Origin of the sequence: Chlorogloea sp. CCALA 695, from assembly GCF_003003885.1 — a bacterium.
Taxonomy (GTDB): domain Bacteria; phylum Cyanobacteriota; class Cyanobacteriia; order Cyanobacteriales; family Chroococcidiopsidaceae; genus Aliterella.
Genome location: NZ_PVWN01000038.1, coordinates 1 through 42,968, shown reverse-complemented (window position 1 = coordinate 42,968; position 42,968 = coordinate 1). Strand labels below are relative to the sequence as shown.

At 43.4% G+C, this 42,968-nt stretch carries 51 protein-coding genes and 2 pseudogenes; 32 read left to right on the top strand and 21 right to left on the bottom strand.

Annotated elements, in window-relative coordinates; all coding sequences use genetic code 11:
• Positions 1-71 precede the first annotated feature (71 nt).
• The 7 genes from C7B70_RS26430 to C7B70_RS28415 all read left to right on the top strand — a co-directional run bounded on the left by C7B70_RS26430 (position 72) and on the right by C7B70_RS28415 (position 2,942).
• Entirely contained in the window at positions 72-248 is a 177-nt protein-coding gene (locus C7B70_RS26430; RefSeq protein WP_158260514.1) for a hypothetical protein, read from the top strand.
• Positions 249-385: 137 nt separating this feature from the next.
• Positions 386-1,402, top strand: a complete 1,017-nt coding sequence (locus tag C7B70_RS17170) for a DNA cytosine methyltransferase (RefSeq protein ID WP_106370231.1) — start codon at positions 386-388, stop codon at positions 1,400-1,402.
• A 58-nt stretch (positions 1,403-1,460) separates the two neighbouring features.
• Entirely contained in the window at positions 1,461-1,718 is a 258-nt protein-coding gene (locus C7B70_RS17165) for a Lar family restriction alleviation protein (RefSeq protein ID WP_106370230.1), read from the top strand.
• A 119-nt stretch (positions 1,719-1,837) separates the two neighbouring features.
• The gene (locus C7B70_RS17160; RefSeq protein ID WP_106370229.1) at positions 1,838-2,158 is read left to right on the top strand and encodes a hypothetical protein; all 321 of its coding nucleotides are present in this window, start codon (positions 1,838-1,840) and stop codon (positions 2,156-2,158) included.
• On the top strand, positions 2,155-2,565 hold the full coding sequence (locus tag C7B70_RS17155; RefSeq protein WP_106370228.1) for a zinc-finger-containing protein: 411 nt from the start codon (positions 2,155-2,157) through the stop codon (positions 2,563-2,565). Before C7B70_RS17160 ends, C7B70_RS17155 begins: the two co-directional genes overlap by 4 nt.
• A gap of 12 nt (positions 2,566-2,577) precedes the next feature.
• Positions 2,578-2,781, top strand: coding sequence for a hypothetical protein (locus C7B70_RS17150; RefSeq protein WP_106370227.1), 204 nt, complete (start codon positions 2,578-2,580; stop codon positions 2,779-2,781).
• 26 nt (positions 2,782-2,807) lie between these two features.
• A complete protein-coding gene (locus C7B70_RS28415; RefSeq protein ID WP_255409347.1) occupies positions 2,808-2,942 on the top strand; it encodes a hypothetical protein in 135 nt (44 codons plus the stop codon).
• On the opposite strand, the gene C7B70_RS17145 is transcribed toward C7B70_RS28415, so the two are convergent.
• Entirely contained in the window at positions 2,939-3,574 is a 636-nt protein-coding gene (locus C7B70_RS17145) for a transposase (protein WP_233220972.1), read from the bottom strand. The two genes, C7B70_RS28415 and C7B70_RS17145, sit on opposite strands and share 4 nt — an antisense overlap.
• Positions 3,481-3,789: a transposase gene (locus C7B70_RS17140; RefSeq protein ID WP_106370225.1), complete on the bottom strand. Its 309-nt coding sequence runs from the start codon at positions 3,787-3,789 to the stop codon at positions 3,481-3,483. The genes C7B70_RS17145 and C7B70_RS17140 overlap by 94 nt, the downstream gene beginning before the upstream one ends.
• Positions 3,790-3,838: 49 nt before the next feature.
• On the opposite strand from C7B70_RS17140, the gene C7B70_RS17135 reads away from it, so the two are divergent.
• From C7B70_RS17135 to C7B70_RS28840, 5 genes and pseudogenes are all read left to right on the top strand, one after another.
• A complete protein-coding gene (locus C7B70_RS17135; protein ID WP_106370224.1) occupies positions 3,839-4,831 on the top strand; it encodes a hypothetical protein in 993 nt (330 codons plus the stop codon).
• 16 nt (positions 4,832-4,847) lie between these two features.
• Positions 4,848-5,294: a hypothetical protein gene (locus C7B70_RS17130; RefSeq protein ID WP_106370223.1), complete on the top strand. Its 447-nt coding sequence runs from the start codon at positions 4,848-4,850 to the stop codon at positions 5,292-5,294.
• A 136-nt stretch (positions 5,295-5,430) separates the two neighbouring features.
• Positions 5,431-5,769: a hypothetical protein gene (locus C7B70_RS17125; protein WP_146134085.1), complete on the top strand. Its 339-nt coding sequence runs from the start codon at positions 5,431-5,433 to the stop codon at positions 5,767-5,769.
• Positions 5,770-5,779: 10 nt separating this feature from the next.
• The gene (locus C7B70_RS17120; RefSeq protein WP_146134084.1) at positions 5,780-6,154 is read left to right on the top strand and encodes a hypothetical protein; all 375 of its coding nucleotides are present in this window, start codon (positions 5,780-5,782) and stop codon (positions 6,152-6,154) included.
• Positions 6,155-6,442: 288 nt separating this feature from the next.
• Positions 6,443-6,808: pseudogene (locus C7B70_RS28840) on the top strand (alpha-ketoglutarate-dependent dioxygenase AlkB); the annotation flags it as partial.
• Between the two features lie 45 nt (positions 6,809-6,853).
• Here C7B70_RS28840 and C7B70_RS27865 read toward each other — a convergent pair.
• Both C7B70_RS27865 and C7B70_RS26020 read right to left on the bottom strand, forming a co-directional pair.
• Entirely contained in the window at positions 6,854-7,429 is a 576-nt protein-coding gene (locus tag C7B70_RS27865) for a hypothetical protein (RefSeq protein ID WP_233220971.1), read from the bottom strand.
• Between the two features lie 35 nt (positions 7,430-7,464).
• A complete protein-coding gene (locus tag C7B70_RS26020; RefSeq protein ID WP_146134083.1) occupies positions 7,465-7,662 on the bottom strand; it encodes a hypothetical protein in 198 nt (65 codons plus the stop codon).
• Between the two features lie 257 nt (positions 7,663-7,919).
• Here C7B70_RS26020 and C7B70_RS17110 point away from each other — a divergent pair, with 257 nt between their 5' ends.
• Both C7B70_RS17110 and C7B70_RS17105 read left to right on the top strand, forming a co-directional pair.
• A complete protein-coding gene (locus C7B70_RS17110) occupies positions 7,920-8,522 on the top strand; it encodes a ParA family protein (protein WP_106370219.1) in 603 nt (200 codons plus the stop codon).
• Positions 8,515-8,781, top strand: coding sequence for a hypothetical protein (locus C7B70_RS17105; RefSeq protein ID WP_106370218.1), 267 nt, complete (start codon positions 8,515-8,517; stop codon positions 8,779-8,781). Before C7B70_RS17110 ends, C7B70_RS17105 begins: the two co-directional genes overlap by 8 nt.
• A 21-nt stretch (positions 8,782-8,802) precedes the next feature.
• On the opposite strand, the gene C7B70_RS17100 is transcribed toward C7B70_RS17105, so the two are convergent.
• Entirely contained in the window at positions 8,803-9,051 is a 249-nt protein-coding gene (locus tag C7B70_RS17100) for a hypothetical protein (protein WP_106370217.1), read from the bottom strand.
• Positions 9,052-9,220: 169 nt separating this feature from the next.
• On the opposite strand from C7B70_RS17100, the gene C7B70_RS17095 reads away from it, so the two are divergent.
• The 9 genes from C7B70_RS17095 (at position 9,221) to C7B70_RS17055 (ending at position 20,311) form a co-directional block, all read left to right on the top strand.
• On the top strand, positions 9,221-11,650 hold the full coding sequence (locus C7B70_RS17095; protein ID WP_106370216.1) for a type I restriction-modification system subunit M: 2,430 nt from the start codon (positions 9,221-9,223) through the stop codon (positions 11,648-11,650).
• Between the two features lie 71 nt (positions 11,651-11,721).
• Positions 11,722-11,967: a UPF0175 family protein gene (locus C7B70_RS17090; RefSeq protein ID WP_106370215.1), complete on the top strand. Its 246-nt coding sequence runs from the start codon at positions 11,722-11,724 to the stop codon at positions 11,965-11,967.
• On the top strand, positions 11,964-12,464 hold the full coding sequence (locus C7B70_RS17085; RefSeq protein WP_106370214.1) for a DUF3368 domain-containing protein: 501 nt from the start codon (positions 11,964-11,966) through the stop codon (positions 12,462-12,464). The genes C7B70_RS17090 and C7B70_RS17085 overlap by 4 nt, the downstream gene beginning before the upstream one ends.
• 28 nt (positions 12,465-12,492) lie before the next feature.
• On the top strand, positions 12,493-13,731 hold the full coding sequence (locus tag C7B70_RS17080) for a restriction endonuclease subunit S (protein WP_106370213.1): 1,239 nt from the start codon (positions 12,493-12,495) through the stop codon (positions 13,729-13,731).
• A complete protein-coding gene (locus C7B70_RS17075; protein ID WP_106370212.1) occupies positions 13,728-14,300 on the top strand; it encodes a zeta toxin family protein in 573 nt (190 codons plus the stop codon). Before C7B70_RS17080 ends, C7B70_RS17075 begins: the two co-directional genes overlap by 4 nt.
• Entirely contained in the window at positions 14,297-14,482 is a 186-nt protein-coding gene (locus C7B70_RS17070) for a hypothetical protein (RefSeq protein ID WP_106370211.1), read from the top strand. The genes C7B70_RS17075 and C7B70_RS17070 overlap by 4 nt, the downstream gene beginning before the upstream one ends.
• A gap of 185 nt (positions 14,483-14,667) precedes the next feature.
• Positions 14,668-16,533, top strand: a complete 1,866-nt coding sequence (locus C7B70_RS17065; protein WP_106370210.1) for a DUF262 domain-containing protein — start codon at positions 14,668-14,670, stop codon at positions 16,531-16,533.
• A complete protein-coding gene (locus C7B70_RS17060) occupies positions 16,530-19,595 on the top strand; it encodes a type I restriction endonuclease subunit R (RefSeq protein WP_106370209.1) in 3,066 nt (1,021 codons plus the stop codon). Before C7B70_RS17065 ends, C7B70_RS17060 begins: the two co-directional genes overlap by 4 nt.
• A complete protein-coding gene (locus C7B70_RS17055) occupies positions 19,595-20,311 on the top strand; it encodes a M48 family metallopeptidase (protein WP_199192322.1) in 717 nt (238 codons plus the stop codon). Before C7B70_RS17060 ends, C7B70_RS17055 begins: the two co-directional genes overlap by 1 nt.
• A 290-nt stretch (positions 20,312-20,601) precedes the next feature.
• Here C7B70_RS17055 and C7B70_RS17050 read toward each other — a convergent pair whose 3' ends face one another.
• From C7B70_RS17050 to C7B70_RS17010, 9 genes are all read right to left on the bottom strand, one after another.
• A complete protein-coding gene (locus tag C7B70_RS17050) occupies positions 20,602-21,015 on the bottom strand; it encodes a hypothetical protein (protein ID WP_106370208.1) in 414 nt (137 codons plus the stop codon).
• Positions 21,016-21,197: 182 nt separating this feature from the next.
• Positions 21,198-21,908: a restriction endonuclease gene (locus C7B70_RS17045; RefSeq protein ID WP_106370207.1), complete on the bottom strand. Its 711-nt coding sequence runs from the start codon at positions 21,906-21,908 to the stop codon at positions 21,198-21,200.
• Between the two features lie 2 nt (positions 21,909-21,910).
• Positions 21,911-22,300 carry a hypothetical protein gene (locus C7B70_RS17040; protein ID WP_106370206.1) on the bottom strand — a complete coding sequence of 130 codons (390 nt, stop codon included), beginning with the start codon at positions 22,298-22,300 and terminating at the stop codon, positions 21,911-21,913.
• The gene (locus tag C7B70_RS17035; RefSeq protein ID WP_106370205.1) at positions 22,297-22,857 is read right to left on the bottom strand and encodes a hypothetical protein; all 561 of its coding nucleotides are present in this window, start codon (positions 22,855-22,857) and stop codon (positions 22,297-22,299) included. The genes C7B70_RS17040 and C7B70_RS17035 overlap by 4 nt, the downstream gene beginning before the upstream one ends.
• Positions 22,854-23,111, bottom strand: coding sequence for a hypothetical protein (locus tag C7B70_RS17030; protein WP_106370204.1), 258 nt, complete (start codon positions 23,109-23,111; stop codon positions 22,854-22,856). Before C7B70_RS17030 ends, C7B70_RS17035 begins: the two co-directional genes overlap by 4 nt.
• Positions 23,112-23,133: 22 nt before the next feature.
• Complete coding sequence (locus C7B70_RS17025) at positions 23,134-23,982, bottom strand: hypothetical protein (protein WP_106370203.1); 849 nt, start codon at positions 23,980-23,982, stop codon at positions 23,134-23,136.
• A gap of 44 nt (positions 23,983-24,026) precedes the next feature.
• Positions 24,027-24,854: a hypothetical protein gene (locus C7B70_RS17020; protein WP_106370202.1), complete on the bottom strand. Its 828-nt coding sequence runs from the start codon at positions 24,852-24,854 to the stop codon at positions 24,027-24,029.
• Between the two features lie 124 nt (positions 24,855-24,978).
• Positions 24,979-25,506: a hypothetical protein gene (locus C7B70_RS17015; protein WP_106370201.1), complete on the bottom strand. Its 528-nt coding sequence runs from the start codon at positions 25,504-25,506 to the stop codon at positions 24,979-24,981.
• Positions 25,490-26,629, bottom strand: coding sequence for a ParM/StbA family protein (locus C7B70_RS17010; RefSeq protein ID WP_106370200.1), 1,140 nt, complete (start codon positions 26,627-26,629; stop codon positions 25,490-25,492). Before C7B70_RS17010 ends, C7B70_RS17015 begins: the two co-directional genes overlap by 17 nt.
• Before the next feature lie 762 nt (positions 26,630-27,391).
• Here C7B70_RS17010 and C7B70_RS26425 point away from each other — a divergent pair.
• From C7B70_RS26425 to C7B70_RS17000, 3 genes are read left to right on the top strand one after another with little or no spacing between them, the layout of a single operon-like run.
• Positions 27,392-27,562: a hypothetical protein gene (locus tag C7B70_RS26425; protein WP_158260513.1), complete on the top strand. Its 171-nt coding sequence runs from the start codon at positions 27,392-27,394 to the stop codon at positions 27,560-27,562.
• Positions 27,543-28,652: a MobF family relaxase gene (mobF, locus tag C7B70_RS17005; RefSeq protein ID WP_106370199.1), complete on the top strand. Its 1,110-nt coding sequence runs from the start codon at positions 27,543-27,545 to the stop codon at positions 28,650-28,652. Before C7B70_RS26425 ends, mobF begins: the two co-directional genes overlap by 20 nt.
• A 26-nt stretch (positions 28,653-28,678) precedes the next feature.
• Positions 28,679-34,402: an AAA family ATPase gene (locus C7B70_RS17000; RefSeq protein ID WP_106370198.1), complete on the top strand. Its 5,724-nt coding sequence runs from the start codon at positions 28,679-28,681 to the stop codon at positions 34,400-34,402.
• Positions 34,403-34,415: 13 nt separating this feature from the next.
• Here C7B70_RS17000 and C7B70_RS16995 read toward each other — a convergent pair whose 3' ends face one another.
• Positions 34,416-34,676 (bottom strand): hypothetical protein, encoded by a 261-nt coding sequence (locus C7B70_RS16995; RefSeq protein ID WP_146134082.1) that lies wholly within the window; start codon positions 34,674-34,676, stop codon positions 34,416-34,418.
• 486 nt (positions 34,677-35,162) lie between these two features.
• Between C7B70_RS16995 and C7B70_RS16985 the strand changes: the two genes are divergently transcribed.
• The gene (locus C7B70_RS16985; RefSeq protein ID WP_106370196.1) at positions 35,163-35,384 is read left to right on the top strand and encodes a hypothetical protein; all 222 of its coding nucleotides are present in this window, start codon (positions 35,163-35,165) and stop codon (positions 35,382-35,384) included.
• A gap of 361 nt (positions 35,385-35,745) precedes the next feature.
• Here C7B70_RS16985 and C7B70_RS16980 read toward each other — a convergent pair whose 3' ends face one another.
• The 6 genes from C7B70_RS16980 to C7B70_RS16960 all read right to left on the bottom strand — a co-directional run bounded on the left by C7B70_RS16980 (position 35,746) and on the right by C7B70_RS16960 (position 39,333).
• A complete protein-coding gene (locus C7B70_RS16980; RefSeq protein ID WP_106370195.1) occupies positions 35,746-36,246 on the bottom strand; it encodes an ISAs1 family transposase in 501 nt (166 codons plus the stop codon).
• Positions 36,218-36,457, bottom strand: a complete 240-nt coding sequence (locus C7B70_RS28835) for a hypothetical protein (protein ID WP_369831897.1) — start codon at positions 36,455-36,457, stop codon at positions 36,218-36,220. Before C7B70_RS28835 ends, C7B70_RS16980 begins: the two co-directional genes overlap by 29 nt.
• Positions 36,379-36,768: an ISAs1 family transposase gene (locus tag C7B70_RS16975; protein WP_106370194.1), complete on the bottom strand. Its 390-nt coding sequence runs from the start codon at positions 36,766-36,768 to the stop codon at positions 36,379-36,381. The genes C7B70_RS28835 and C7B70_RS16975 overlap by 79 nt, the downstream gene beginning before the upstream one ends.
• A gap of 80 nt (positions 36,769-36,848) precedes the next feature.
• Positions 36,849-38,306 (bottom strand): DUF6851 domain-containing protein, encoded by a 1,458-nt coding sequence (locus tag C7B70_RS16970; protein ID WP_106370193.1) that lies wholly within the window; start codon positions 38,304-38,306, stop codon positions 36,849-36,851.
• A gap of 548 nt (positions 38,307-38,854) precedes the next feature.
• Complete coding sequence (locus C7B70_RS16965) at positions 38,855-39,049, bottom strand: hypothetical protein (protein WP_106370192.1); 195 nt, start codon at positions 39,047-39,049, stop codon at positions 38,855-38,857.
• A gap of 44 nt (positions 39,050-39,093) precedes the next feature.
• The gene (locus tag C7B70_RS16960) at positions 39,094-39,333 is read right to left on the bottom strand and encodes a hypothetical protein (RefSeq protein WP_106370191.1); all 240 of its coding nucleotides are present in this window, start codon (positions 39,331-39,333) and stop codon (positions 39,094-39,096) included.
• Positions 39,334-39,370: 37 nt separating this feature from the next.
• On the opposite strand from C7B70_RS16960, the gene C7B70_RS16955 reads away from it, so the two are divergent.
• From C7B70_RS16955 to C7B70_RS16935, 5 genes and pseudogenes are all read left to right on the top strand, one after another.
• Positions 39,371-39,808 carry a ShlB/FhaC/HecB family hemolysin secretion/activation protein gene (locus C7B70_RS16955; protein ID WP_233220970.1) on the top strand — a complete coding sequence of 146 codons (438 nt, stop codon included), beginning with the start codon at positions 39,371-39,373 and terminating at the stop codon, positions 39,806-39,808.
• A 57-nt stretch (positions 39,809-39,865) separates the two neighbouring features.
• A pseudogene (locus tag C7B70_RS16950) lies at positions 39,866-40,749 on the top strand (IS630 family transposase).
• Positions 40,750-40,864: 115 nt separating this feature from the next.
• Positions 40,865-41,299 (top strand): BamA/TamA family outer membrane protein, encoded by a 435-nt coding sequence (locus tag C7B70_RS16945; RefSeq protein ID WP_233220969.1) that lies wholly within the window; start codon positions 40,865-40,867, stop codon positions 41,297-41,299.
• A 316-nt stretch (positions 41,300-41,615) separates the two neighbouring features.
• On the top strand, positions 41,616-42,377 hold the full coding sequence (locus C7B70_RS16940; protein WP_106370190.1) for a ParA family protein: 762 nt from the start codon (positions 41,616-41,618) through the stop codon (positions 42,375-42,377).
• On the top strand, positions 42,374-42,787 hold the full coding sequence (locus C7B70_RS16935) for a hypothetical protein (RefSeq protein ID WP_106370189.1): 414 nt from the start codon (positions 42,374-42,376) through the stop codon (positions 42,785-42,787). The genes C7B70_RS16940 and C7B70_RS16935 overlap by 4 nt, the downstream gene beginning before the upstream one ends.
• Positions 42,788-42,968 lie beyond the last annotated feature (181 nt).

The following is a 42,968-nucleotide window of genomic DNA, read 5'->3' as shown; positions in this document are numbered from 1 at the left end:
TTTATTAATAGGTTGGAGGGTTAAGTTCTTGTTCTAACCCTCCTTTTGTCATGAAAAAGGAAAAACAAACAATGCTAAAACCAGTTTTTACCAAGCAGAAAAACCTTGACCAATTGCAGCATTTACTTAAGCACTATCAGCAGATTTATCCGCAAGCCAAACAACAAGGCAAGGTAGTCTTGCGGCAATATCTCAAAAAGTTAAATTACCAAATTCAACATCTTCAATTCCGTTCCAAGCAGCGATGAACGAGAATATGCGATCGCCTGCGATTTATCACCCAATTACCTAACCATATGCAACCACAACAGAATAGAAAACTTGCAGCTAATGACAAAGAGCGAACACACGACCAAGCACAACAACGAGCAGAAGAATTAAATCAATGCCAAGACAAGAACGAGTCCTCTCATTGTTTTCTGGAATTGGAGGATGGGAAAAAGGGATCGAACTTGCCGGACTTACTCGCACCTTCAGAGTTACCCAATTCGTTGAAAAAGCCGAATACCCCAGAAGAATCCTTGCCCAAAATTTCCCTGGAATCCCGATCTGGGACGATGTGCGAACTCTTAACGCAGAGCTTGGAGATTTTGACATCATTGTGGCTTCGCCGCCATGCCAACCCTTTTCTGCCGCCGGAAAACAGAAGGGAGCATCGGATAACCGAGATATGTTCCCCGAAGTATTCCGACTGCTACGCCAAATTCGACCAAGATGGGCGCTTATTGAAAATGTGCCAGGACTTCTCAATATTGATGCTGGACGGTACTTCCGAGGAATACTCCGGGAATTTGCCGCGCTCGGGTTTGATGCGGAATGGCAAATTATATCCTGTGCCGAAGTGGGAGGTGTCCACAAACGAGAAAGAGTCTTTATTATTGCCTACCCCAGCCGCCCACCTAGGAACGCACCACAATATCAAACAGAACTGGAACGGTCTGAGTCAGTTATCTCTAGCTCATGCAATAGCGTATCTCCCGACTCCAAAAGCCCAAGACGGGATTCATCCGGGAGTAAAAACCCACAAACGGGGACAGACTTTACATCTGTCGGCTGCTGTAATGCTACCGACACGGGCGGCGAGGGACTGGAAACACGGGAGCGCGGCACAACTAATGAATCCGCGATCCCCCAATCTCAACGACACAATGACAGCAGTAACGGGCAACAAAAAACTCAACCCCATTTTTGTAGAGAGACTCATGGGATTCAAAGAGAACTCGACAGCACTAATTACCTCCTTACTCCCGCAGACCTCCCCCAATGGATTGAACGGGCAGCAGATAGCGACAGTATTCCCTACCGAAAAGAACGGCTCCAATGCCTCGGAAACAGCGTCGTCCCAAATCAAGCCGCCGTTGTCTGGCGGAGGCTCAATAACCTTAGAGGAACTATCGATTGACAAGGAACGCCACAGAGAACACCATAAACTACTGAGTTAACTTAATGCGTTTTTACCTGTGTCTTCATTCGACACGGGTTTTGAACAGCCTATTTATTACCTTTGGGAAAAGCGAAGTGTTCTTGAAGAATCTTCTGTTTCTCACCAATGTTTACCATGCCCCTTTTGCGGGGGACAGGAGAAAGAAGACTACCAACAAGGAAAGTATTTTTGGGTTTGGTGCAAGTGTGGCGCACAAGGAAGCCACGCGGCAAATAAACAGGAAGCAATTGCTCTTTGGAATACCCGCAGCAGAGTGATAACTCTATCGGCGTAAATCCACTAGCCGCCTGAACTATCGCTCAATAATCTTTTTCCCAGTAGTTCCAATCTAATTACACCCACTCCGCCAGCTAACAACTGGTTGGTTTTACTTTACCTACCTGAACCTACGCCATGCTCAACTTAACCAGCCACTCGTTTAACCAGAAAGACGAGCCAATTTTGCAGCAGCTACAAAACCATCTGCAATATCTAAGCCAGGACAAAAAAGCAGCGAAGCCCTGCGTGCGCGCTTGCGCTATCGCTATGACGGCTATCTATGAAGCAACCGAACCTAGCGCCATCGAGTTCGACCATGTTTGCGATTGCTGTCCCAAGTTCAACAAAGCGATTGCCTTACTCCAAGACCTATCCAAACCAGGACTGTTAGCCGTTGCTAGAGCGATAGCTGAAGAACTAGCGGTACTAGAGCAGTTGCAGGGGGCAAGCCGATGAAGCCTCAAAGGTGTCCCTTTTGTCGCAGCAGTGTGTCTTTGATTGATAGTGCCACAATCTACGGTCTTAGCTACGGATTCATCTACCTGTGCGATTCCTACCCCAAATGCGATGCGCGCGTTGGTTGTCATCCTGGCAGCATAAAGCCACTGGGGACTCTAGCCAATAAAGAATTACGGAGATGGCGCAGTTTAGCTCATCGGAAGTTCGACCCCTTGTGGCAATCTGGTGTTTTCTCTAGCCGCCAAGCTGCATACAAATGGTTGTCCAAAGCAATGAAATTACCTTTGGAAAAAACCCACGTAGCCATGTTTGACATTCGACAATGCCAGAAAGTGATCGCCCTTGTTGAGAGTTTTGTTAACAGTCGGCAGCACGTCACAACAAAAGTAACCACTCGTTGTTAACGAGAGTAAATAATGAAATACAAACCGATCGCTATAACCCCCCATGATGGATTTGACCTACTAGCCGTATGGGAAAAAGATGGGAGAAAATGGTACTTATTGCAACTGGCACGTCCCCAGAGTGCTATCGCCCTAGCACAAGAAAATCCTCATACGAGATTAGTTTTTCCAACATCTATCGACCCAAATCGATTGAGTAAACAGAGCCGCCAATAAAATAGCTTAAGGCAGGAAACAAAAACATGAACAACACTTGTACTAACTACTTTGACACTTACGGCAGCAAATCTATTGCATGGGAACAATGCCAAGACATCTACTGGATGTTTGTAATGCTAGACGATAGCGGGTATAGAACCCATTTGGGATCTATTTAACCAGTTGCCAATCTTTGAAGCATCAGGCGAACAAAACAAAGATTAAGCTTGGTGGTGGCATGAGCAAGAGTTCTTTCAAAATTCTTGACCAAACTTTTACACCTTTCCATCCATGAGTTGGTTCTTTCTATTACCCATCTAGTTTTGACAGGGACAAAGCCAGTTTTTCCTGACTGTTGCTTTTGTTGTGGGGACGGTTTGGGTGATAACTTAAACCTAATCTTGTTCATGATTTGAGGATAAACTGTTTTTAATTCTTCCTCCAGTTTTTGAGGGTGATATCCGTTGTCAATCAGGATGGTAATTTTGGGAATGTTAACAGGTAAAAATTTGTTGTAATCGATGTTGTTAGACAACATTTCAATTAATCCTTGATCGTCAGATACACTAGCTTTGGTACAGTGGCTGAAAAAAGGAAACCCTAACGTATCTACAGCTAAGTGTCTCTTAATGCCGTTGGTTGCTTTGTAAGTACAAAAGCCCTTCGATTCTACACTAGCGTTACAGGTGTTTTTTACCGCTTGGGAATCGATAATCATCAACCTCGTCCATTTGGCTTTTTTTTCACTTGTTCCCGCACTTGCCCATGTAGGACGAATATTAGTTTTTCGATTGCCCCAGCTTCGCGCCACTGCTTGTAATGCCAATAGACAGTTGAGTAAGGAGGAAGGTCTTTAGGCAAGTCTTGCCAGTTACAACCATTCTTCAGTTGATAAAAGATGCCATCCAGGATTTCGCGCTTGCTCCAATTAGAAGGTCTTGTTTGCTTCTTCGGCGGTAGGCTCTTAAGCAGTAAGGGTTCAAGTATTTTCCATTCTTCGTCGGTGAGGCTGCTCTGGTACGGCATGGCATCTGCATCATGTTTTTGCCTTAACGTTACTTCATTCCAAGAAAAAATGTCAAATGGGTTCTATAGTAATTCAGCCCAATCAGTTTATACGCTTAGGCAATACGCTTGCAAGATTGCTCGAAGTCAATGGAACTTTTTATATCTGGACTTGAGGAAGGCTATTGAAATTGTAGAAAAAAATACTATCAATAAACGCTCTTTTAACTATATTAAAAGAGCGTTTATTGACTTATTAATAGTAAAAGATAAAAGTTTAGTGCAAAAAGAACCTACTGTTGGTATTAGCTTAGAGTTAGCACAAAGTGCTATTAATTTAGATATTTCTTCAGCAAGAGCCGCCGCTATATCTGCTATCTTTGCTCTGAGATTAGGGGTAAGTCATGCAATATTAGCTGACAAGCTAAGAGATTTAGTAGGTAATCCTTATCTGGTAATTCCTGAACAGATTGTTAATCGAAATTGGTGGGTAAAACCACCAAAAGCTAGAAATAGACTTGAGGTAATTAGATACTGGTTAAATAGTTGGCTCGTTAAAACTAAAGATAGAGAGGAAAGAAGACATTTTAATAATTTTATGAATCAATGCGTTAGTCTAGCAGAAGCTTGGTCAAGCTGCCCAAATCCTAGCTGGATGTTAGCCATGATTGATATGTACAGCAGCCATAACGATGTACTGCAAATAGAAAATAAATTAAGGCAGTTTGTATGTTATCTAACCCAGCAAAATGAATACTGTGATTCATGGAGAACCAATGGGGTCAAAAAGGCTATATGGACAGCAGAGCGATTTATTAATGGTAAAACAAGCTTGAAAGATTTAAAAATCGCAGAAATTGCAGCAGTTGAATCGATTAAAAACGAGGGTACTATTGACTACATAAACTTGCTTGGTTTACTGTGTACGTCTTCGTCACCTTGGAATGCAGCAGTAGATGCTCTTAGGCTTAGTGGAGAACGGGTAGGAGAAAGTGATAAAAAACTAATACAATTAGTTCAAGCAGTTCAATTACGCAAACTTATTGAAAATCCTTTTATTTAGGGAGGTAATAAGAGAAATGAGGGAAATAAATGACGCAAACTACCAAAAAATGGCTGGTGAAATAGTTGAGATTCACACCTTATTTAAAGAGGGATTGGCAACTAGAGGACTAGGGGCAGTAATAGTCGAACGAAGTTGGAAGATTGGCTATAATTCCTTCAGCAATTGGTATCGCCTGCCAATCCCTATTTACAGAACGCTTGACGAATTAGAGTGCTTTAAAAATCTAGCGATAGATGTCATAGGCATCGATGACTTCGACCCAAAAGGTAAAAATTTGATTCAACTAATAAATGAGTACGGAAGAAATCGCGTTATCTCCGCAGAGATGACTTACGATTCCTTTTGGTTTCAAACACCTAAAAATCCAAGTTGGAGATTCTTACGAGTTCAAGTATTGCCTTGGGATCAGCCAGAAGCTAATGAAGTAGCTCAGGTATTCAAATTATTAGGAGAACTCTGAATCTTGACTTTAGGACAGTAAACAATCAAAGCAATAGTCCAATATGAAAAACTTACATTTCTATAGAAAAATCGCGCAATTTTTCGAGGTTCAAAATTGCTTCAAAGAGGGGTTAACAAGACGAGGGTTAGGTGCAGTGATTATCGAACGAGTGTGGAAGTTTGACTATAATATCTTTAACTGTTGGTATCGAAGACCAATTTACAGAACTATTAGCCAGTTAGAGCGTTATAAAAATATACCTGTACTAGTAATAAGCGTTGACAATATTGATTCAAAGGGTAAAAACTTGCTGCAACTAATATCAGAGTACGGAAGAGATCACGTTATTTTAGCAGAGGTAAATTACGATTTCTTTTGGTTTGAGTCACAAAAAAGTCCAAGTTGGAGATTTTTAGAGGTTGTCGTCAAGTCTTGGGAGCAATTAGCAAGCGATGAAGTGATGGATACATACAAATTATTAGGGGAGCTTTGAAAATAACTTTATGACAAACGAGCCAAGCAACAGTCCAAAAAGTATGATGTCATTTCTAAAGGAAATAGCAGCCACCGCCAAGACCGAAGACCTAGATCCAAAAGAACAACTACAAGTAGAAATCTCTGAAATTTCTGAGGCTGGATACTGTGCAGGCTGGACTAGGGATGTAGAGTTTTACTTGTGGAAAATAGTCATAGATGGTTCAGAAACCGAGTTTGGTGTTAAGACAATTAGCGAACAAGACATTGCTAATTTGCGAACCTTAGCAAAACAGAGCGGCGGTTGGTGGCATTGGTTTAAAAAAGAGAACAATGCAGTTTTTGTAACTTTGGATGAATGGCAGGAAATTTACCAACAGTTTTCAGAAAAAGAATCCAACTAGCCCAAGTTTTGCTACTGGGAAAAGAATTAACCTCACAATTAAATGAGTCAACTAGCGTAAGTTCTTAATTATTAATAATGTTATAAAACAATTATTAATAATTGAGAGGTTGACTTATAAATTGTTTTATTGTATTATTAAATTAGTTAAGCATTGAGCTTACAAAAGATTCTTAAAGCGCAGTTATTAATCCAAATCTTTCGAGAAGAAATGACTGCTACCACAGGAAGTAAGTGAAAATAAAAAGTACGGCAATCTCTCCACGCCGAGTTAATAGGTTAACTAAGTATGATGACAACAAATCAAGGATTCTTTCTACTCAAGTCAAAGCTTACTAAAGTTACACAGCAAGAGATTTTAGCCGCAGCTAGAGCAGTTGTGAAGCAAGCGCCATTGTTTCGACCAAGTATGCCAAACGGTCAATCTTTCAATTATTCAATGACCAACTGCGGGGAACTTGGTTGGGTTGCAGACAGGCACGGATACCGCTATCAGCAAGTTCATCCGCACACTTTTAAAGTATTTCCAGCTATGCCCCAGGTGATCAAAGACCTGGCAATAGCAATAGCCAAAGAAACAGGAAACGATGATTTTTATCCCCAATCCTGTTTGATTAATTTATATAGAAAAGGTGAAAAACTGGGGATGCACCAGGATAATACTGAGGAGAACAAGAATGCGCCAATAATTTCCATTAGCTTAGGAGATAGTGGAATTAGAGCTAAAGGGTTGATTAGTAATTATTCTATCCACTGGTTCAACCGTTGGCGAAAAACTACTAGCATCCTGCTCAGTTACAGTAAATCCTTGCGTCCTCAATGCTGCCGCGCGATCGCTATTGAGTTCGTTGACAATTGCTTTTTGAGGATCGGCAAGCAACAGCAGCGCCCCATTGCCTGCGGTCGGTTCGCAAACTGTTGTGTTTCCATCAATTTGCGCTAACTTTGCCGCGAGGAAGGCGATAGGAACGGGGGTACTGTAAGCTTGCTGGAGAATGCTCGTGCTGGTACGAGTGTTTAGCGCTGGCTGGCGATCATACAAATCCAAGCATTGCTGCCAAGTTTCGATAGGGTCATTAGAGCGCTGGACTAATTGCCGCGCCGCTAGGATTAAGCCCTGCTCTACAGATTCATCTACGATTTTTGCTATAGGTGTCCCTGGCTCAATCTTCTGGTTTAATACCGATTGAGCCAGCTTTCGGGCCCAAGTGATTGAGGCAAAGTTATCGCCATTGGTAAATCCGTTGGCGAAAGCTGTTACTAATTGCTGGTGCAAAGTAATTACAACCTCATTAAGTTTACTGGAACTATCTACGGCAGACGGTTGATTAGAACCTTGTCAGAAGTGGGAGAAACAGCATAGACTACCTCTCCGTCCCACCGCATCTCCATCAAATCCGGTTGATGGTCAGGGGGGAATAATATTTCATGACACTTCTTGCCATCCTCAATCCGTAGCACTTCAACTCCGTCAAAAAACATTTGGACGGTTCTGGGTTGGCTATTCACGAGTTGTTTTTGTATTGTTTGCGTGAGCGCAAGGCATAACTTGCGGTTAGCTGGATCTTTGCACTCTTCTCAAAATTAAGTCAATTGAGCTTAACTTTTCGCAACATTATTCTATGTGTATACTTTACAAGTTAATATACTAATGTAAACCAGATAACCAGATAACCATAAATATAGAAGCTTAAAGGTTTTTTCTAGAATCATTTATTAGCAAGACTTAATTAGCGATACGCAAAACCAGATGACCAGATGACCAGATGAAAATTATTACTGTAACCGGGTACAAAGGCGGTGTAGCAAAGTCCAATACCGCAATTCACATTGCTACCTATTTTAGCGATTACGGCAAGACGATTTTGGTAGACGGAGATCCAAATCGCACGGCTCTTTCTTGGTCACAGCGAGGAAAGTTGCCTTACTTAGTTGCTGATGAACGGCAGGCGATGAGGCTGATATCCGGTCATGATTTTGTTGTGATTGACACCCCAGCACGACCCAATTCAGATGATTTGAAAGAGTTGGCGAAAGGATGTGACTTGCTGATTCTACCCACCATTCCAGATGTGGTAAGTCTAGAACCGATGCTTCAGACTACCAAAGATTTAGGAAGCGCAAATTATAGGGCTTTAATTGCCATCGTCCCACCTGCTCCAAGTAAGGAAGGGGCAGCAATGCGCCAGGAACTCATTGATAACAATATTCCGGTATTTCAAACTATGATTCGTCGCGCTGCTGGTTTTCAAAAGGCAGCACTTGAAGGCGTACCCATTCGGGATATTTCTGACTCCAGATCGCGGATTGCATGGCTGGATTACAAATCTTTAGGCAAAGAAATTATGGAGGTTTTAAGCAATGGCTAAGTATGGCGACCTGATTCGGAAGGCAAGAGAGACAGACAACCAGGAAGACAATAAACCAGAAAACCAGATATCTGAAAAACCAGAAAGTCAGATAAATCAACAACCAGAAGAAGAAGTTAATCTCTGTATCAAAGTGCCTAAATCGCTGCGACGGCACTGGGCGGCAGAAGCAAAACGTCATGGAATTACCATGACGGAGGTAATGACTAAAGCATTAATACAGAGATTTGGTAAACCAGATAACCAGCAAACCAGATAACTAGGCACTTATTCTCAGGAGTCAGCAACACCCGTCATCATTCTCAGAATTAAGCGAAGATTCTTCCCACTTGATGTCCTGTGGGCGAACTTCCCACAAATGAGGATAAATAGTTTGTTCTACAATCTTTTGCGCTTCTTCCTTGGGCATTGCCAGCAGTCGCATTCTCGCCTCAATTTTATCCTGTGCTAATTCTTCACAACCGCCGTAGAATACGCCTGGGTAGATTTCAATTCCTGGCTCAAACTCACTATTTTTGTCTTGACTCATATTTATAGGTACTTTGAGCTTGAGAGAAATCGTTCTGAACTTAAATTCTATCAAAATAGGATAGAGTCGGTTATTAGAGACTAGGGAAAGAACATAGAGGCGATCACTCGATATGCCTCGAATTGTGCAACATAGTTTACCTTGCTGTTTTTGGATTGGCTGAAGCTCAATGGCGGTTAAAAAGACTGAACTTTATAGCTCACTATGGTCTAGCTGCGACGAGTTGCGTGGCGGCATGGATGCTTCCCAGTACAAAGATTATGTACTGACGCTGTTGTTCATGAAGTATGTCTCCGATAAATATGCAAGCGACCCGGACGGCACGATTATAGTGCCATCAGGCGGCTCGTTTAAGGACATGGTGGCGCTTAAGGGTGATAAGGAAATTGGCGATAAAATCAATAAAATTATTGGAGTTTTGGCAGAGGAAAACGATCTTAAAGGTGTAATTAACGTCGCTGATTTTAACGATGAGGACAGGCTAGGCAAAGGTAGGGAAATGGTTGATCGCTTGTCTAACTTGGTAGCAATTTTCGATGGCATAGATTTGAGTGCTAACCGCGTTGAAGGGGACGATCTGTTAGGGGATGCCTACGAGTATTTGATGCGTCACTTTGCTACAGAGTCGGGTAAAAGTAAGGGTCAGTTTTATACCCCGGCAGAGGTGTCGCGGATTCTTGCCAAAATCATCGGGATTACGGCGCAAACGCGGCAAGACCAGACGGTATACGATCCGACTTGTGGATCGGGTTCGCTGCTGCTAAAGGTGGCGGATGAAGCGCCGCGCGGGTTGACGATTTACGGGCAGGAAATGGATAACTCCACCTGGGCGTTGGCGCGGATGAATATGTTTATGCACAGTTATCCGAGTCACGAAATTTGGCGAGATAATACGCTTTCTGCTCCTTATTGGAAAAACCCTGACGGCAGTTTAAAAACTTTTGACTTTGCTGTTGCCAATCCACCTTTTTCTTACAAGTCTTGGAGTAATGGGGTTAATCTGACTGATGACGAATTTGGGCGTTTTGAATATGGTACGCCACCCGATAAAAACGGCGATTATGCTTTTTTGCTGCACATCCTCAAGTCTTTAAAAAGCACAGGTAAGGCGGCGGTAATTTTGCCGCATGGGGTACTGTTTCGCGGTAATGCAGAAGCGCGGATTCGACAGAACCTGGTACGTCAAGGATACATTTCGGGGATTATTGGCTTACCTGCAAATTTGTTTTATGGTACAGGGATTCCAGCTTGCATTATTGTTATCGACAAAGAGAGCGATCGCAATAGTCAAGATTTGTTTATGGTCGATGCAAGTAAAGGTTTTATTAAAGACGGCAATAAAAACCGACTGCGTAGCCAAGATATTCACAAAATTGTTGATGCTTTTACAAAAAAACTGGAGTTACCCCGCTACAGTCGAATGGTTAGCTTAGAGGAAATCGCCAAAAATGACTATAACCTCAACATTCCACGTTACATCGATTCTAGTAAGCCGGAAGACTTGCACGATCTGGATGCTCACTTAAACGGCGGGATTCCTGACGCGGATATTAATGCGCTGCAAACTTACTGGGCAGTGTTTCCCAATCTGCGGAAAACGCTTTTTACATCTAGTAAACGCTCTGGTTACAGCAATAGTTTAGTAGAAGCCAGCCAGGTAAAAGCAACAATTCTCAGTCATCCAGAATTTACTACTTTTGCCGATCGCTCTTTAGCTATTTATACCGATTGGCGCAAGCAACACAACGATTTATTAAAGGGAATTGCAATCTCAGATAAACCTAAAGAGTTGATTAAAACGCTGTCTGAAGATTTACTAGCAAGGTTTGCGGGGGCAGATTTGTTGAGTCGCTACGAAATTTATCAACTACTGATGGATTACTGGGCGGAAACGATGCAGGATGATGTATACGTGCTGGTACAAGACGGCTGGGCGGCGGGTAAGAGGTTACGGCAATTGATAGTTAAAAAAGGCGATAAGCGACCGGAAACGCCGGATTTAATGATCGATAAGCATAAATATAAATCTGATTTGATTGCACCCAAGTTAATTATTGATCGCTACTTTGCCCCACAGCAGCAACAAATCGACCAATTGCAAGCCGATGTAGAAGCGAAATCTCAGGAATTGGAGACGTTGATTGAGGAACACATTGGCGAAGAAGGTTTACTTAGCGATGCTCAAACGGATACAGGGAAAGTAACTAAAGCCAGCATCACAGCGCGATTGAAGGAGGTAAAAGGCGATAAAGAGGAGCAAGGGGTATTGAAACAGTGCCTTAAATTGTTTGATGGCGAGACGGAGGCTAAAAAAGTATTAAGAGACAAGCAGACGGCGTTAGATGCGGCGGTGTTTGCTCAATATCCCAAACTGACCGAAGACGAGATAAAAACGCTGGTAGTAGACGATAAGTGGCAGGGGACATTGAAAAATGCGATCGCATCAGAAATTGAGCGGGTAACTCAACAATTGGCAAACCGGGTAAAAACGCTAGAGGAACGTTACGCCGAACCATTACCTCAGTTGGTGCAAGAGGTGGAAGTATTATCGAGCAAGGTAGAGGAGCATTTAAAGCGAATGGGGTTGGAGTGGAATTAATTATTAAAATGAATGAGAATTAAAAACAAGAAAGTAAATTAGGATTCAGGTAGCTGCAAAGAGCAATAAAAATGAGTATAATCATTTCTGACGAAATTGTAAAAGCTAGTAATCTTTCAGAAAATGAACTTTTGATAGAAATTATTGTGATGCTTTTTAAGCTAGAAAAAATCAGTTTAGGAAAAGCAGCAGAATTATTAAAAATGCCGCAGATCCGATTTCAGAGATTGATTGCCGATCGCGGGATTTGCGTTCACTATGATGTCGCGGAGTTTCAGCAAGACATTCAGCAGTTAACTACAAAGGGCTGGCTGTGATTGTTGTTAGCGATACGTCTCCTCTAAGCAATTTGGCGATCATTGGTTACTTGTCTTTACTGCAACAAATTTATGAGCGCGTTTTGATTCCACCATCGGTAGCTGAGGAGTTGGCGCGGGGTGGAGAGGATGACGATCGCATTGTGGGGGTACTATCCCTAGATTGGATTGAAGTACGACAGCCAACTAATTTACAGCAGATAACAACACTTGAGAATGATAACAATCTCGATCGCGGTGAAGCTGAAGCGATCGTACTGGCTTTGGAACTAGGGGCGGATGAATTGCTGATCGATGAAAGATTAGGTAGAAGGGAAGCAATGCGTTTAGGTTTGTCAATTACTGGTTTGCTGGGTGTTTTGCTGATTGCAAAGCGGCGTGGGTTAGTCGTGGCTATTCGACCTGTGATGGATGATCTAATAAATCAGGCAGGCTTTCGGGTTAGCAATCAACTGTATGCAGAGGTTTTGCTTGCAGCAAACGAAAACTTTTCTTGATCGAGGCAGCAATGTTTAAGAGGTTGGGATGTTGAGGGAAGGGTATAAGCAGACTGAAATTGGGGTGATTCCTGAAGATTGGGAAGTTAAGCAGCTTGGTGAAATTGCTGATATTGATCCAGAAAATTTGACACGAACAACTTATGCAGAATATGAATTTAGATATGTTTCATTAGAAGATGTAGAGCGCGGTGTTTTGAAGGCATATTCTAACCAGGTGTTTTGTACAGCGCCTTCACGAGCTAGACGAGTCTTAAGAGACGGAGATGTACTTCTTTCAACTGTTCGCCCTAATCTCAAGTCTCATTTACTTTTTAATAAACAGGAATATAATTGGATTTGCTCAACAGGCTTCTCAGTTTTACGTTGTAAAAAAGGTCTATCAATACCAGCATTTTTATTTTCTCATCTCTTTAGCGGAAATATTGATAGTCAAATTGAGACACTAATTGCTGGTTCTAATTATCCAGCGATTAATAGTAGCGATGTGCAGAAACTTAAAATTGCAGTTTCAACAATCAAAGAACAACGATCGCTCTCTCAAGCTTTATCTGACGTAGATGCCCTAGTCGCCGCCCTAGATAAGCTGATCGCCAAAAACCGCGACCTCAAAACCGCGACCATGCAGCAACTCCTCACGGGCAAAAAACGCCTACCGGGGTTTGCTGGGGAGTGGCATGAGGAGCAACTTGGGACAATAGCTGAAATCATCGATCCGCATCCTAGCCACCGCGCTCCTGCTGAAAAAAGTTTTGGAATACCCTTTGTAGGAATCGGAGATATTACTACAGAAGGTAATATTAATTCAGAATCAGCAAGATTAGTAGGAGAAAATATTTTCAATGAGCATCGAAACCGATATTGTCTTGAAGATTGCTTAATTGGTATTGGGAGAGTTGCATCCATAGGAAAAGTTGTCAGACTAAAAATGAATGTTGGCAAGTATGTTGTCTCACCAACTATTGCTGTAATCAAAGCTAAAACAATTGACGTAGATTACTTGTTGTATTTTTTACTTTCACGGGCAGCGACAGAGCAGTTCGATAAAATTAGCAATGGCTCAACTCGTCAATCAGTTGGAATGAATGTTCTTAGAGATATATTTGTCAACTTCCCCAAAAATATAGAAGAACAACGCGCGATCGCACTTGTACTCTCGGATACGGATAATGCGATTTCTCTTTTAGAATCCCGCCTTGCTAAAACCAAAGCAATCAAACTAGGCATGATGCAAGAACTTTTGACTGGAAGAACGCGGCTAGTTTGAATCCTCCACCCTCCCCGAATTGCTGGATAATTGCAGGTCCCAATGGCGCAGGCAAAACCACCTTCGCCTTACAATATTTGCCTCAAGCCGCTAACTGCCGCCTCTTTGTCAACGCTGATGCGATCGCCGCAGGCTTATCACCCCTAGCTCCCGAAACAGCGCTCCTTACCGCCAGCCGCCTCTTCCTCAAACAAATTGAAAACCATATACGTAACCATCAGAACTTCGCCTTTGAAACTACTCTCTCAGGGCGCAGCTACCTCAAACTGGTCACTCGACTGCAAGCAGACGGCTGGCAAGTAGAACTTATCTATTTAGCCCTGTCAGGCTTAAAAATGTCCAAGATGCGTGTAGCAGAGAAAGTTGCTCACGGCGGACACAATATCCCTGAAGTAGACATCGAACGCCGATTTCCCCGCAGCTTGCAAAATCTTCTGACCGAATTTAGCTTTCTTGCAAATAGCACTCGCTGTTTTATGAATAGCAGTAAAACTCCTGAACTCGTATTCGTCCAACAGCAAGAAAATCGCACTATTATTAATCAACTCATTGAGCAGGCAGAATTATGAGCCAATTTTCTCAAGACACTCAGAAAATACTAGACACTCTTAGAAAGGTTGCTGCCGAAACCTTAGAACGCAAACGTCGCTTGGGTCAATACGCTGTTATTTGGCAAGACGGTGAGTCTGTAGCAATTGGTGAAGATGCACCAGAGCGCCTAATTTTGCCAGCATCAAAACAGCAATGGTAAAGTATCAAAAGAGTAGATTACACAGAAATTTGTGAAAAACAAATCACGCCAAAAAAGTTCTAGCATCGCCTAAATGTGGCGGTTCATAATTCTCTAAGGCAATATAGGTAAGACATTTATTTCCTAATTCTTCCTAATCCAGAAGAAAGCTCTCAGGAAATAATTACCCAGAACCCGCAATTAGCATGAATACAATTACTCCCTACTACCGCAACGTGCAACAACTCTTGCAAAATCAATCTTTTGCAATCGACGAGTACCAGCGCGAGTACAAGTGGGAAAAAGAGAACATCGACGAACTACTGAGCGATCTGCGGGATAAATTCTTAAATTGCTACCAAACAGGTGACGCAACTTCTAGAGTTAGTACCTACGATGGGTATTTTCTTGGCTCTATCATTGTCAGCAAACGTAACGGGAAGAATTACTTAGTCGATGGACAACAGAGGGTCACTTCCTTAACTCTACTGCTGATCTACCTCCACAACAAAGCAAAAGAACGAGGGTTAGCTGTAGCAGGAAGCATTGCTCCGTTAATCTTCAGCGATAACTTGGGCGAACCCAAATTTAATTTGGATATCCAAGAACGCTTGCCAGTTATTGAAGCACTTTTCCACTCAAAAGACTTTAACCCAGAGAACAAGGATGAGTCGATTCAGACAATACACGCGCGCTATGACAATATCGAATCTAAGGATCTTGTAGGCGAACTAAACGAAGCTTTACCGCACTTTGCTTATTGGTTGATGGCGAAAGTAGGGCTAATCGAAATTGTCACGGACAGTGATAATTACGCCTACTCTATATTTGAGACAATGAATGACCGTGGCAAACCCCTCAGTCCAGTAGATATGTTAAAAGCATATCTATTGGCTCCAATCGAAGATTCAACCGAGCGGTATAATGCCAACCAAATCTGGAAGAAGCAAGTTTTAGATTTAATTTCGTGGGGAGGAATTCACGAACCTGAACGCGATGCAACCTTTATCAAAGCTTGGTTTCGAGCGCAGTATGCTGATACAATTCGAGATCGCAAAGCCGGAGCAACAGACAAAGACTGGGAGCTAATTGGTAGCGCCTTCCATCGCTGGGTACGTGATAAAAGTGGGCTGCTCAACCTGGGAACTCAAGCAGACAACTTAGCGCTCATTTCAACTCACTTTACCTTCTTTGCCAAGGCGTACCAATATATCTTGGCAGCTAGCCGTACTTATACTCCAGGTTTGGAAGCGGTATTTTACAACGCTCACAATGAATTCACGTGGCAAAATACGGTATTATTAGCACCTCTGTGCGTTACAGATGATAACGAAACCATGCGACGCAAAATCGCAGTTACAGCCACCTATCTCGATATCTGGCTGATGCGTCGCACCGTGAACTACATTCAGGTTGGCTATTCCACCACTGCCTACGCTATGTTCCTACTCTGCCGCGAGATTCGGCGCAAACCGCTCAACGAGTTAGTAAACTTCCTCGACCAAAAACTAGCAAACGATGATGTCTCTTTTACTCCTGGTCGCGCAGGGACTGGAATTATAGGATTAGGACTCAATAAACGCAACCGCCGCTACATCTATCACTTGCTTGCACGCTTAACTGCTTATACAGAAGTAGGAGCGGGTAAACCCGATTTGTTTGATAAGTATGTAGACCGCAAACAGAATAACCCTTGTGACATCGAACACATTTATCCCAATAATTATGGTCAGTACCAAGATCAATTCGAGTCAGAACAAGTGTTTCAAAACTGGCGCAATGGTATTGGTGGATTGCTTTTACTACCAGCAGACGTAAATCGCAGCTATCAAGATAAACCCTTTGAACAAAAAGCTCCTCACTACGCTACACAGAATCTATACGCTGCTAGTTTAACTTCTAGTACCTACCAGCATCAGCCGCAGTTCAAAGCTTTTTATCAACAGCAACAGTTGCCATTCAAGCCCTACGTGAGTTTCAGTCAAACCGAACAGATGGAGCGCATTCAATTAATTCTAAAACTTGTTCTTTGCGTGTGGTCGCCAAAGCGGTTAGAGGAGGTGTTGTCATGATTACTGTTGGACAAAATGAACGCATCACCCAAAATCGCATCATTAAACTATTTCAACAACTAGGGTATACCTATCTAGGTAATTGGGAAAAGCGTAACAACCGCAACATCGAACCCGACTTACTGGGTCAATGGCTAAAGCAGCAGGGTGTAAGCCAAATCCTTATCAGCAAATCCCTACGCGAACTAGATGGCGCTGCGGCTTTGGGGGAAGGTCAAAATCTGTACGATGTAAATAAAGCTGTCTATCGTCTCCTGCGCTACGGAGTCAAAGTTAAAGAGGGCGCAGGGCAGCAAAATCAAACTGTCTGGCTAATTGACTGGAAGCATCCTGAAAATAACAACTTTGCGATCGCCCAAGAAGTCACGATCAAAGGTGAAAACAAAAAACGCCCCGATATTGTTCTCTACGTCAACGGTATTGCCTTGGGTATTTTGGAACTCAAACGCTCTAGCATTGCGGTGGGCGAAGGTATCCGCCAAAACCTTGATAATCAGAAAAAAGCTTTTATTCGTCCCTTTTTCACTACCCTGCAATTGGTAATGGCAGGTAACGATACTCAGGGATTGCGGTATGGCACAATCGAAACTCCTGAAAGATACTATCTGCAATGGAAGGAAGCTGTAGATAATTCTTTTGATAGCCCCCTTGATTATCACCTCAGCTTGCTATGCAATAAAGCCCGATTTTTAGAAATTATCCACGATTTTATCGTCTTTGATTCTGGTACTAAAAAAACTTGTCGCCATAACCAATATTTCGGCATTCAAGCCGCCCAACAGTACATCCAACGCCAAGACGGGGGTATTATTTGGCATACTCAAGGTTCTGGCAAAACCCTAGTTATGGTGTGGCTGGCTAAATGGATTCGTGAAAACGTCACCGATGCACGAGTTTTGATTGTTAGCGATCGCACTGAATTAGATGAACAAATTGAAAAAGTCTTCAAAGGTGTAGAAGAAGACATCTATCGCACCGTTAGCAGCGCAAATTTGCTTGTCACTCTCAACAAAACAACTCCTTGGCTGCTTTGCTCCCTTGTTCACAAATTCGGCAGTAGCAACGAAGGTAACATTGCCACTGACCAATTTATCCAAGACCTCAAAACCCAACTACCCAGTAACTTTACTCCCAAAGGAAAACTATTTGTATTTGTAGATGAATGTCACCGCACCCAATCAGGAAAACTTCATAATGCCATGAAGGCAATTTTACCCAACGCTATATTTATCGGGTTTACAGGTACGCCGCTACTAAAACAAGACAAACAAAAAAGTATTGAAATTTTTGGCAGTTACATTCATACCTACAAATTTGATGAAGCTGTCGCCGATGGTGTAGTCCTAGATTTGCGCTACGAAGCCCGTGATATCGACCAGCACCTCACCTCACCCCAAAAAATTGACCAGTGGTTTGAAGCAAAAACTCGCGGCTTGTCCGACATTGCCAAAACCCAACTAAAACAAAAATGGGGAACAATGCAAAAGGTGCTTTCTAGCCAATCGCGCCTAGAGCAAATTGTTAAAGATATCTTGCTCGATATGGATACCAAGCCGCGTCTAATGGATGGACGCGGTAACGCTATGTTAGTTTGTACCAGCATCTACCAAGCGTGTAAAGTCTACGAGTTATTTAGCCGTACCGATTTAGCAGGCAAATGTGCGATCGCAACAAGCTACAAACCTTCCCCCGCCGATATTAAAGGCGAAGATAGCGGCGAAGGACTCACAGAAAAATTAAACCAATACGCCATTTACCGCAAGATGCTGGCGGATTACTTCGGCGAATCTGAAGATAAAGCCATGTACCGAGTTGAAGAATTTGAGCAAAAAGTTAAACAGCGCTTTATCGACGAACCCGGACAGATGCGTTTGCTAATTGTCGTAGATAAACTACTCACTGGCTTTGACGCTCCTTCAGCTACTTACCTTTATATTGATAAACAAATGCGGGATCATGGCTTATTTCAAGCAATTTGCCGCGTCAACCGCCTCGATGGTGACGATAAAGAATATGGCTATATTGTCGATTATAAAGACCTATTTCAGTGCTTAGAAGGGGCAATTGGTAACTATACAAGCGGCGCACTTAATGGCTATGATAGCCAAGATGTAGCAGGCTTATTAAGCGATCGCCTCGAAAAAGCAAGCGATCGCCTAGATGAAACCCGTGAAACTGTAAAAGCCCTCTGCGAATGCGTTCTAGTTCCCCGCGCAACTAGGGATTACACTAACTATTTTTGTGGTGCAGATACTACTGATGTATCCACCAACGAACCGAAAAGAGTTGCCCTGTATCAAGCTGTCGCCGCCTTAATTCGTGCCTATGCCAATCTAGCTAACGAAATGACCGAAGCGGGTTACAGTCCCCAAGAAACCGCCACTATCAAAGCCGAAGTCACCCACTACACCCAAATCCGCGACGAGGTAAGAGTTGCAAGTGGCGACTACTTAGATATGAAACGCTACGAAAGCGCCATGCGTCACTTGCTTGATAGTTACATTCGCGCCGATGACAGTGTGATCGTCTCGGAATTTACTGAACTAGGTTTAGTAGAATTAATTGTCAAAAATGGTCTAGAGTCGCTGGACGGGCTACCAGATGGATTAAAAAAAGACCCCGTAGCAATGGCAGAAACAATCGAAAACAATCTGCGGAAAACAATCATTGATCAAAACCCAGTCAATCCTAAATACTACGAGCGCATATCCCAGTTACTAGACGATCTAATTCAAGAACGCCGCGATAGTGCGATTAATTACCAGGAATATTTAGAGCAAGTTAAACAACTCTCTCGCCAAGTTGTGCAACCTATGACTACTAATTACCCGCCAACCCTAGATACGCCAGCCAAAAAATCTCTCTACGACAACTTGGGCAAAGATGAAAACTTGACGCTTCGCATCGATAGTGCTGTACGTGAAACTAAAAAAGAAAGTTGGGTAGGTAATCGCTTCAAAGAGCGAGAAGTCGCTAAAGCGATTCGATCAGCCGCTACAGGATATAAGATTAACGTTGAAGAAGTGCTAGAGCTAGTAAAAAACCAACGTGAGTATCAGTAATGGTAGCAATGTTAGTTAGTGGTATTACCGTACAAGTAGTACGGAAGCCTATTAAAAACCTGCATCTGTCTGTCTATCCCCCCGATGGTCACGTCCGTGTAGCCGTACCTAAGCTTTTATCCGATGACAACGTGCGCTTGGCGGTGATTTCTCGCTTAAGTTGGATTAAAAAACAACAAGCCAATTTTCAATCTCAACCTCGCCAATCGACGCGGGAAATGGTTACAGGAGAAAGTCATTATCTGTTCGGCAAGCGTTACCGCCTAGAAGTAATTGAGCGCCGAGGATGTCATGAAATTGCGATCACTAACAACACCACTCTCCAGCTTTTTGTCAATCCTGGCACTTCTACCTTAAATCGTGCATTAGTATTGAACCAATGGTATCGTAACCAGCTAAAAGTTCAAATTCCAGCCTTGCTAAATCGCTGGCAATTAACAATTGGTAAAGAAGTGCAAGACTGGGGGATTAAAAAAATGAAAACAAAATGGGGAAGTTGCAACATTACCGAGCAACGTATCTGGCTGAATTTGGAACTAGCTAAAAAACCGCTCGAATGTTTGGAATACGTTATAGTCCATGAACTGGTACATCTTCATGAGCGCCATCATAACAAGCGCTTTAAGACTTATATGGATAGGTATCTACCGCAATGGCATCGCTGCCGCGATATCCTCAATCGGGAACCACTAAGCAATGAAAATTGGTTTTGTTAGGTTCACGAGCGTGACGAACAGCAAAACAAAAAATGGTAATAATAAGCCATTCAATTACTTTTACTTTGGTATTCTCGCATTTTCTAATTCCCCCAAGCAATCTACTCCAGCCCCGCCTTGAGCGCAGCTTCAGCACTGTAGTAGATTTTGCGCTCCCCAAACACCGATCCACCGGGGCTAATTAACCGGAACTGCCAACAGTGGGCTTGGGTGTGAAAGACTATCAGGGTAGCGCCGTCAATTCCGATAACGTGGTGGATTTTGGTTTTGCTCATGCGAGCATTACTGGATTACGGATCGCCTGGGCATTTGCTGCCTGACTCGTAAATAGCAATGCCTTCGCTTTCGTGTCGTCTTTGTTGTTCCTGTCTTTCTTGATAGGAAACATCGCACGATATCAGAGGCACGTTGATTCTGAGCAAGGGCGTAGGACGAGCAGGCGAGAAATCTGATTCTTGGCGGCGTATTACTGGAAGTGCCTCAACTGAATTTCCTATATTTTTCAAATCCGCCGCACTATCTAAGCCAAAATCGCTTAACACGTTGGTATTTTGATTGAACCTAGCAGAATCAGGCAAAGGTTGACCATTGGCGCTAATTGGTAATAAAACAACTAAAGCAGAACAAGAAAATATCAACCTTCTAACGAATCTAGAAGCAGAAAAAGCTTTCAACATAACACTTTTAGGTTTAACCCAACCCATAACTTTATCTTAGTATTTATCATAATGATAGTCTTAGATTTCGTAGTTGAATAAAATCAAGGACAGCTACTAATAGCGGCTCTGGGGCTGAGTCTAATTCGCAGATAATTGTCTCTGTAGTAGTCACTTTTCAAGACCGATACAATATATTTTTATTTTGGCATTACCGACTTCGGTAGTTACTATCCCAGGATTTTTAACCTTAGCCCTAGCACAAAATCAACCAATCTTTCTCCACTGAGCAAACTTATTCGATATTCCCGCAGCAACTCCTTAGACATCTCCCCTGTCTTTCCCGTATGAATAAAAAACCCTCCCACAGCTTTATCTCTTTCAATGACCCGGTGGAAGTCGCGGATATGCTTGGGATTAATATAACCGCGATAGCGCTTTGCCTGAATGAGATAAAGTCTCCCAGCAATTGTCACGCGCCCATCCAAACCACCGTCACCCGTATATTTAAAGTTGCGCTCGATTTGCCAGTCCCGTTCGTGGCAGCAGGTTAACAACAATTCCTCGAAGGCATACGGATTCATTTTACGCAGGATACCGAGCGCTTCCGGTAATTGAACGACAGTTGAGACTTCGCGCAGTCGCTTAAGCACACGCTCGGCACGTCGAATGTTTTGCTGATGCTTATTACTGGGAAGTCGAACCCTACTTGAAACTGGCGGTTGCACTAAAGCAACTACCTGACTAGGTTGAACTGCTGCTAAAGGAGGAGCCTCGGATGCTATTTTCTGCTTAGATTCTGGAGGCGGGGACGAAGATCGCCTTTGTGGTCTGTTTTGTCGGCGATACTTTCGGTCGGCAACTAATTTGCCAAACAATGCAATCGCCCAAACTATTAAGACCAAACACCCAAGCCCAATTAGGAAAACAAAAATCTCCATTTCTATTTTTTGGTAATTTTATCCCACAAAATCTGCGGTGATAGTACGGTCTCTTTAGTCTCCACTGCCATCACCCTAAGATTTTGGCAGATACCATTAGGTTTAGGACAAAGAACCGCCGTTGGCATCCCCATAAATGCGATCGCGCTATAGAAAATCACCATCGGAGTCCAAAGCAGGTAGAAAAAGGTAATTCGGTTGGAGGCCCGATGCAAAGTGCCAAAAGTCCACTTTAGCCACATTTGCCACCTCTCTACTCTTGCCTCATCCAAGTGTTTTGTTTGAGCGATTGCTTTGGTTCGCTCCCGCAAATTGTAGTTATTCAAGTCAATAAGCCGCCGATCTGCCGTGGAAATAACCGCAATGCGCTGTTGAATCGTTTCATCAATCAACCAGGCAAATTCTTCGCTTTCTTCGGGCTGCTGTTCGGCATCAGCAGCCCCAGGTATTTTCCCAAAGAAGTCGCCAGGACGCTCTTGGATGCAGTGCGAATCTCTGCTTCTAGTTGCCCAGAATCTACATACTTCTTTAGCCTTTTGGCAGTCATCCGCCAGAACAACGCCTTAACTTCCTGCAATTGCTCGACTGCCATCTTAGGTAAAGCAGTGCGGATTAGGTCGGCTTGGGTGGAAGACACTTGACCCAGTAAGTTATGCACTTTTTCAATCAACTCATCATCAGATGAAGCCACCCCAAAATGTATCGCTATTTCTTGGTAGGTTTTACCCTGTTGTTTAATCAGAGTACACGCCTCGATAAAGCGATCGCATTGTTGAGGCGTATATTCATTTAAGTCAGACAGACCGCAAGCAGAAAGAATTTTCCCAGCTTCAAATAGAGAAACCTGAGTTTCCAACTGCTGACAAGCTAAGGTTAATAACTGGGAGCCATTTAAAACATATTTCTGGGATTTTCCCACTTCGGTCGATATATCATTGGTTTGAGTCATTTTTTGGTAAATTTTTTGCTAAGTTGTTTAGCGTTTTTAATCAATAAGTAAAACCCTAATGCTGTAACTAAGCTTGCTATAAAAGCGTTGACTGTTGATACCCGACCATCTAAAAATACAAAAACTCCTGCACCGGGAAAAGAAGCATAAGCTAATTGCATACTTTCTTCACGCGAAAAAGACCCCAAGCCTTTAGTCGCTTCGTTTACTCTATTGTCATCATTTTCCTGCAAAGGATTAGGCGGTAAAAACATGATTGGCTTCCTTCTTTTATAACTAATTTCCAGGTAAAGACTTTTGGGAGACTTCACCATTAAGCGGTCTATTCTTAGCGTCACTAACAGGCGACCATGTAAGAAATGGATCTTTAATCACTGTGTCGGCAGCAGCTTGAAATTCTGCCTGCATCCGACCTGATTCGACATACTCCCGCAGTTCTCGGTTGAGGTCGCGCAAGAACTGTAGTTTTATTGCTCTTAGCTGCTCTAAACTCATTTGTGGTAACGCCTGCATCACTTGCGCTGTTTGAGTGCTAGACAAGGAGGAAACAGAGCCTTGTATCCCTTGGACTTCTGCCAACAATTCTTGACGCTCTAGGCTATCATCTGGCGCAGTGGCTACGCCAAAATGTACTGCTACTTCCTCATAGGTTTTGCTTTGTTGTTTAATTAATGTGCAGGCTTCTACAAAGACTTCGCATTCTGTGCCAGTGTACTCCTCTTTGTCCGGTAGACCGCAGGCTGATAAGATTTTGCTTGCCTCATTTAGAGAAATGCGCGTTCCACATTGGGAAGTTGCTTGAGCTAACAGTTGGGATATATCTAAATCGTTGTCCTCTACTGTAGTAACACCCAATTCTTGCTCTGAGGAGTTACCCGACTTTTTACCTCCACCTGTTTTCTTCGTTTTGGATAGACTTTGCTGGCTAAACATTTCTGTTGCCGCCGCAAAGTCACCTACTTGTGCTTCGTTGAAGTATTTACGAATAACGTCAAATCCTGATTGAATTTGCTCATCAGCATACTCATCCTGCTCTTTTGATAGTCCACAAGCAGCGAGAGTAGCGTCTACATCTTCAAAGGACAACGAGTAAAGATTTTGCAAATCCTGTTTGCTGTAAGGCATGGTGATTTCTCCAAGTAAATAAATTATTGAACCGAAAGCTGTTGCTAGTTTGGGAACGACTTGAATTGTTCAACTGCCTCAGATAAAGCGTCTATAGAAGTCCAAGACATCACTGATACCCCGCCTTTAATCCGTACAGAAAACCAGTGAGCGCTGCTAAACCCGTAGCCCAGTTGACGTATTAGTTTGTAAGTAGCGGTAGCATCTGACCATCCCAAGCTTTTTTGCACCTGCGAAATCACTCGCCAAGGCGGTACGCCCACCTTACTAAGGTCTGTGATAGGAAAACCATTAACTGCGTTCTCGTGCTGTAACTTTTCTCGCTCTAGCTCGATTTCGGCTAAACGAACCTTCAGTTGCAATTCTCGTTCGCTGCTAGTCTCCAAAGATTGTTGGGTGGAGGTTGGCGTTGATAGGTGCTGGTACATTGCTTCTAGTCGGGCTACGCCTGTGGAAGATAAATCGTCTGTTAAATTGTCAGAGCGCTCTTGTTTGCTGCGTTTAATCCCAAATGCTTCGTCAGCAAAATCGTAAAGTGAATATTTGACTAAAGCGATTGTTAAAGCTTGAGCTTTTTGATTACCAACGCTAGCGCACTTATGCCAGTACAAAGCTGCTAGTTCCAAGGAAACCGGAGCAATTGGTTTGTTTACCCCCTCAATCGTTAGAGTTGCGAATTGGGACTCCATACCAGGTAACGATTTGAGGTGCTTAGAACGGCGAAAGCTGCGGATAGAACTTTCGCTTTTATCAACTACAGCAGCTACCTCTGTTTGGCTAAACACATAACTACCATCTGGAAGCATGGCAACTTCTAAGGAAATGTCACCAATTTGAATCACCTGTCGTTGTGCCTTGTAGGTTTGGGACATGATTTTCTCCTTGTAAATCATCACTGGTTAAAGATTGACTGAAATGTTGCATCGTCCTCGATCTCCTTGTAACTCACAGGTCTAGAGCATGGCGCTGAACGAGATAATAATGTCTATTTGCTGGTTAGCTGTTAAATACTTCCTCAAGTAATTCATCGTCTTCATTGCGTGTCAGTTCCGGAGTAGTGGTCAACATTTCGTTTGGCGCGCCAATTGCCAACTCTCCAGTAGTAACAGATGAGGATGTTGCCCTTATTGGTTGGACACTGCTTGAAGATGGAACTTGACCCTGAGTTGTTTTGCCATTTGGCTGTTGCCCTGGCACTTGTAACATAAATTCTTGTGGGTCTAAATCAAATATCTCAATCAAGTAGTTAATATGCTGTAGCAACTGATAAATTGCATTTCTAGCTTTTTGCTTTAACTGGGTTTCGTTAAAGCTCCCTAACGCTTTACACGCTAGAGGATGCCAAAAAGCAAACAAAGCCCACAGAACCATTTGCTCTTTAGGAAATTCTGCTAAGTCCTCTACAACCAGCTTCCTACTACCCCTACTACCATGTTTTTTTGCTTGTAAATACCTGAGCAACAATGCGTACAGCGACTCGTTGCCAGCTTGATAGCGAAAATGAAAATCAACTTGCTCGTACATGAGTTCTCGTCCGTTCTAAACTGCTATCAGTGCCACACAAGTAGTAGAAAAAGCCATAGTTATCCGTTAAGCGATAACTCATGCCATTCTCCGCTACCTTCGTGCGAAAGCAATTGTTTACTTGTTCTTCTAGTTCGCTGCTCCAGTTAACTCCAGGGCTAGCAAACAATGCGTTAAATTCCCGCTCGTAATAGTAAGCTGTACCTCCGGTTACTATCACTTCATCTAGTTCCACTGGAATATGATTGCGTAGCCATCCACACAGGTCTAACCAATACTGCTCCCTGGCTCGTGCGATTGCTTTTCGTAGTTCGGCTATCTCCTTATCTCTTAAAGCTGCGTCCGAGGGGTCAGGAAAGCGGCTCAGATGCCCCAGTGCCTTGATACTAATCTTGGCTCCGGCTTTACATATTGCTGCTGCTAGCCTGGAATCTGGTTGATTAGGGGCATATAGCTGCACTGCCTTAATCAACTTGTTAAATCCTAACTTCTTAGTTGCTCCTTTGGAAATTGCCCCCCTCTGCCACACATAGATTGAGGCATCACGGTAGCCTACTACTATCACGACAATCGTCCGCTCCTTTAAACTACCACTCCCCGCAAGTCGTCCTCGTGATACTAAGCCAAACCCTTCAGGGCGGCACACTAACCTCTCTAACTCAAAACTCTTTTCCTCTCCCCGAAAGCGAAAGCTACCAATCGCTTCAGTTATCATCTCTTGAAACAACTTGTGATCTTGATACTCTCCATAAGGAAACAGTAACCCTAGACTCACCGATGTTCCATTTGCTATGCCATTCTTTTGCGCGATCGCCCCAATCGCCGCTAAAGTCTTGTACAAAGCAAGTTGGACTTTGGGTGCTTGGAGATTTAGGTCAGCATTGAAGCGGTCTTTTGCTAAGAACCCCACTGCTCGATGTTCTCCTTTGTATTCCACCCAGGCAAAGTTTTCTGGTGTCAAGCTACCTAACTTGACTACCTCCTCATGTTCCTCAATACTTTGCTGAGAAACCTTTGCTACTTCCGACTCTATCAACATCAGTTCTGGTTTGAACTGCTTAATCGTATAAAAAAACTTGCTCTTTAACGAGCCGAGGTCGCAGGCAATTGTAGTGTCAGCCATTGATTGATAAGTTCTTGCACTTCTGCTTATTGGACGAAATGTAACACTTTAACTATGGGCTAGATGGACAAGCCCATAGCAGTGAACTGTTTGTATTTGACTAGGATAGATCGACAAGGCATGGCTCTTGTGGTCTTGAAGAACGCCATGTTTTAGTAACGGACAGTAATCAAACTTTATTGACACAATTGATTGTCGCTCTAGAAATCAATTACATCAATTAAGGTAAATATAAGGTAACTTCAAGGTAATTGCAATACTAAGGTAAATACAAGTTTTCTGGAAGGAACCATTAGTAAATACTAAGGTAAATACAAGTTATTGGCAAGGATTTTCTCTACTAAAAAAGGCAGAGATTTTGTCATCTTTTAGCTTTCATGTTTATAAGGTATTAGTAAGGTTTTCATAAGGTGAACTAAGTTATTGCTGAGGTAATTGTTAGGAAATAACAGGTGTAAGGCAGGTAAAACAAAGGTTTTCGTACAAATTGTAGTCATATTCCCAGAGGGGCGACCCCTCTGGACTCCCCAGAAAAGATATAGTCGCATAGGCGACCGCACCTGACGCACTAAAAGGTGCAAAAATACAATTGGAATAGTTGCAATAAACAGATTATAAGCTATATTTTTAATAGCGACTTTTCATGACCAAAATTAACTAATTTTTCCTGCTTTTGAATAGTTTGCTAAATTACCGTAAAATCACCTTTTTAATTTTTTGAGAGCCAGCAACTTAGTTATTCAAGTTGAGGGAAGTTTTTAAATGACAAAGAAGAAGCTTAATGAAAATTGGGCTGTGGATTTGAGAATTACTAGCGCCAGAAATGTAGGTGTAAATATTTTAATGGCACAAAGTAGTCAAATAGAAAAAGCAGATCGCCACACGGTTAATAAAACTTTTGGGGCTTTCAAAGATGCTGACTCTTGCCAATAGTAATACAACCCAAGCTAAGACGTACTACAAAAAAGAGAACTACTACAGCCAAGAAGATGCGGCGGTTAATTCCCAGTGGCAAGGGCTGGGAGCCTCCACTTATCAGTTGTCTGGCGCAATTGTAGATATGGATGTCTATGAGAACATCGTCAACGGTTTAAGTCCTGATGGGGAAACACAACTAAGAGAAAAACAAAACCACAAAGGCAAAAAAGAACGCGCTGGTACTGACTTGACTTTTTCCGCCCCTAAGAGTGTGAGTATAGCTTGTTTGGTTGGTGGTGACACTCGATTAGAGTCAGCACACCGTAAAGCCGTAACTAGAACTATTGACCTGATTGAATCTCGTTATGCGACAACTCGAATCAACGGGCAACCAGTACAAACAGATAATCTGATAGTAGCAAAGTGGCATCACGACACGAGCCGGGAACTAGATCCGCACCTGCATACGCATTGCTTAGTGATGAACTGCACCCAAGGGCCGGATGGGAAATGGCGCAGTATCAGCAATAAACCTTTTTATCAAAACAAAATCCTTTTAGGACAAATCTACCGCAACGAGTTGGCTAGTGAATGCCGTAAGTTGGGCTATGAGATTGAACCCCATCCCAAAGAACTATTTGAGATTAAGGGATATACCAGAGAGCAAATTGAGGGGTTTTCCAAAAGGCACGAACAGATTTTAGGGAAGTTAGAAGAAATAGGTGCGGAGTTAACCACAGAAAACAAGATATGGGCATGGCGTAAAACTAGAGTTAAGAAGAATCACGAGATTGGGCGCAGTGAGAAACTACCTTACTGGCATATCGAAGCAGACCTTCACAGTATTTCTCATCCTGTCCCCCACACTTCAACAATTAACCCTGTCTCGAACCAGGAAGAAATTGCCTCGGTTATTGAAGCAGCAGTTGCCGTAGGAATTGAGCATTGCAGCGAACGCCAAGTTGCTTTTAAAAGTGAGGATATTGAGAAGTTTGTCACTGCTGAAGTCAAACCATTTAGCATTGAGCAACTAGAGCAGGCGATCGCTATTCATCCCGAACTAATCAAAACTTCGATGGGCGTTACACAACTCAAACTGCTTTAGCAAGAGAACTCGCCACAATTAAACTGATGCGCCAAGGCAAGAGACTCTTTAGCCCGATTGCTACAATATCAACTGTAGAAAGCTATTTAGAAGGAAAAAATCTCACTTCAGGGCAAAAGGAAGCGATTGCACTTACAGCCACCACTACTGACCAATTCATTGCGTGGCAAGGAGTAGCAGGGGCGGGAAAAACCTTCGCCCTTAACGAGTTGAAACAGATTACTCAACTGCTTCAAGGAGTAACAGAGGGGCAAAAGATAACATTATTAGCTGGATTTGCCCCAAGCAAGGAAGCGACCAAAGGATTAGGCGAAGAATTAGGCATTGAAGCCAATACTGTTGCCAGCCTTTTGCTTTCCAAGCAGCCAAAAGAACATCAACCAAACCAACTTTGGATTGTCGATGAAGCTGGGATGCTTAGTGCCAAAGACGGGTATGCCTTGCTACAAAAAGCGACCGCCGCCGGAGCAAGAGTAATACTCGTGGGCGATACGCGACAATTAAGTGCTGTTGAAGCCGGAAATCCATTTAAGAGCTTGCAACAAGCTGGAATTAGTACAGCACACCTCAACCAATCGCTACGGCAAAAAGTCCCAGACTTAAAGCTTGCCGCCGAGCTTGCGGCGGCTGGAAATCATGTTGATGCCCTGCAACACCTTTTAGAGGTAGGGAGGATTCAAGAAATCCCTCGTCTTGAGGAACGGAGTACGCTGATTGCTCAAGACTACTTGCAACTAAGCCCAGAGCAACGGCGAACCACTTTGGTTTTAGCCGGGACTCACAAAGAGAAAGCTCAGATTATGCAGCAGATCCGGGCGGGGCTAAAACAGGATGGGACGTTAGTAGGCGAGGATGCTGTTGTAACTCGACTTAAGCAAAAAGACCTGACGAACGTACAAGCTCGATATCGGCATCATTACAATATTGGCGATGTAGTCATACCTTTACGGGAGTACAAACGGGCAGGGCTGTGTAAAGACCGAGCTTATGCTGTGTGTGGTTTTCAATCTGACAAGCTAGTTTTGAGTGATTGGTCAGGCAACCAAGTTGCAGTTGATCCAATGAAGTTTCGCAAAACTGTCTACACCCAACAAACTATTGAGGTCTGTGTTGGAGACTCTCTGAGATGGACAAGAGAAGACAAGCAAAGCGGGCGCAGCAATCGAGATGAATTTATGGTTGTGGCGATTGAGGAGCGGACGGCAACGATTCGCTATTTTAACGGCAGAGAGGAATCGCTGCAAATAGACGAGCCACTACCGATTGATTATGCGATCGCTTCGACAACCTATAGTAGCCAAGGCAAAACCGCCGACCGGGTGCTAGTCTCATCAACAGTTGACCCAACAGTAAGCCAGGAAAGTGTTTATGTTGCGATCAGCCGCGCTAAGTACGACCTGAAAATCTACGCTGAAGATATCGATTATTTACTAGAGCAAGCACAAGAAAGCAAAGCTCAAGAAACGGTGCTGGAGCTATTGCAGCCCAAAGGTAAAGTACAAGTAAGTGCAGTGCCGGAAGTAACCGTTAGGCAGAAAGTAGAAGTTTCGGAGGGTGTCACCGAAACACCACAGTTGAGGCATAAGGAAAAATCCGTAGTCTCAAATATTGAACGGATGCGCCCAATCGTCAAAAGAGAGCCTCCAAAGCAGTTAGAGGTATTTTGGACTCCAACATTAGAACAAGTTGCTCCACCCCATATTGAGGCAAATCACTGGCAGGAGTTAGTAGAAAGTAGCGCTATTCATCCAGAGATCGCGGCTCTTAATTTTCGCAGCCTGCAAATGGGGAGTATAGAGCAGGAGCATGAAGCCTGGGAGTACCTGATGTACTCGGACAAGTTAGAACGTACCAATATCGGACAACTAACTACTGGAATGCTGAAAAGGTACGCCCACATTGATGCGGGTGGTTGGTGGTGCGATTCTGGGGTAAATGCTATCTCTTTCTCAAGTTTGGAATCAACTACTAAGCCTCAAGAGAAAAGATGGGGATGCTACAAGCCAAACTCACCAAGAACAAACCCGGATAAGCCAGGAAAGCTCGTCAAGTACGAGCATCCGCCAAAAATCGACTTGGGTATTTTTCTGCTCCATGTACCCGACGATATTGCCGAGAGGATTTACTCTAAAGCAGGTATCGATCCTAGTTCTGAAGATCGAATGCGCGGTTTTTGGTACTGCACTTGGAAATACAACTTGCCTATTACCATTACTGAGGGAGCCAAGAAAGCAGCTAGTTTGTTAAGCCAAGGTCATGTTGCCATCGGGCTACCAGGAATTTATGCAGGGTATCGCAGCAAAGATGAGCAGGGAAGACCAATAAAGGCTCATTTACACGAAGAATTGGCAGTTTTCGCTACCTTGGGGCGCAATATTAGTTTCTGTTTCGATTACGAGACGCGCCCAGAGACAAAGCGAAATATCGAGATTGCTATCTCTCGCACTGGTAGTTTGTTGCAGCAGCAGGGAGCAAAAGTTAGCGTGGTCAGTCTGCCGGGACCAGAAAAAGGGGTAGATGACTTGATTGTGGCTCATAGCCCACTTGCCTACGAACAAGCGGCATCAGTGGCACTGCCACTACGACAATGGCGCGAACACAACAAGCAGTCACGGCATTTAGCCATCGTGCCGCCTAAAAAATTGAGCGTTCAAGAGAGGAAAGAACAGCTAAAAGACTCAGTATTGGGTCAGCAACCCGTCAACAACCAAAAACAAAACCAATTACCGGAGCAAATTTCTCATGACAGCATCGACCGGCGACAACTCAAAGGAGAGCATACAGCAAATGGACACCCTAGCATTAACCAAAGCCTTAGCCCCGTTGACAAAGAAGATCGCTCAATTGGAGAAAACTGGCACTCAACTTACGAGCAGTACGGAGCAACTGAGCGAACAAATCTTGCGACTGGAAGTTACCCAGACCGCGAACCTAAACGAACTGAAAGCAAGTTTCCAGAGCTTTTTGAAGCAATTAGCCGACACCTTGAACTCCAAAAAGTCGAGCAGCTTGGAGCCGACATTGCAGAGCTTAACCGAAGCCTTGCAAATGGTAAGCTCCCAGATCAAGGATGTGAGGACATTGCCAAAGTAATCACAGAAAAAGAGAATTTACCTCAACAAGTACAAGGAAGTAAGGCTCAAGAAAACCTTTTAGAACCAGGAGATCATCATGACAGACGACACAGTTTTATTAACGGCGATCGCCAACCTAACTCGCAGCATAGAGGAGTTGAAAGCTCAGAACACCGAAGCCTTACAGGAGAACAAGGAACTCAAGAGTTATATCCGCAAACAGTTGAGCGCCAGCCCCCTAGTAGTGAAGCAAATGCTCAACGACTTCATCGCTCAGTTCAAAGAAGCGCTGGAGCAACAGAAATCAGACAAAATGAGCGAAACGCTGAAGGATTTGGTCGAAGCGATGAACAACCTTTCAGTCAAACTAGAGGATACAAGCCTGGTACAAGTTCAAGTCAACGAACAGGTGATGGAAGCTTACGAGGAAATTATGGGCAACAAGAAGCAATTCCAGGGCAATGGACAGAAGGAACCATCCCTACCGATGAACAATGGGCGACAGCTTTAGTAGAATTGGCTCCGTTAGTTGGGTCATTTAATGATGAACGAATTCTTGGAAATGTCAATCTAGGTCGGATACTAGCTACACTGACTGGACAAATTAAACATCTACATCGTTCAAGCAAACAGTATAAATTTGCTGGACTATCAGAACTTGCCCAAGACTTAACTGGGCAACAATCTGAGTTAAGTCTAGTTGAATATCTCCCGATAATTCAGCTTGTACTATCAAGGCTTACTCAAAAACTAGCGTCAACTGACCAGTTACAGCCTAATTGGACGATGGCAGAATCACGCTTGGAGGCATCTATACTCATTGGCGAACTGCAACCTGAAATAGAAAATCTAGCTCAGGTGGTTTCATACTGGCAGTCTGAGGCAGAACTTGAACAAGCAATTTCTCAATTTAATAAAGTCGTTCGGCAAGAGGAGCAACAGCAAACCTTCGATTTCGGTGAGTTACCAGAGCTAATAAGTCAGGTAAATACACAGCAGCTATTGACGCAAAAAATTGTAGACATAGCATCTCTGACTCAACGATTGGCACAATTTACTGAAAAAGTGCCAACTGTGTTCAATGACATGAGCGCTTTAGTAGAGGATTTGCAGTCCCATCACGCTTTGTCGCAATTACTGGAAACAGGACTCACTAACGGACTAGCTGCGCTCTCAGAACTTGCTGCCGATTTTAATCCCAAGGCGCACAAGTTCGAGTTTGAGAGCATGACCGAAATAGCTCAACTGTTCTCCCAGCAACAAACTCACCTAACTGTCCAACAGGAGCTAGAAAGTAGTGGATTACTAGAACAACTCCAAAAAACAACCAACAATGCGTCTTGGGCTATCTCTCAGCACATTGACCAGTTTAAAGAGAACTTGACTATGCTAAAAACTTCCAATCCTAGCAAGGCAGTTAAGAAACTAGATACAGCAATCTCCAGCTATACGGAACAATCCATAACTTCTTTAGCCGATGGGTTGCGTGAAATTCCTCTTGAGGAAATCGCAATTCGTTTAGGTTTAACTCTGGACAAACACGACAAACATAAGTGGTGGGGCGACGGACAAATCCTTAGTATTAACAACCAGAAATTCTACGACCATTTGAACCTTAAAGGTGGGTATGGAGCAATTGATTTAGTCATTCACGTCCAGGGGCAAAGCTTCAAGGAAGCACTCAAATGGTTGTCTGACGGGATTAGCGAACTACCGCGCTCTTACCTGCGTCCATCACCATCAAAGGCTGTAGAACGCCAACCGTTTCAATTACCAAATGCCGACGATTCTAAGTGGTTAGCTGTAAGACAATATCTAGTCGAAAAACGTAAAGTACCCGCAGCTTTAGTAGATGAATTACACAACCAGGGCATAATTTATGCTGACACCAAACAAAATGCTGTATTCCTCCGCCAAGATATCAAAGGCAACGTTACTGGAGCCAGTTTGCGCGGCACTTACAAAGATAGCTCTTTTAAAGGGTTAGCAACAGGCAGCCAGCGTGAAAACGGATGGTTCTCCTTTTTCCAGGGCGAAGGTCAGCTAAAGCGGATTGTATTAGTCGAGTCAGCTATCGATGCCTTGTCTGCTGCCGCCTTAGCAGAGCAACCTGGAAAAGCAATGTTTATATCTACTGATGGGGCGGGTTCTATTCCTGTCCATTGGCTACAACAGCAAGGGGTTGTAGTTATCGCGGCTCACGACCAAGATCGCGCTGGCGAAGAAATGGCATGGCGATTAGCGATGGATGTTAGTTCTGTCACTAGAGCAGTACCGACCTATGGCAAGGACTGGAACGAGCAGCTAAAAGACGTAGCATCAAAGTTAGATCCTTCACAATGGAAGCTGGTTGCTCAGGCAATCGGTAAGCCTGATGCTTATGTCAGCCGAATTATAGCAGTTGTTGATTCTGGTCAACCGCTACCAGTAGAAGCACAATCTGCAATGCAGCAGGACTTCAGTACCTACAAGCAACTTTCTAGCAATCTTTGGCAGTGGCATCAGGCAGCGCGCTCGTCTGGCTATAGTGAAGCTTACCTTAAGCGTATTGCCGAAGTAGCGATCGCATTGCACCATCCCCAAAAACCGATTCCCTTATCAGAAAATGCAAAGCAAGCGATGCAGCAGGACGTTCCTAACTACAGCCAGGTAAATTGTAAGTCCCGTCGTTTGTAATTACAAATTAAAATCACGGGCAAGTCGCGCAAGCTTCGGCGATTAGCTCATGAAGTTTTCTAGCTATTGAATCAGATACAGACTCCTCGCTATCTATTTGCTTAAAAACAACACATTGCTTGTAAACCTTGTCAGTGTGTAGGATTAATTGACAATTTACGTCACCGCCGCCAAACCAGGAGGAGCTATTGACTTTAACTCTAATCGGAATACCGGGCAAGTAGTCTTTGATCATTTCTCTAGCAATAGTTGTAACCATTCGTTTTTTATTCATGGCGATTCTAGAGGATTGAGAGTTTCTGGGCCTATCGCAAGCATCTGGTTTGGTTTCTGAGTATTATTTCAAGCATCTTCGACCTACATACTATTTGTGGTTTAGTTGCCGTGAAGAATTAGTGAAGATACTACGATCTTGACCAAAACTTTCGTTTATCCTTGAGTCGTAACTGATAGCAGAATTAGCAGCGATGGCAGAGTCACCGATGGTCGGGGCGCGAGTTCCCCAAGACTGGCAACAACGCTCTTAGCACGATCACCGCCGCAGGTCGCAAAGAAGCTGAGATAGTCAGGGATGCGATAGCGCAAGCGCGCACGCAGGGCTTCGCTCAGTATTTAGGTAAAACTGACCCCACAGCCGTTAAGGGTGCAATAAATGACCTGCAAGATCGGGTGGCTAACGTGGAGCGGAAGCTAATCTCTTTAGGTCGTCTGGTTGGGTAGTGAATTAATTGGCGGACTTTAATTCGTTTAAAAGGGAACTATGTTAGCAAAAGTAGAGCGGCAGAATACTATTACTAGAAAAAATCTTGTTTCTAGCTTGATGATTGGGTTGATTGTGGGACTATTGGCTGGTCTTCCTTTGGGTTGGTTAGCTCATCAGTTCTATGCTGAACGACGGTTAGCTGATGTGTTGGTTTGTCGGGAAAAGAATCGGAACTTGCCTGAAGTTCAGGTTCAGGCTATTTGCGGGTCAAGATTCTAAAATTAATCGCCAACAATACTTGCTGTAATCATTGCTACCACCCTTGGGCAGACTGACCCATAGCCGTTAAGGGTGCTATCGCCGATCTTCAAGAGCGAGTAGCTGTCTTGGAGCGGAAGGATTTGTGAGGCTGGGGCAATTAGCTGGTTGGTGTCCTAATACTTCTCGGTTAAGAAATACGGTATGATTTTCCTCACGGAAGCTCAAGAGTTTCAGCCATACCTCCTGCCCAAAATTAGGGACGAGACAGGCTTAACCGAGAGGTATTGGTTGGTGTCCTGAAGCAGGGATAATTCATTCTAAAAGTAAAAATAGCTTGTCAATGTCATGGGCAAGAAATCGTTCCGCCTTAGTCAAAGAATCATAACCACCCTTGCGAGCAAGATTGATGGCAATATTGCGGATAATAGACCCCTGTGGTAGCGGCATTATGATTAGTGAACGGCGCAGTATCAACACCTGCAATCACATCCTTAACCCAGTGCAAGCGATTTTCAATACCCCAATGCTGTCGGATCTTCTCAGCAAAAGTCATTGCCTTTGAGACTAAAGAGCTAATGTAATAATTAGTTTGCAAATATTGTTTTCCAGAGCGGATACCAATGCGTTCAACTTGAATGAAGCTTTTTGCTCCAAGCCAATCGGAGTCGATGCCACCGAGGTCAGCGAAAACACTTACGAGTCTACAGGTCGTTCGACCCCGATTTTTCTCAATATCAACAAACCGTTCGCAAGGTTTTTGAACTTCGGCAATTGTTTTAAGTTGTGTTAGTAGTCGAGGTTGATTCCCTTTGACGGTGATAACATAATCGTTGCCGCCCTCAATAATCAGCTTAGTAGTTTTTTTGGCAGTGCAGGGCATCCATGGTGAATACTACTCCTTCAAGCTGCAATGCCTCAAGTATTGTTTGCACCACTTTCAATTCTCCGCTCTTATTCGATTCAAACTGTTGGGCAGCAAGCACGACTCCTTGTTGATGGCTATACACTGAAACTAAAGAAACAAAGTTTTGGTAGCCGTTCTGTGTTCTGTAACCGTTCCTCTGATACTTTTGCCATCTATTGCTATCCACTCCCCTGGTTCAGGAGTGAAATTGCTATTCACCCATTGCTCAAACTGCTGTGCAAGTGCTTGAAAATCGAGTTTCTGCAAGATGCGACGAAAGGTTGTGTCCGATGGCAGGCGAGTTACCGTTAATCCTAGTTTCTCACTCACAGTTCCGTAGTGGCGCGCTCCAAAGTCTTCCAGTGCATAATAACTTCGGCATCCACTTATTGTTCCCATAATCACTAATAGCAAAATCAGCCATAGAGGATAGCGTCTCCCTTGAGAAGCCCGAAAGTCTCTAATTTCCTGAAGTGATTGGATTAAGTTCGCACCCATCTTATTTCCAAAACTTGTTTGTTTCAATCATTCTAATATTTCTTTAAGAAACGAATTATCCCTGGGTGTCCTGAAGTCTTCTAGCTTTTAAAGACTACTCCTTTATGACGTTTCAGCAGTACGCTTACACCTAAAGCACCCAATACAAACGTACCCAACACAGAAGAAGGTTCAGGGACTATGTAAGTTTGTGCCTGATTCCACGCTAGCGTACCAACTTGGCGACCCATAGCTCTCCCTGCTAAGTCTCCATCTTCAAAGTGAATACCACCATAACGACGAGAAATTCCAGCCTCCTCTGCTGCTGCCGAGAAAGTATCCCATGAAAGAGTTATATCCGTTGCCGGACCTAGTCGGTTTGGAATAAGAGAGCTTCCTGCTAGTTGCGTGTAGGAAGCACTAAAAGCATCGCTGCCTGTAAATAGTTTGAGGATTTCAGCACCAGTCGCACTAAAGGCACTATGTCCCGATACGTATTCTGGGAAAGGAGGAGTAGGTATATAAGACTGCCAATCTTCATCAATTAGATAGCGGATAGCTGTCACTGGACGTTCAGAATCGTATACTCTTTTGGTATCCCATACGGCGATGCTGGTATCAAAAAGAGCATTGTTCAGAATAAAGAACATCTGGACATCATCATCAAGGTCGTGTTCGTCTCTGGTGGAAACCTCCTGAGCAAAAAGATTCCAGTGACCGGGTGGGGTTTCCGTTGACGGACCGTCTGACCAGTATTGAGCGATCGTTATTTGCTCGTCATTAAGGTTAGTAACTAGATCGAAGACTTGTTGAGCCTGGTTTTCATAGTCTTCCATCTCAGCCGTCGTCTTAGGACCAGTAGTGGGTCGGACTTGCGAACCAGATTCGAGCGCAAACGGGGTTACAAGTCCCCAGTGAGGAGTAATATACTTCTGCTCAGTGAAGCCGCCTTGCCCATTAGAAATGGATAACGGTTGCCAACGATTGGGGTCAGCGATCTTGTCAGCACTATTTACTGGTTGATAGTTTGTGTAATCAGAGTATGCGCCTGGATTAAGATCGCCTAATTGATTCGAGCCATCTTGATGCCGAAAATCTAGTAATGCCTGTGCCGCTACATTGCCAATCCCGGCGGGTGTACTTGTGTCTGTGGAAGTGTTGTTAGGATCGTAACCAAGGCTTGTCATTACTTGGTTAAATTGATTAGCCTGGGACGGGAATAAGTCTACTAGAGTTTGATAGGCCGCGTAACTACTTGCCTCGGCTTTGTTATCCAAAGTATTTTCTGCTTCAGGACGTTGGAGAGTATCACCAAGCATCGTGCCAATTGCCACTGAGTCGTAGGCAGACCAAGCATCATAGATGCCAGTATGCATGATCGCCAGAGCGCGTGCTGTTATTGTGGGAGCGGATCTAGTGTCACGTACCGCTTGTAAAGCGACCTCATTCCATAGAATAATCTCGTTTCTACTTTCGCCTACACTTAAGGAAGCAGCTTTCACGCTATTGGTTAAGAATAAGCTAATTACTGCTACTCCAAAGGGTATATATAGTTTCATTTACTTGTACCTATTGTTAAAACAAATTATTAGTTTTTTACAGTTTTAGCAGTTGGAAATGAGCGATTAAATTTTCCGTTGGGCAGCCTGTTTGCAAAGAGTTGTCAAGTTTAATGGTTAACTTCTCTGAAGAAGTCATCAAAGTTTTTACTGAGACGATAATGTTGATTATCACCCTTTCAGATTACTCGTTTTTTGAGCGATTTTAGAGAAGACTTCGTCGCGAGCGTACTTAGGTAAGACTGACGCAACATCGGTTAAGGGTGCGAAGCCCGTTACTGGGCGCTTAGGACGGCGCTCGCAAATACTTGCGGTTTTGCGGTTAAAGCATTTTCTGGGTAAAGCGCCTCGGAACCCTGGATTTTATACCACCACAGATCGCCCTCGTAATCAAACCAGCGCCTAACTACTTTTGTGTGTTGTTCTTGCTCGTTCTAGTACAGGGTTACAAATTCGTACAGGTCAAACTTGGGAGCAGTAATTTCAATTGTTGGATTGTTCATTTTTAGTTTACTCTTGAGCGAAAACTGGGTCGATTGGTTGACACTTTACGGCTGTACTTTACTGGATTTTTGCTGTGGAGGTATTCGCTGCCATCCCAACTCTATAAGTTTTCCGTTTTCTTCCCAAATCCTGATCGCTTCGTGTACGTTAGGCGACGGAGAGTAGCCCATTGTTGCGCCTTGTAATTCGAGTTCATTCAAGCTTTGCTCTGGGTTGTTTTCTTCTTCATTGCTACTCAAATCCTAAAACTCCGACTGAGCGCGATCGCGCCCTTCGGAGTAGTTTATTCGGTAACAGGGGGAAAAGTCTCGAATCGTTTAAGAACTACTTGAATATGCACGTCTCGCGCCTTTACTTCAGCTTCTAAAGTAGCTAAAACTCTATCAAAATTTGTCGTTGTATCCAAATTTAGAAATTGATCCACGAAACAGGCAGCATATAAAAGTTTTAATCCATCGATAAACCAACTATCAAGCTCCTTTACAGCAATTCCTTCAGATGTTAGTGAAGCCCAAAGTACCACTGTTCAAACAACTATTGATAACGGGCGAGTTCCCGCCGTGGGGAGCTTTCGCCGGAACTTGCAACTAAATGAAGGCAATTTACTCGGAATAGGCGATCGCATTAGTGTTGGTTATAGCAATACGGACGGTAGTAACGCAATCGATACGAGTTATAGTTTACCCCTAAATCCTCGTAATGGTACGCTCAACCTTAGCTATGGCACGACTTCAAGCCGGGTTATTGAGCCACCTTTTGACGTGCTAGATATTAAGTCTGAATCTCGCTACTATGACATAACTCTGCGCCAGCCAATTATTCAAACGCCAAGTCAGGAGCTTGCTTTGGGTATAAGTGCTAGTCGCCTAGAGAGTGAGACTTCCTTACTAGATATGCCCTATCCCCTGTCTCAAGGCGCAGATGAGCAAGGACGAACTCGGATCTCGGCACTGAGATTTTTTCAAGAATGGACGCAGCGCGATGCTCGTCAAGTATAGCCCTACAGATTCATGTTAAGACATACAATAGGAAAAGAAGCTTACTAAACAACATTTATGTCTGCTCCCTACAGTGAAGACCTGCGCCAAAAGGCAATTGCGGCAGTTGAGCGAGGAGAACGCAAAAGTGATGTGAGCCGGATGTTGAACATCAGTCGCAACACACTCGACTTGTGGCTGAAACGAAAAGAACAAACTGGCAACTGTCAAGCAATTACCCACTATCAACAAGGGAATAGACATAAAATCACCGATTGGCAGAAGTTTCGTGAGTTTGCGAAACAACATGGAGGTAAGACTCAAGGGCAAATGGCTTTATTGTAGGGAGATAATGTCAGTCAGCAAAATATCAGTGATGCCTTACGTAAGCTTGGTTTAAGTCGAAAAAAAAAACTTACGGATATCAAGAACGCGACGAGCAGCAACGACAAGCCTTCCGAGACCGACTGAAAACAAAAACGGTCGATGCGATCGTCTACGTTGATGAAGCAGGCATCGACAATCGTGACGATTACCTCTATGGCTACTGCGAAGTTGGGCAAAGATTTTACGCTCTCAAATCCGGTAAACGTACTGAAAGGGTCAGTTGGATTGCAGCACTACGCCAAGGAAGGGTGTTCGCACCGATGACCTTTGTTGGTTCCTGTAACCGCAACTTGTTCGAGATGTGGTTAGAGCAGTGTCTTCTTCCTCAATTGCAAAGGGGAAATGTTATTGTCATTGATAATGCAAGTTTTCATCACTCTCAGGTAATTGATGAGATTGTGGCAGAGGCTGGATGTGAGTTATGGTATCTTCCCCCCTATTCTCCAGACTTGAACAAGATCGAGCATTGGTGGTTTGTACTCAAAAACTGGATGCGGCAGCGGTGGAACGAATTTGATAGCTTTCACGACTGTGTTGATGCTGCATTTAAACATTGTCCCAACGTGTTTGCGTAGCGCTATAATTGCCGCGCGATCACAATTCAACTTAGGAGTTGGTGCAATAGATGCCACAGTTAACGCAGAACAACCTGATAGTCGCTTTTTCTCCTGGCGCTAACAGGCTCAGTGGGTGCGACTGTTAGCGCCAGAAACATTACTTTTAGTGCGCGGTAATGTCCAGCTATCAACTACGTCACTTGTGCCGTTAGAACAGTTTAGTTTGGGCGGTTTGCAAAGCGTTCGCGGTTATCGTCAAGACTTGCTGCTAACGGATAATGGGGCTTTCGCTTCGGCGGAAGTCAGATTACCAGTTCTACGCGTACCTGACTGGAATGCAGTTTTGCAAATAGCTCCCTTTGTAGATATTGGCAGCACTTGGAATGCTGGCAGGGAGGCTCCAGACACTAATTCCTTAGCTTCAGTAGGTTTGGGTTTAGGTTGGCAACAGAGCGATCGCTTTACGGCGCGTCTCGATTATGGGATTCCTTTAATTTCTGTGTCTTCTACCGAACGAACATGGCAAGAAAACGGTATATATTTTTCCGTGTTTTACAACCCTTTTTAACTGTCACGCCAATGTAGCAATTCTCAAATATGTACATTTGAGAATATGAAAATGCTTAGATTTTGACTTACGGCTTTGTTTAGGCGGCAGATAGAAGAATAGTTTTTTCCACTTATAACAATAGAATCATTTGTTTGTGCAAATGTGCAAATGTGTAAATTTAACTTTTTACAATTTACCCATTTGATAAATAATCCAAATGTGTAATAATGAAACTTACATATTTAACTTTATGTAAATTCAAACAAGTTTTAATAGAGTAAACTACTCCCACTGATTAGGGGTATCTTTTCAGTCGGGGTTTCTAGAGGTCTTTATGATTATTATTACTTGTGCATCTTTATCTGGAGGACAGGGCAAAAGCACCATTGCTTTGTTTCTTAGCCGAAAACTTGCTAGTTTGGGCTATCCTACAGTAACCGTAGATGCCGACCCACAAAATAACTTGACAACTTGGTTAGGAGTGGATTTAGACGGTAATAGTCCTAGCTTGTTAGAGGTACTTAAAAAACAGGTAGCAATTGAGGATAGCTTATATCTTATCAATGACAATTTATATCTACTACCCTCTGACGATGCTTTAATTCAGGCCCAAGAGTATCTGTCCATGCTTGGTTCTAGTGCTATGGTTTTACGGCAGAGACTTAAACCGATTGCTTCAGCATTTCAGTTCTGTGTAATTGATTCACCACCGCAGCAGACTCAAATTTGTTTAGCTACGGTTGGCGCTGCGGATGCTCTTGTAATTCCGGCGGAAGCGTCAATCAAAGGATTTAATTCATTAGTCCGCACATTGGCTTTAGTTGAGGAACTAACAGAGATTGGGGCGTTTACGGGCAAAGTTATTGGTACAGTTCCCTTTCGAGATAAATGGGTTGGTTTTAACCAAACACTTAAGAGCCGTCGTTCTATTGAAGCAATGGCGGAGATGGACAGCCCTGTACTACCTTCAATTCGAGAGTCAGATCAGTTTGAAAAAGCGATTAATCAGAAAGTTATGCTATCTGATTTGGGATATGGGGGTCTAGAATATCCCTTTGAAGTGCTGGTTCAAAAAATTCAGGAGGTAAAATCATGACAGACGATTTGCTTAGTCAAATTAAACTTAAAGCCCAGCAGAGAAAAGATGTGCCAGTGAGGAACACTTCATTACTTGGTTCTAGTAGTCTAAGCGTACCAAGTCCAGAACTAGAAAATGCTTCCTTTCCTCAAACAACATCTCCTCCAGAAGTTAGCAATCTACCTCAAATCAGCAAGCGTCTAGCTGTTCGGCTAGAAGATGAACTCCGCGACGGATTAGAGATGCTGTGCAAGTATGAAAAAATTACTCCTGAAACTTTTTTGGAAGCAGCATTAGTTATTTGCAATTCTAACCCTGGAACTATGACCTTAGTGTTGGCAGAAGCTAAGAGCCGTTATGCTAAACGAAAAATTGCCGGAGAACTACGGCGATTGAAAACAATAAATCAGAAATACCAGCATTCTTAATTTACTCGCGCAACTCGGTTCTGGCAATGCCCAAGCCATGCAAAGTGGTTGTCACATCTCCCTAATTGATTCACAGTAGTAGTATTTGCGCTCACCCAAGAAATTTACAGCAATTTGCGATCAAACCAGCCACAAAAAGAGCTATTTAATAGGGCTGAAAAACAGACCACAATGATGAAAC

What these genes read in the sequence shown, in the direction of transcription:
- C7B70_RS26425 (WP_158260513.1), top strand. Translation starts at nt 27,392, where the DNA reads ATGACAAAGAAGAAGCTTAATGAAAATTGGGCTGTGGATTTGAGAATT.
- C7B70_RS17010 (WP_106370200.1), bottom strand. Translation starts at nt 26,629, where the DNA reads ATGGCTGACACTACAATTGCCTGCGACCTCGGCTCGTTAAAGAGCAAG.
- C7B70_RS17035 (WP_106370205.1), bottom strand. Translation starts at nt 22,857, where the DNA reads ATGACTCAAACCAATGATATATCGACCGAAGTGGGAAAATCCCAGAAA.
- C7B70_RS17095 (WP_106370216.1), top strand. Translation starts at nt 9,221, where the DNA reads ATGGCGGTTAAAAAGACTGAACTTTATAGCTCACTATGGTCTAGCTGC.
- C7B70_RS17025 (WP_106370203.1), bottom strand. Translation starts at nt 23,982, where the DNA reads ATGCCTTACAGCAAACAGGATTTGCAAAATCTTTACTCGTTGTCCTTT.
- C7B70_RS17045 (WP_106370207.1), bottom strand. Translation starts at nt 21,908, where the DNA reads ATGGAGATTTTTGTTTTCCTAATTGGGCTTGGGTGTTTGGTCTTAATA.
- C7B70_RS17070 (WP_106370211.1), top strand. Translation starts at nt 14,297, where the DNA reads ATGAGCCAATTTTCTCAAGACACTCAGAAAATACTAGACACTCTTAGA.
- C7B70_RS17135 (WP_106370224.1), top strand. Translation starts at nt 3,839, where the DNA reads ATGTCAAATGGGTTCTATAGTAATTCAGCCCAATCAGTTTATACGCTT.
- C7B70_RS16935 (WP_106370189.1), top strand. Translation starts at nt 42,374, where the DNA reads ATGACAGACGATTTGCTTAGTCAAATTAAACTTAAAGCCCAGCAGAGA.
- C7B70_RS17110 (WP_106370219.1), top strand. Translation starts at nt 7,920, where the DNA reads ATGAAAATTATTACTGTAACCGGGTACAAAGGCGGTGTAGCAAAGTCC.
- C7B70_RS17060 (WP_106370209.1), top strand. Translation starts at nt 16,530, where the DNA reads ATGATTACTGTTGGACAAAATGAACGCATCACCCAAAATCGCATCATT.
- C7B70_RS17020 (WP_106370202.1), bottom strand. Translation starts at nt 24,854, where the DNA reads ATGTCCCAAACCTACAAGGCACAACGACAGGTGATTCAAATTGGTGAC.
- C7B70_RS28415 (WP_255409347.1), top strand. Translation starts at nt 2,808, where the DNA reads ATGAACAACACTTGTACTAACTACTTTGACACTTACGGCAGCAAATCT.
- mobF (WP_106370199.1), top strand. Translation starts at nt 27,543, where the DNA reads ATGCTGACTCTTGCCAATAGTAATACAACCCAAGCTAAGACGTACTAC.
- C7B70_RS17030 (WP_106370204.1), bottom strand. Translation starts at nt 23,111, where the DNA reads ATGTTTTTACCGCCTAATCCTTTGCAGGAAAATGATGACAATAGAGTA.
- C7B70_RS16970 (WP_106370193.1), bottom strand. Translation starts at nt 38,306, where the DNA reads ATGAAACTATATATACCCTTTGGAGTAGCAGTAATTAGCTTATTCTTA.
- C7B70_RS16980 (WP_106370195.1), bottom strand. Translation starts at nt 36,246, where the DNA reads ATGCCCTGCACTGCCAAAAAAACTACTAAGCTGATTATTGAGGGCGGC.
- C7B70_RS17000 (WP_106370198.1), top strand. Translation starts at nt 28,679, where the DNA reads ATGCGCCAAGGCAAGAGACTCTTTAGCCCGATTGCTACAATATCAACT.
- C7B70_RS17105 (WP_106370218.1), top strand. Translation starts at nt 8,515, where the DNA reads ATGGCTAAGTATGGCGACCTGATTCGGAAGGCAAGAGAGACAGACAAC.
- C7B70_RS17130 (WP_106370223.1), top strand. Translation starts at nt 4,848, where the DNA reads ATGAGGGAAATAAATGACGCAAACTACCAAAAAATGGCTGGTGAAATA.
- C7B70_RS17150 (WP_106370227.1), top strand. Translation starts at nt 2,578, where the DNA reads ATGAAATACAAACCGATCGCTATAACCCCCCATGATGGATTTGACCTA.
- C7B70_RS17050 (WP_106370208.1), bottom strand. Translation starts at nt 21,015, where the DNA reads ATGGGTTGGGTTAAACCTAAAAGTGTTATGTTGAAAGCTTTTTCTGCT.
- C7B70_RS17140 (WP_106370225.1), bottom strand. Translation starts at nt 3,789, where the DNA reads ATGCCGTACCAGAGCAGCCTCACCGACGAAGAATGGAAAATACTTGAA.
- C7B70_RS17090 (WP_106370215.1), top strand. Translation starts at nt 11,722, where the DNA reads ATGAGTATAATCATTTCTGACGAAATTGTAAAAGCTAGTAATCTTTCA.
- C7B70_RS17080 (WP_106370213.1), top strand. Translation starts at nt 12,493, where the DNA reads ATGTTGAGGGAAGGGTATAAGCAGACTGAAATTGGGGTGATTCCTGAA.
- C7B70_RS17100 (WP_106370217.1), bottom strand. Translation starts at nt 9,051, where the DNA reads ATGAGTCAAGACAAAAATAGTGAGTTTGAGCCAGGAATTGAAATCTAC.
- C7B70_RS16985 (WP_106370196.1), top strand. Translation starts at nt 35,163, where the DNA reads ATGTTAGCAAAAGTAGAGCGGCAGAATACTATTACTAGAAAAAATCTT.
- C7B70_RS17120 (WP_146134084.1), top strand. Translation starts at nt 5,780, where the DNA reads ATGACAAACGAGCCAAGCAACAGTCCAAAAAGTATGATGTCATTTCTA.
- C7B70_RS16940 (WP_106370190.1), top strand. Translation starts at nt 41,616, where the DNA reads ATGATTATTATTACTTGTGCATCTTTATCTGGAGGACAGGGCAAAAGC.
- C7B70_RS17055 (WP_199192322.1), top strand. Translation starts at nt 19,595, where the DNA reads ATGGTAGCAATGTTAGTTAGTGGTATTACCGTACAAGTAGTACGGAAG.
- C7B70_RS16995 (WP_146134082.1), bottom strand. Translation starts at nt 34,676, where the DNA reads ATGAATAAAAAACGAATGGTTACAACTATTGCTAGAGAAATGATCAAA.
- C7B70_RS17065 (WP_106370210.1), top strand. Translation starts at nt 14,668, where the DNA reads ATGAATACAATTACTCCCTACTACCGCAACGTGCAACAACTCTTGCAA.
- C7B70_RS17015 (WP_106370201.1), bottom strand. Translation starts at nt 25,506, where the DNA reads ATGTACGAGCAAGTTGATTTTCATTTTCGCTATCAAGCTGGCAACGAG.
- C7B70_RS16975 (WP_106370194.1), bottom strand. Translation starts at nt 36,768, where the DNA reads ATGGGTGCGAACTTAATCCAATCACTTCAGGAAATTAGAGACTTTCGG.
- C7B70_RS17155 (WP_106370228.1), top strand. Translation starts at nt 2,155, where the DNA reads ATGAAGCCTCAAAGGTGTCCCTTTTGTCGCAGCAGTGTGTCTTTGATT.
- C7B70_RS17170 (WP_106370231.1), top strand. Translation starts at nt 386, where the DNA reads ATGCCAAGACAAGAACGAGTCCTCTCATTGTTTTCTGGAATTGGAGGA.
- C7B70_RS17160 (WP_106370229.1), top strand. Translation starts at nt 1,838, where the DNA reads ATGCTCAACTTAACCAGCCACTCGTTTAACCAGAAAGACGAGCCAATT.
- C7B70_RS26430 (WP_158260514.1), top strand. Translation starts at nt 72, where the DNA reads ATGCTAAAACCAGTTTTTACCAAGCAGAAAAACCTTGACCAATTGCAG.